General features: G+C 59.1%; 56 protein-coding genes and 4 pseudogenes (2 of these 60 only partly in view). 33 read left to right on the top strand and 27 right to left on the bottom strand.

Translation table 11 applies throughout. The annotated features are described in order from the left end of the window. From BD293_RS04070 to BD293_RS04035, 8 genes are all read left to right on the top strand, one after another. On the top strand, window positions 1-22 hold the end of the coding sequence (locus BD293_RS04070; protein ID WP_142079990.1) for a propionyl-CoA synthetase. It extends 1,871 nt beyond the left edge of the window; 22 of the gene's 1,893 nt are visible here — the last part of the coding sequence; its start codon lies off the left edge, out of view; the stop codon is at window positions 20-22. Between the two features lie 140 nt (window positions 23-162). Then, entirely contained in the window at window positions 163-522 is a 360-nt protein-coding gene (locus tag BD293_RS04065) for an Hpt domain-containing protein (RefSeq protein WP_142079989.1), read from the top strand. After that, window positions 519-1,913 (top strand): sigma-54-dependent transcriptional regulator, encoded by a 1,395-nt coding sequence (locus tag BD293_RS04060; RefSeq protein ID WP_142079988.1) that lies wholly within the window; start codon window positions 519-521, stop codon window positions 1,911-1,913. The genes BD293_RS04065 and BD293_RS04060 overlap by 4 nt, the downstream gene beginning before the upstream one ends. Further along, a complete protein-coding gene (locus BD293_RS04055) occupies window positions 1,888-2,742 on the top strand; it encodes an SDR family oxidoreductase (protein WP_142079987.1) in 855 nt (284 codons plus the stop codon). Before BD293_RS04060 ends, BD293_RS04055 begins: the two co-directional genes overlap by 26 nt. An 85-nt stretch (window positions 2,743-2,827) precedes the next feature. Next, entirely contained in the window at window positions 2,828-3,034 is a 207-nt protein-coding gene (locus tag BD293_RS04050) for a twin transmembrane helix small protein (RefSeq protein ID WP_142079986.1), read from the top strand. A 1-nt stretch (window position 3,035) separates the two neighbouring features. Next, the gene (locus BD293_RS04045) at window positions 3,036-3,608 is read left to right on the top strand and encodes a cob(I)yrinic acid a,c-diamide adenosyltransferase (protein WP_142079985.1); all 573 of its coding nucleotides are present in this window, start codon (window positions 3,036-3,038) and stop codon (window positions 3,606-3,608) included. Between the two features lie 119 nt (window positions 3,609-3,727). Further along, window positions 3,728-4,489, top strand: a complete 762-nt coding sequence (locus BD293_RS04040; RefSeq protein ID WP_142079984.1) for an electron transfer flavoprotein subunit beta/FixA family protein — start codon at window positions 3,728-3,730, stop codon at window positions 4,487-4,489. Further along, window positions 4,489-5,415, top strand: a complete 927-nt coding sequence (locus BD293_RS04035) for an electron transfer flavoprotein subunit alpha/FixB family protein (RefSeq protein WP_142079983.1) — start codon at window positions 4,489-4,491, stop codon at window positions 5,413-5,415. The genes BD293_RS04040 and BD293_RS04035 overlap by 1 nt, the downstream gene beginning before the upstream one ends. A gap of 61 nt (window positions 5,416-5,476) precedes the next feature. Here the strand turns inward: BD293_RS04035 and BD293_RS04030 are convergent, their stop codons facing one another. Both BD293_RS04030 and BD293_RS04025 read right to left on the bottom strand, forming a co-directional pair. Next, window positions 5,477-6,457 carry a P1 family peptidase gene (locus BD293_RS04030; protein ID WP_142079982.1) on the bottom strand — a complete coding sequence of 327 codons (981 nt, stop codon included), beginning with the start codon at window positions 6,455-6,457 and terminating at the stop codon, window positions 5,477-5,479. After that, window positions 6,454-6,792 carry a hypothetical protein gene (locus tag BD293_RS04025; RefSeq protein WP_142079981.1) on the bottom strand — a complete coding sequence of 113 codons (339 nt, stop codon included), beginning with the start codon at window positions 6,790-6,792 and terminating at the stop codon, window positions 6,454-6,456. Before BD293_RS04025 ends, BD293_RS04030 begins: the two co-directional genes overlap by 4 nt. A gap of 316 nt (window positions 6,793-7,108) precedes the next feature. On the opposite strand from BD293_RS04025, the gene mbhE reads away from it, so the two are divergent. Genes mbhE through mnhG form a run of 7 tightly spaced genes read left to right on the top strand, consistent with a single transcriptional unit; the run spans window position 7,109 to window position 12,771 of the window. Further along, the gene (gene mbhE, locus BD293_RS04020; protein WP_142079980.1) at window positions 7,109-9,385 is read left to right on the top strand and encodes a hydrogen gas-evolving membrane-bound hydrogenase subunit E; all 2,277 of its coding nucleotides are present in this window, start codon (window positions 7,109-7,111) and stop codon (window positions 9,383-9,385) included. Beyond that, complete coding sequence (locus BD293_RS04015; protein WP_142079979.1) at window positions 9,382-9,804, top strand: MnhB domain-containing protein; 423 nt, start codon at window positions 9,382-9,384, stop codon at window positions 9,802-9,804. The genes mbhE and BD293_RS04015 overlap by 4 nt, the downstream gene beginning before the upstream one ends. A gap of 1 nt (window position 9,805) precedes the next feature. Next, window positions 9,806-10,171, top strand: coding sequence for a Na+/H+ antiporter subunit C (locus BD293_RS04010; RefSeq protein WP_142079978.1), 366 nt, complete (start codon window positions 9,806-9,808; stop codon window positions 10,169-10,171). Continuing rightward, a complete protein-coding gene (locus BD293_RS04005) occupies window positions 10,168-11,667 on the top strand; it encodes a Na+/H+ antiporter subunit D (RefSeq protein WP_142079977.1) in 1,500 nt (499 codons plus the stop codon). Before BD293_RS04010 ends, BD293_RS04005 begins: the two co-directional genes overlap by 4 nt. Next, a complete protein-coding gene (locus BD293_RS04000) occupies window positions 11,664-12,143 on the top strand; it encodes a Na+/H+ antiporter subunit E (protein WP_142079976.1) in 480 nt (159 codons plus the stop codon). Before BD293_RS04005 ends, BD293_RS04000 begins: the two co-directional genes overlap by 4 nt. Continuing rightward, complete coding sequence (locus BD293_RS03995) at window positions 12,140-12,466, top strand: MrpF/PhaF family protein (RefSeq protein ID WP_142079975.1); 327 nt, start codon at window positions 12,140-12,142, stop codon at window positions 12,464-12,466. The genes BD293_RS04000 and BD293_RS03995 overlap by 4 nt, the downstream gene beginning before the upstream one ends. After that, window positions 12,463-12,771 (top strand): monovalent cation/H(+) antiporter subunit G, encoded by a 309-nt coding sequence (gene mnhG / locus BD293_RS03990; RefSeq protein WP_142079974.1) that lies wholly within the window; start codon window positions 12,463-12,465, stop codon window positions 12,769-12,771. Before BD293_RS03995 ends, mnhG begins: the two co-directional genes overlap by 4 nt. A gap of 11 nt (window positions 12,772-12,782) precedes the next feature. Here the strand turns inward: mnhG and ggpS are convergent, their stop codons facing one another. The 4 genes from ggpS to BD293_RS03970 form a co-directional block, all read right to left on the bottom strand. Next, the gene (gene ggpS, locus BD293_RS03985) at window positions 12,783-14,312 is read right to left on the bottom strand and encodes a glucosylglycerol-phosphate synthase (RefSeq protein ID WP_142079973.1); all 1,530 of its coding nucleotides are present in this window, start codon (window positions 14,310-14,312) and stop codon (window positions 12,783-12,785) included. Next, window positions 14,309-15,091, bottom strand: coding sequence for an HAD-IIB family hydrolase (locus tag BD293_RS03980; protein ID WP_142079972.1), 783 nt, complete (start codon window positions 15,089-15,091; stop codon window positions 14,309-14,311). The genes ggpS and BD293_RS03980 overlap by 4 nt, the downstream gene beginning before the upstream one ends. Before the next feature lie 141 nt (window positions 15,092-15,232). Next, window positions 15,233-15,439 (bottom strand): cold-shock protein, encoded by a 207-nt coding sequence (locus tag BD293_RS03975; RefSeq protein WP_142079971.1) that lies wholly within the window; start codon window positions 15,437-15,439, stop codon window positions 15,233-15,235. A 165-nt stretch (window positions 15,440-15,604) separates the two neighbouring features. Beyond that, a complete protein-coding gene (locus BD293_RS03970) occupies window positions 15,605-16,585 on the bottom strand; it encodes a type I glyceraldehyde-3-phosphate dehydrogenase (RefSeq protein ID WP_142079970.1) in 981 nt (326 codons plus the stop codon). Between the two features lie 206 nt (window positions 16,586-16,791). On the opposite strand from BD293_RS03970, the gene hemP reads away from it, so the two are divergent. Continuing rightward, the gene (gene hemP / locus BD293_RS03965; protein ID WP_142079969.1) at window positions 16,792-16,959 is read left to right on the top strand and encodes a hemin uptake protein HemP; all 168 of its coding nucleotides are present in this window, start codon (window positions 16,792-16,794) and stop codon (window positions 16,957-16,959) included. A gap of 194 nt (window positions 16,960-17,153) precedes the next feature. Here hemP and BD293_RS03960 read toward each other — a convergent pair whose 3' ends face one another. Together BD293_RS03960 and fliK are read right to left on the bottom strand one after the other, a co-directional pair. Further along, window positions 17,154-17,810, bottom strand: coding sequence for a flagellar hook capping FlgD N-terminal domain-containing protein (locus tag BD293_RS03960; protein WP_142079968.1), 657 nt, complete (start codon window positions 17,808-17,810; stop codon window positions 17,154-17,156). Window positions 17,811-17,975: 165 nt separating this feature from the next. Then, window positions 17,976-19,601 (bottom strand): flagellar hook-length control protein FliK, encoded by a 1,626-nt coding sequence (gene fliK / locus BD293_RS03955; protein ID WP_142079967.1) that lies wholly within the window; start codon window positions 19,599-19,601, stop codon window positions 17,976-17,978. A gap of 109 nt (window positions 19,602-19,710) precedes the next feature. Between fliK and BD293_RS03950 the strand changes: the two genes are divergently transcribed. From BD293_RS03950 to BD293_RS03940, 3 genes are all read left to right on the top strand, one after another. Continuing rightward, entirely contained in the window at window positions 19,711-20,019 is a 309-nt protein-coding gene (locus BD293_RS03950; RefSeq protein WP_142079966.1) for a rod-binding protein, read from the top strand. After that, a complete protein-coding gene (locus BD293_RS03945) occupies window positions 20,016-20,357 on the top strand; it encodes a hypothetical protein (protein ID WP_142079965.1) in 342 nt (113 codons plus the stop codon). The genes BD293_RS03950 and BD293_RS03945 overlap by 4 nt, the downstream gene beginning before the upstream one ends. Window positions 20,358-20,574: 217 nt before the next feature. Continuing rightward, window positions 20,575-21,408: a flagellin N-terminal helical domain-containing protein gene (locus BD293_RS03940; protein WP_142079964.1), complete on the top strand. Its 834-nt coding sequence runs from the start codon at window positions 20,575-20,577 to the stop codon at window positions 21,406-21,408. Between the two features lie 29 nt (window positions 21,409-21,437). On the opposite strand, the gene BD293_RS03935 is transcribed toward BD293_RS03940, so the two are convergent. Further along, window positions 21,438-22,262, bottom strand: a complete 825-nt coding sequence (locus BD293_RS03935; protein ID WP_142079963.1) for an IS5 family transposase — start codon at window positions 22,260-22,262, stop codon at window positions 21,438-21,440. A gap of 151 nt (window positions 22,263-22,413) precedes the next feature. Here BD293_RS03935 and flaF point away from each other — a divergent pair, with 151 nt between their 5' ends. Genes flaF through BD293_RS03920 form a run of 3 tightly spaced genes read left to right on the top strand, consistent with a single transcriptional unit; the run spans window position 22,414 to window position 23,989 of the window. Further along, a complete protein-coding gene (flaF, locus tag BD293_RS03930; protein ID WP_142079962.1) occupies window positions 22,414-22,791 on the top strand; it encodes a flagellar biosynthesis regulator FlaF in 378 nt (125 codons plus the stop codon). Then, a complete protein-coding gene (gene flbT, locus BD293_RS03925) occupies window positions 22,788-23,192 on the top strand; it encodes a flagellar biosynthesis repressor FlbT (RefSeq protein WP_142079961.1) in 405 nt (134 codons plus the stop codon). Before flaF ends, flbT begins: the two co-directional genes overlap by 4 nt. Then, window positions 23,189-23,989: a DUF1217 domain-containing protein gene (locus BD293_RS03920; protein ID WP_142079960.1), complete on the top strand. Its 801-nt coding sequence runs from the start codon at window positions 23,189-23,191 to the stop codon at window positions 23,987-23,989. The genes flbT and BD293_RS03920 overlap by 4 nt, the downstream gene beginning before the upstream one ends. A 363-nt stretch (window positions 23,990-24,352) precedes the next feature. Here the strand turns inward: BD293_RS03920 and BD293_RS03915 are convergent, their stop codons facing one another. Further along, on the bottom strand, window positions 24,353-26,662 hold the full coding sequence (locus BD293_RS03915) for a YbcC family protein (protein WP_425467942.1): 2,310 nt from the start codon (window positions 26,660-26,662) through the stop codon (window positions 24,353-24,355). A gap of 63 nt (window positions 26,663-26,725) precedes the next feature. Then, window positions 26,726-28,267 carry a proton-conducting transporter transmembrane domain-containing protein gene (locus BD293_RS03910; RefSeq protein WP_211840989.1) on the bottom strand — a complete coding sequence of 514 codons (1,542 nt, stop codon included), beginning with the start codon at window positions 28,265-28,267 and terminating at the stop codon, window positions 26,726-26,728. A gap of 97 nt (window positions 28,268-28,364) precedes the next feature. On the opposite strand from BD293_RS03910, the gene BD293_RS03905 reads away from it, so the two are divergent. Both BD293_RS03905 and BD293_RS03900 read left to right on the top strand, forming a co-directional pair. Beyond that, on the top strand, window positions 28,365-29,240 hold the full coding sequence (locus BD293_RS03905) for a LysR family transcriptional regulator (protein ID WP_142079957.1): 876 nt from the start codon (window positions 28,365-28,367) through the stop codon (window positions 29,238-29,240). Between the two features lie 90 nt (window positions 29,241-29,330). After that, entirely contained in the window at window positions 29,331-31,181 is a 1,851-nt protein-coding gene (locus tag BD293_RS03900) for an ABC-F family ATP-binding cassette domain-containing protein (protein ID WP_142079956.1), read from the top strand. 1 nt (window position 31,182) lies between these two features. Here the strand turns inward: BD293_RS03900 and BD293_RS03895 are convergent, their stop codons facing one another. Beyond that, a complete protein-coding gene (locus tag BD293_RS03895) occupies window positions 31,183-32,154 on the bottom strand; it encodes a DUF6456 domain-containing protein (protein ID WP_246086203.1) in 972 nt (323 codons plus the stop codon). 315 nt (window positions 32,155-32,469) lie between these two features. Here BD293_RS03895 and BD293_RS03890 point away from each other — a divergent pair, with 315 nt between their 5' ends. Beyond that, the gene (locus tag BD293_RS03890; protein ID WP_142079954.1) at window positions 32,470-32,814 is read left to right on the top strand and encodes a DUF6477 family protein; all 345 of its coding nucleotides are present in this window, start codon (window positions 32,470-32,472) and stop codon (window positions 32,812-32,814) included. On the opposite strand, the gene dusA is transcribed toward BD293_RS03890, so the two are convergent. The 6 genes from dusA to BD293_RS03860 form a co-directional block, all read right to left on the bottom strand. Further along, on the bottom strand, window positions 32,811-33,824 hold the full coding sequence (gene dusA, locus BD293_RS03885) for a tRNA dihydrouridine(20/20a) synthase DusA (RefSeq protein WP_142079953.1): 1,014 nt from the start codon (window positions 33,822-33,824) through the stop codon (window positions 32,811-32,813). The two genes, BD293_RS03890 and dusA, sit on opposite strands and share 4 nt — an antisense overlap. 516 nt (window positions 33,825-34,340) lie before the next feature. After that, on the bottom strand, window positions 34,341-35,507 hold the full coding sequence (locus tag BD293_RS03880) for a mandelate racemase/muconate lactonizing enzyme family protein (RefSeq protein WP_142079952.1): 1,167 nt from the start codon (window positions 35,505-35,507) through the stop codon (window positions 34,341-34,343). Window positions 35,508-35,920: 413 nt separating this feature from the next. Then, window positions 35,921-37,411, bottom strand: a complete 1,491-nt coding sequence (locus BD293_RS03875; protein WP_142079951.1) for a tripartite tricarboxylate transporter permease — start codon at window positions 37,409-37,411, stop codon at window positions 35,921-35,923. Continuing rightward, entirely contained in the window at window positions 37,408-37,854 is a 447-nt protein-coding gene (locus tag BD293_RS03870) for a tripartite tricarboxylate transporter TctB family protein (protein WP_142079950.1), read from the bottom strand. Before BD293_RS03870 ends, BD293_RS03875 begins: the two co-directional genes overlap by 4 nt. 10 nt (window positions 37,855-37,864) lie before the next feature. Next, the gene (locus tag BD293_RS03865; protein ID WP_142079949.1) at window positions 37,865-38,842 is read right to left on the bottom strand and encodes a Bug family tripartite tricarboxylate transporter substrate binding protein; all 978 of its coding nucleotides are present in this window, start codon (window positions 38,840-38,842) and stop codon (window positions 37,865-37,867) included. A gap of 109 nt (window positions 38,843-38,951) precedes the next feature. Continuing rightward, window positions 38,952-40,181, bottom strand: a complete 1,230-nt coding sequence (locus tag BD293_RS03860; RefSeq protein WP_142079948.1) for an MFS transporter — start codon at window positions 40,179-40,181, stop codon at window positions 38,952-38,954. Between the two features lie 274 nt (window positions 40,182-40,455). On the opposite strand from BD293_RS03860, the gene BD293_RS03855 reads away from it, so the two are divergent. The 3 genes and pseudogenes from BD293_RS03855 (at window position 40,456) to BD293_RS03845 (ending at window position 42,729) form a co-directional block, all read left to right on the top strand. Next, entirely contained in the window at window positions 40,456-41,565 is a 1,110-nt protein-coding gene (locus BD293_RS03855; RefSeq protein WP_142079947.1) for a cystathionine gamma-lyase, read from the top strand. A 157-nt stretch (window positions 41,566-41,722) separates the two neighbouring features. Beyond that, window positions 41,723-41,923: pseudogene (locus tag BD293_RS03850) on the top strand (SRPBCC family protein); the annotation flags it as partial. 26 nt (window positions 41,924-41,949) lie between these two features. Further along, window positions 41,950-42,729, top strand: coding sequence for a sulfite exporter TauE/SafE family protein (locus BD293_RS03845; protein WP_142079945.1), 780 nt, complete (start codon window positions 41,950-41,952; stop codon window positions 42,727-42,729). A 213-nt stretch (window positions 42,730-42,942) separates the two neighbouring features. Here BD293_RS03845 and BD293_RS03840 read toward each other — a convergent pair. Next, window positions 42,943-43,932, bottom strand: a pseudogene (locus BD293_RS03840) (aldehyde dehydrogenase family protein); the annotation flags it as partial. Window positions 43,933-44,014: 82 nt separating this feature from the next. Between BD293_RS03840 and BD293_RS03835 the strand changes: the two are divergent. Both BD293_RS03835 and BD293_RS03830 read left to right on the top strand, forming a co-directional pair. Then, window positions 44,015-44,656 (top strand): annotated as a pseudogene (locus BD293_RS03835) (PQQ-binding-like beta-propeller repeat protein); the annotation flags it as partial. A gap of 117 nt (window positions 44,657-44,773) precedes the next feature. After that, window positions 44,774-45,874, top strand: coding sequence for a hypothetical protein (locus BD293_RS03830; RefSeq protein ID WP_142079943.1), 1,101 nt, complete (start codon window positions 44,774-44,776; stop codon window positions 45,872-45,874). 5 nt (window positions 45,875-45,879) lie between these two features. On the opposite strand, the gene BD293_RS03825 is transcribed toward BD293_RS03830, so the two are convergent. After that, a complete protein-coding gene (locus BD293_RS03825) occupies window positions 45,880-47,163 on the bottom strand; it encodes an IS4 family transposase (RefSeq protein ID WP_142079747.1) in 1,284 nt (427 codons plus the stop codon). A gap of 184 nt (window positions 47,164-47,347) precedes the next feature. Here BD293_RS03825 and BD293_RS03820 point away from each other — a divergent pair. After that, window positions 47,348-47,584 (top strand): annotated as a pseudogene (locus BD293_RS03820) (zinc-binding dehydrogenase); the annotation flags it as partial. Window positions 47,585-47,614: 30 nt separating this feature from the next. Here the strand turns inward: BD293_RS03820 and BD293_RS03815 are convergent. The 3 genes from BD293_RS03815 to secG form a co-directional block, all read right to left on the bottom strand. Beyond that, window positions 47,615-48,292, bottom strand: coding sequence for a dimethylsulfonioproprionate lyase family protein (locus BD293_RS03815; protein WP_142079941.1), 678 nt, complete (start codon window positions 48,290-48,292; stop codon window positions 47,615-47,617). Between the two features lie 77 nt (window positions 48,293-48,369). Next, entirely contained in the window at window positions 48,370-50,013 is a 1,644-nt protein-coding gene (locus tag BD293_RS03810) for a CTP synthase (RefSeq protein WP_142079940.1), read from the bottom strand. Between the two features lie 166 nt (window positions 50,014-50,179). Further along, complete coding sequence (gene secG / locus BD293_RS03805) at window positions 50,180-50,545, bottom strand: preprotein translocase subunit SecG (RefSeq protein ID WP_142079939.1); 366 nt, start codon at window positions 50,543-50,545, stop codon at window positions 50,180-50,182. Window positions 50,546-50,714: 169 nt separating this feature from the next. On the opposite strand from secG, the gene BD293_RS03800 reads away from it, so the two are divergent. Further along, window positions 50,715-52,007, top strand: a complete 1,293-nt coding sequence (locus BD293_RS03800) for an adenylosuccinate synthase (protein ID WP_142079938.1) — start codon at window positions 50,715-50,717, stop codon at window positions 52,005-52,007. Continuing rightward, on the top strand, window positions 52,007-52,234 hold the full coding sequence (locus BD293_RS03795) for a DUF2842 domain-containing protein (RefSeq protein ID WP_142079937.1): 228 nt from the start codon (window positions 52,007-52,009) through the stop codon (window positions 52,232-52,234). The genes BD293_RS03800 and BD293_RS03795 overlap by 1 nt, the downstream gene beginning before the upstream one ends. Before the next feature lie 105 nt (window positions 52,235-52,339). Here the strand turns inward: BD293_RS03795 and BD293_RS03790 are convergent, their stop codons facing one another. The 4 genes from BD293_RS03790 to BD293_RS03775 all read right to left on the bottom strand — a co-directional run. Next, on the bottom strand, window positions 52,340-53,200 hold the full coding sequence (locus BD293_RS03790) for an alpha/beta fold hydrolase (RefSeq protein ID WP_142079936.1): 861 nt from the start codon (window positions 53,198-53,200) through the stop codon (window positions 52,340-52,342). A 69-nt stretch (window positions 53,201-53,269) separates the two neighbouring features. Beyond that, window positions 53,270-54,373 carry a THUMP domain-containing class I SAM-dependent RNA methyltransferase gene (locus BD293_RS03785; RefSeq protein ID WP_142079935.1) on the bottom strand — a complete coding sequence of 368 codons (1,104 nt, stop codon included), beginning with the start codon at window positions 54,371-54,373 and terminating at the stop codon, window positions 53,270-53,272. Between the two features lie 133 nt (window positions 54,374-54,506). Then, window positions 54,507-54,794, bottom strand: a complete 288-nt coding sequence (locus tag BD293_RS03780) for a 4a-hydroxytetrahydrobiopterin dehydratase (RefSeq protein ID WP_211840988.1) — start codon at window positions 54,792-54,794, stop codon at window positions 54,507-54,509. A 1-nt stretch (window position 54,795) separates the two neighbouring features. Then, window positions 54,796-55,615 carry the 3' portion of a GNAT family N-acetyltransferase gene (locus BD293_RS03775; protein WP_142084295.1) on the bottom strand. Its footprint extends 353 nt past the window's final position, so 820 of the gene's 1,173 nt are visible here — the last part of the coding sequence; its start codon lies beyond the right edge, outside the window — the gene reads right to left on this strand; the stop codon is at window positions 54,796-54,798.

Raw genomic sequence — 55,615 nt, 5'->3', positions numbered from 1 at the left:
GCTTGGCTACGCCAAATCATAAGCACGCGGAATACTGAAATTCTGAAAGCGGTGTTGTGGTTGGCATTCTTTTCAGGGTAATATACTCTCATAGAGATTGAATAGACTTCTATTAAACACAACCTCTTAGTGTTCTAGTTTCCAGTTACCGCGAAGGCCACCATGATCGCGCAGTTATATGAAGAGACACGACTGGACGAGCTCTTGTCGCTTGGTGGTGCCGAGTTGAGAGATCATTTCCTGGCCGACATCCAGCGCTGCCAAGCACAGCTATCCCAAAGCATGACCCTTGCCGCAAGTGATCAACGGAAAGGTCTTGAACAGTCCCGGCGTGTCTTGCACGAGTTGCGCGGCATTTCCCTGACAATCGGGGCGGCCCCTCTGGTCAAACTCTGCGCCGAGGCCGAGGCGTATTGCGACATGGGCAGCCTGCAAGATGTTATCGACAGACACGCTGATATCCTGACGATGTGTGCAGCACTTAGCGACCGGATTTCGGCGCATTCGGCGGGACTGTCATGACGACTGCCCCCCAACCGACATTCCCGATAAAGTTGCTGCTGGTCGAAGATACACCCTCTTTGCAGATGCTCTACCATGCCGTTTTGAAAAAGGCAGGTTACCCCGCGATATGTGCGTCAAACGGGGCCGAGGCATTGGCCAAGTTCGACGAATACCGGCCCGGTGTGGTCCTGCTGGACCTGATGTTGCCAGATATGGATGGCATGACCATCATGCGCAAAATGATGGCGCAGCAGCCCGGAACACGCGTCATCGTCATCACGGCAAACGGGTCGATCGACAAGGCGCTGGACGCAACCCGCAAAGGGGCCCATGACTTTCTTGTAAAGCCGCTGGGCGACATGCGCCTGGTCGGGGCCGTTGCCAATGCCTTGTCCGAATATCGCGCCCAGACTGGCGCGGCAAAGGCGCTGCAACACACGCCCTATGATCTGCCGCTCGCAGATTTCATGGGCGGGTCGGATGCAATGCGACAGTTGCAAAACAAAATCAGCGCCGTCGCAAAATCTATGGCACCGGTTTTCATCCTCGGCGAGAGGGGGACCGGAAAGAAAACCATTGCCCGTATGGTGCACAAGCAATCCGCGCGCGCAGAGAAGTCCATTGTAAGTGTCAATTGCTCTGCTCTGGAAAGTGCCGCGCTTGAGGAGGAGTTGTTCGGCACCAGCAGCCAGCCCGACACAGCAGGGGCAATCCAAAGGGCAAATGGCGGCACATTGCTGCTGGAAAACCCGCAAGACATGAGTCCTGACCTACAGGCACGGCTTGTCGCAACCCTGCAAACCGGAAGCCGCATTCCAACGGCCGGTGGCGCACCCGTGCCGGTCGACATGCGCCTGATCTGCTGCGCGCGCGCGCATCCCAACACCGAAATGCGTGCAGGCCGCCTGAGCGAGGATTTGTATTACCGCCTGTTCGTCATCCCTCTGAGTGTGCCGCCCCTGCGCCAGCGTGGTGACGATATCACACGGCTGGCGCAAGGCTTCCTAAGCCGGATCGCCAAGCAGGAAGGCAAGACCTTCACCTCTGTTTCAGACGATGCGGCACGGATTATGCGCAAACACCAATGGCATGGCAATTTACGTGAATTGATCAATGTTCTGCGCCATGCCGTTGTGCTGTATCCGGGGCCAGAACTGGTCAGTGCGATGCTGCCCGAAGACATGACAAACAGCCCGCAAACATTCGACGGCGCAGCGCAGCGCAATACCGAGATTGTTGGGCTGGAAGCGGCGACAAAGGGGCTGACAATGGCCGAGATCGAGCAACGCGCGGTCATGGCAGCGATTGAACGGCATGGCGGATCAATCCCGCAGGCCGCGCGCGAACTGGACATCGCCCCCTCGACCATTTACCGCAAACGCGATGTCTGGACAAAACCTGAATCCTGATCTTGCGCGCAGCATTCTGATCACAGGCTGCTCCTCCGGGATCGGCTATCATGCGGCGCATGCGCTACATGCGCGCGGCTGGCGCGTGTTCGCATCCTGCCGGTCCGAAAGCGATTGCGCGCGGTTGCGCAGCGAGGGGCTTGAAACTGTGGTGCTGGATTACACCGATACCCCCTCGATCCATTCTGCGGTTGCGCATGTGCTGGAGTGCACAGGTGGCAGAATGGATGCAGTGTTCAACAACGGCGCATACGCCATTCCCGGTGCCACCGAAGACCTGCCCACCGATGCCCTGCGCGCCCTGTTCGAGGCCAATTTTTTCGGTTGGCACGAATTGACGCGGCAGGTTTTGCCGGTGATGCGGGCGCAAGGGCATGGCCGCATTGTGCAGAACTCGTCTGTGCTGGGGCTCGCGGCGCTGAAATGGCGCGGGGCGTATGTGGCGACGAAATTTGCGCTGGAAGGGCTGACAGATGTGCTGCGGCTGGAAATGGCGGGCACTGGCATCCATATCTGCCTGATAGAGCCGGGGCCGATCACCTCGCGCATCCGCGAAAACTCGATCCCGCATTTCGAGGCATGGATCGACTGGGAAAACAGCCCCCGCGCCGATCAATACCGCGACAGCCTGCTGACGCGGCTATATGACAAGCGCGATCCCGATTTTTTCGAGCTGCCACCGCAGGCAGTTACCCGCCGCCTGATTCACGCACTGGAAGCAAAACGCCCCAAGCCGCGCTACTATGTCACCACCCCCACGCGCCTGTTGGGAACTATCCGGCGGGTCTTGCCGACGCGTGCCCTTGACTGGATTCTGGGCAGATTATGAACTTGCGTCACATTTGGGGTCGCAATCACGCGCAACCTCGCTAGATTGCAGCGCACCCGCAAACCACGGAGGAAAGGAACGCCTCATGCTGTCAGACCCCCTGTTTTTGCTTGCTGCCGCAGCCTCGCTTGTGGTGCTGATCGTGCTGGCTGTCGGCATTGGCGGTTTCGCCCGTGGCGGAGAGTTTAATCGCAAACATGGCAACCGCATGATGCGCTGGCGCATTTATGCCCAGTTCGGCGCGGTCGTGATGATTATGATTTTTGTCTATTTCCGATCTAAAGGAGCCTGAAATGGTTGTGCTGAACAAAATCTATACCCGGACAGGCGATGCCGGTGAAACCGCGCTTGGAAATGGAAACCGCGTGGCCAAACATGCGCAGCGCGTCACCGCCTATGGCACGGTGGATGAACTGAATGCCTTTATCGGTGTCGCGCGGTTACATGCCAGTGGCGACACGGTCGCTGCATTATCGCGCATTCAAAACGACCTGTTCGATCTGGGGGCCGATCTGTGTCGCCCCGATATGGAACGCGATACCGAAGCGGAATATACCCCGCTGCGTATGGTCCCGTCGCAGGTTGACCGGTTGGAAGCAGAGATTGACGTGATGAATGCTCAGCTGAAACCTCTGCGCAGTTTCATTCTGCCCGGCGGTTCTGCGTTGGCGGCACATCTGCATGTCTGCCGTACCGTCGCACGCCGCGCCGAGCGTGAAACCGTGTCGCTGTCAGCTATGGAGTCGGTCAACGAATCAGCCGTGAAATATCTGAACCGCCTGTCAGACTGGTTCTTTGTGGCAGGACGCATTGCCAATAATGACGGGGTTGACGACATTCTCTGGGTTCCCGGCGCGAACCGTTAGCGCCCAAAGCCACCAAAACGCGGCGTCGCTGTGGACAGATGCGTCGATTTTGCACTGTTTTCCAAGAGGGCACCCCGCTACAAACATGTCAGAAATCAAGCTTAGGGAGATACACGCTGATGAAAGTGCTGGTGCCAGTCAAGCGCGTGATCGATTATAACGTGAAAGTCCGCGTCAAAGCGGATGGCAGCGGGGTCGATCTGGCGAATGTGAAAATGTCGATGAATCCGTTTGATGAAATCGCCGTTGAAGAGGCCATTCGCCTGAAAGAGGCCGGTGTTGCGACGGAAATCGTGGCTGTGTCGATTGGCGTCAAACAGGCGCAGGAAACCTTGCGCACAGCCCTTGCGATGGGCGCTGACCGCGCCATCCTGATTGTGGCCACCGATGATGTGCACACCGATATCGAGCCGCTGGCCGTTGCAAAACTGCTGAAAGCCGCGATCGACGAAGAACAGCCCGGTCTTGTTCTGTGTGGCAAACAGGCCATCGACAATGACATGAATGCCACCGGCCAGATGCTGGGCGCATTGACCGGCTGGGCGCAGGCGACTTTCGCCTCTGAGGTCAAGGTCGAAGGCGAGCATGCCATTGTCACACGCGAAGTCGATGGCGGTCTGCAAACCATCAAGGTCAAGATGCCTGCAATTATCAGCGTCGATCTGCGCCTGAATGAGCCGCGCTATGCGTCTCTGCCTAATATCATGAAGGCAAAAAAGAAGCAGCTCGACGAAAAGACACCCGCCGATTACGGCGTAGATGTCAGCCCAAGATTGAGCGTGGTCAAGACGACCGAGCCTGCGTCGCGGGCTGCGGGTGTCAAAGTGGCCTCCGTCGATGAACTGGTGGCAAAACTCAAAGACGAAGCGGGGGTGATCTGATGGCGGTTCTTCTTCTGGCAGAAGTCACGGATGGCACATTGAATGTCGATGCCACCTCGAAAGCGGTGACAGCTGCAAAAGCGTTGGGCGATGTGACAGTGCTTTGCGCGGGCAGCTCGGCCGCTGCGGCAGCAGCAGAGGCGGCCAAGATTGAAGGTGTCGCCAAGGTTCTGTGCGCCGAGGATGCGTCCCTATCGCACCGGCTGGCCGAACCCACAGCGGCGCTGATTGTGTCGATTGCGGGCGATTACAGCCATATCGTGGCCCCTGCCACAACGGATGCAAAAAACATCCTGCCGCGCGTCGCCGCGTTGCTGGATGTGATGATCCTGTCAGATGTGTCGGGCGTCGTCGATGCCGACACATTCGAGCGCCCGATCTATGCGGGCAATGCGGTCCAGACAGTCAAATCCTCGGATGCGACCAAGGTCATTTCTTTCCGCACCTCCAGCTTTGAAGGGGCGGGCCAAGGCGGGTCTGCTCCGGTCGAGAATATAAGTGCTGCCGCCAATCCCGGCCTGTCTGACTGGGTCGAAGACAAGGTCGCCGCAAGTGACCGGCCCGACCTGACATCGGCCAAAGTTGTGGTGTCCGGCGGGCGTGGTGTCGGCTCTGAAGATGATTTCAAGATCATCGAGGGGCTGGCCGACAAGCTGGGCGCCGCGGTGGGCGCATCCCGCGCGGCGGTCGATTCGGGCTATGCACCGAATGACTGGCAAGTGGGCCAGACCGGCAAGGTCGTTGCACCAGACCTGTATATTGCCGTGGGCATTTCGGGCGCGATCCAGCATCTGGCGGGCATGAAAGACAGCAAGATCATCGTCGCCATCAACAAGGACGAGGAAGCGCCTATTTTCCAAGTGGCCGATTACGGTCTGGTGGGCGACCTGTTCACGCTGGTGCCGGAACTGACCGAGAAGCTCTGAGGCTCTACTCTCGAAAGATCAAAAGGCAGCCCTTGCGGGCTGCCTTTTTTCTAAGCGCTGGTCAGCGCGCATATAGCGATTGCCAGCTTGGCAGCAGGTCGCCGGTGTGACTGTCAGCCAGATATACCCCGCGCGCAATGGCGCGGGTCAGGCAGGTTGCCGCAGCATGTCCGATATTCAGCAGCGCCGCCCCAGCGACAGGTTTGGTCCCGGTCGAGATAGCAAATACCAGATCGCCGTCAAACGGCGTGTGCGACGGCACGATGGCGCGCGCGATCCCGTCATGGGCAGCAATCGCCATACGCGTCAGTTGCGTCTGATCTAATGCGGCATCGGTCGCAACAATGGCGATGGTCGTGGCCTCTCGCGCCAGTTTCGTCAGCGGCACCCCTTCGGCACGGCCCATGCCCAAGGCTCCGAACTCTGCGTCATGCTCGAACGGGGCTGCCCAAAAATGCGGCCCCTGCCCCATTGTCACGCATCCCACCGGATTGACCGCCACCAAAGCGCCCACGCATATGCCGCAGTCCAGCACCCAGGACGCAGACCCAAGCCCGCCTTTAAGCCGCGCCGTCGTTGCGCCGTAACCTGCACCCGCACTGCCAAGGGCGAAATCAGGCGCGGCCCCGTTCAAAGCGTTGCGCCCCAATTCGGCATAGGGGTTTTGCGCCCAGTCCTTGGCCCCGCCATTGGCCAGATCAAACAGGATCGCCGCAGGCACGATGGGCACGCGCAAGCCGCCAACCGCAAACCCGCGCCCCATCGCGCGCAACCCCTCCATCACACCAGAGGCCGCATCCAACCCGAACGCCGATCCGCCGGACAGGACAAGCGCGTCCACCTCCTGCACCAGCCGGTCGGGTGCAAGGGCTTCCGTCTCACGCGTGCCGGGCGCGCCGCCCATGACATGCACCCCTGTGCAAAAGGGCTGATCGGCACAAAGCACCGTGACGCCGCTGCGCAGTGCCGTATCCTGTGCGTTGCCCACGCGCAGCCCTGCGACATCGGTAATCGTATTTCGCGGCCCCGGTCCCGCACTCATGATGTGTCCTTCATGTCATATTCACTGCGCCAGAACGCCAGCAGATCGCCAGCTGTTGCAGCGTTTGCACCGCTCAGCGCCAGATAATGCAAATCCGCCGCCACCATCGCCGCCTGTCGCCAGACACGCTGCGCACGTCGGCCGCTTTGCCCCGCGTCATCGAACACCGCCTGCACAGCATCGGCGGCAGAGGCGAGCGCCACAGTCAGCTCCAACGCTGGCGCTTCGGGCCATTGTTCAGCCAGCCTGTGCGGCAGCATTTCCAATGGCTGCGCGGGGTCACAAATGGCCTGCGCAGATATCTCGATCATGGCATCAATGCGTTGCCCACTCATCCCGGCGCAACGCGGTTCACGGACGGTTGCATTGTCTCTTGGATTACGAACCTTGTGTGCATACGAAAAGTCGCTCCAAACCCCGCGAGGTCCATCTCCGAAAGAAACAATGTGTTCTGACAACCAGCGCAGTTATGCGGCGCAACTGCCCCTTAGGCAACCACTCCGGCGATGAACGTGCCGATTTTAGGAAAAAACCTGTCGATTCCAATTGTGAATTTTGTTCCAAGATGGGAAAAAGCGCCCAAAAGATAAAGGTAACGGGTAGCCGCGACGCCGCCCGAGGACGTTCAACCAAAGGAGCCCGACCCCAAAGATGGCGGAAAATTCGGACCCCAATGCCCCGTGGAAAACCCTATCCGGTATCGGCACTTCAGCCCTGACAGCGCTGTTGTTCCTGTTTTTCCTGCAATACCTGCCCGGTGTTGCAGCAGGCACACCCGTGCAATGGGTGATCCCGTGGATTCCCAGTCTTGATGTCAATCTGACATTCTGGATTGACGGACTCAGCCTGATGTTTGCGCTGCTGATCACCGGCATCGGTGCGATGGTCATGCTTTATGCCGCGAAATATCTGGCAGGCCACCCGCAATATGACCGCTTCGCGCTGTATCTGTTCAGTTTCATGCTGTCGATGCTGGGGCTGGTGCTGGCCGATAACCTGATCGCGCTGTTCGTGTTCTGGGAATTGACGACCTTTACCTCTTATCTGCTGATCGGGTTTTCGCACACTGATCCGAAATCGCGGCGCAACGCGTTGCAGGCGCTGCTGCTGACTGCGGCGGGCGGGCTGGCGCTGCTGGCCGGTCTGATCATGATCGGGATCACCCAAGGCACGTTCGAGATGTCGCAGATCAATGCGGCAGGCAGTCTGGAAGGGCAGCCGTTTTACCTGCTGATTCTGATCCTTGTTCTGTGCGGTGCTTTTACCAAATCGGCGCAGGTGCCGTTTCATTTCTGGTTGCCCAATGCGATGGCCGCGCCCACGCCCGTCTCGGCCTATCTGCACTCGGCCACGATGGTAAAGGCGGGCGTCTACCTGCTGGCGCGGATGCACCCATCGCTGTCGGGCAGCGATGTCTGGATCTGGACGTTGTCGATCTTTGGCGCGGTCACAGCGGTATTTGCATCCTTCATGGCGCTGCGTCAGACGGACCTGAAACAAACGCTTGCTTATACAACCCTGATGGCGCTTGGCACGCTGGTCATGTTCCTTGCAGGGTCCACCGGCTATGCAATCACAGCCGCCATGACCTTTTTGCTGGTACATTCGCTCTATAAGGCAGGCCTGTTTCTGACCATTGGCATCATAGACCACGGCACCGGCACGCGCGATGCAAACCTGTTGGGCGGGCTGGCCAAGGCCATGCCGATCACAGCGGTCGCGGCGGCAATGGCGGGGCTGGCGATGGCGGGTATACCACCGTTTCTGGGCTTCATCGCCAAGGAGGTCGCCTATGCAGGCGCGTTGGAGATGCGCCTGATGATCTTCGTGGTGCCTATGGCGCTGATCGCGTTTGCGCTGATGTTCGCCGTGGCGGGCATTGTCGCCTATAAGCCGTTCCATGGCCCCCAAGGTAAACTGCCGAAAGACCCGCATGAAGGGCCGTGGCCGATGCTGCTTGGTCCGGTTGTGCTGGGTGTTCTGGGTCTGGCCTTTGGCCTGCTTCCGGGCCTGAGTGCCTATTACCTGATCGAACCTGCGGTGGCCGCAGTCATGGGCGCACCCGATACGGGCGGGCGGGTCAAGTTGTGGGCGGGGTTCAACCTGCCGCTTCTGCTCAGCCTTGTGACATTCGCCTTGGGTTTCGTGCTGTACATCAAACATCAGGCCTTGCGCGACAGGCTTGCGCAGATCGAGGCACGCGGCCCTGATCTGGATGCGGGATGGGATGTGTTTCTGGACAAGTTCATGGCGCTGGCCAAGGGTCAGACCAAACTCATTCAGACCGGTGTTTTGCGCCAATACATGTTCGCAACTTTCGCCGTGTTCGCGGCAACGGTCCTGATCACGCTGCTGACGCGCAATGTGGGCGGGCTGACACTGGGTTTCGCCGGTCTTGGCTTCATGGAGTGGGGTGTCGCCGCGCTGATTGTTGCGGGCACGGTGCTGGTGTTGCAAACATCGTCGCGCATTGTGGCCCTTGTGGCACTTGGTGTCGTGGGCATTGGTGTGGCGCTGATCTTCATCATGTATTCCGCCCCCGATGTCGCCATCACGCAGCTGCTGGTTGAATTGCTGGTCGTAGTCTTGCTGGCGCTGGCTTTCCTCAAAATGCCCAATCTGGACCCGACTGGCGCGCAAAAGCACAACCTTGCCAATGCGGTTCTTGCCGCAACAGTCGGGGTGCTGACCACAATCGTGCTGCTGCTGGTCGTCGATCAACCCTTTGACCGCCGCCTGACCGAGTTCTTCGAGGCCGCAAGCTGGACCGAGGCTTTCGGGCGCAATATCGTCAATGTCATCCTTGTGGACTTCCGCACGCTGGACACGTTCGGCGAGATTGCGGTGGTCATAATTGCCGCACTCGGGGCATTCGCGCTTCTGAAAGGGGCGGCCAAGGCCCGCGCCGCGAAAGGAGAGAAGAAATGAACTCCATCATCTTCACCGCTGCGGCCCGTTTGCTGGTCGCACTTCTTTTCGTGTTCTCGCTGTTCATGCTGCTGCGCGGGCACCATCTGCCCGGCGGCGGATTTATCGGCGGGCTGATCGGGGCTGTGGCGTTTATCGTCTATTCGCTGGCCGCAGGCCCGGCAGAGGCACGGCTGGCGCTGCGCATCTCGCCCGAAGTGATTGCGATTGTCGGACTGGGCATCGCTCTGCTGGCGGGGTTGTTTTCATTCTTCATGGGCGATCCGTTCTTTACCGGCCAATGGTACTGGGTTGGCGGCGACAGCTATGAAACAGCGGCCTTCTCGCTCAACACAGTGCTGGTGTTTGATGTCGGCGTCTATCTGGTGGTTTTAGGGGGTATCTTGTCACTGACCTACGCATTCGAGGAGGAGACCTGACATGGAAGCCCTCACTGCAATCGTGATCGGCGTTTTGACGGCCGCTGCGGTCTATCTGATGCTGGCGCGCAATTTCATGCGCTTTCTGTTCGGGCTGGTGCTGCTGTCAAACGCGGTCAACCTGACGATCTTCGCTTCTGGTCGCATGACCAAGGGCGCACCGGCGCTGGTGCCATATGGCGAAGATGCCCCCTTGGGCGTGGTTGGCAATGCCCTGCCGCAAGCCCTAGTTCTAACAGCTATTGTCATTGGCTTTGGCCTGCTGGCTTTCACCCTTGCGCTGGCCTTTGAAGGGTATCGGCGCATGAACAGCGTTGACACTGATGAGATGCGCTTTGCCGAACCCAAGGAGGATACGACGAAATGAGTTGGGTTTTGGTTATGCCCATCGCCGTGCCCTTTGCCACGGCGGTGTTCGCCTATCTTGCGCGCAATTACCCGGCAGGGCGCTGGATCTCGCTGGCGGGCTCTGCACTGTCACTGATTGTATCTGGCGTGCTGATGGTTGCTGTCTTGAATGAGGGCGTGATCGCGGCGCAGATGTCGAACTGGAACGCGCCTTTCGGGATCACGCTGGTTGCCGATTACCTGAGTGCCGTGATGGTCGTCATCACCGCAATCACAGGGCTTGCCACAGCAATCTATGCCCTTGGGGAAATTCCAGAAGAAACGGAATCTTTGGGCTTCTATGCGCTGTTTCAGGTTCTGATTGCAGGCGTGACAGGTGCGTTCCTGACAGGCGACTTGTTCAACCTCTATGTGTGGTTCGAGGTGATGCTGATCGCCTCCTTCTCGCTGCTGGTGATCGGGGGCGGCAAAGAGCGGCTGGATGCGGGCATCAAATATGTGGCGCTTAACCTAGTCTCGACGCTGATTTTCCTGTCGGGCATCGGGCTTTTGTATGGTGTGACCGGCACGCTGAACATGGCCGACCTGCGCGAGGCTGTCGCCAATGCTGAAAATCAGGGGCTGATCACCGTGATCGCCATGATGTTCATGGTCGGCTTCGGGGTCAAAGCGGCGGTGTTTCCGCTGTTCTTCTGGCTGCCTGCCTCATACCACACGCCTTACTTCACCATCTCGGCGGTCTTTGCCGGACTGCTGACCAAGGTGGGCGTCTATGCCATGATGCGCATGTTCACGCTGGTTTTCGTGGGCGATGTGGGCTTTACGCATGAAATCCTGATCTGGGTGTCGCTGCTGACCATGTTCACAGGGGTCATCGGGGCAGCCGCGCAAACGGATTTCCGCAAGATCCTGTCCTTTCACATCATCAGCCAGATTGGCTATATGACGCTGGGGCTGGCGCTGTTCACGCCGCTGGCGCTTATGGGGGGCGTGTTCTATCTGGTGCACCACATCATCGTGAAGGCCAATCTGTTCTTTGTCGCGGGTCTGGCCAAGCAATATGCGGGCAGCACCGACCTGAACCGGATTGGCGGGCTCTACAAATCCTCGCCCCTGCTGGCGGCCTTGTTCCTCATCCCCGCCTTCTCGCTGGCGGGCTTCCCGCCCTTGTCGGGGTTCTGGGCGAAATACCTGATCGTCAAGGCCGCGCTGGAGCTGGACGCATGGTTCGTGGCGTTTGTGTCGCTGCTGGTGGGCTTGCTTACGATTTTCTCGATGACGAAAATCTGGGGCATGGCCTTCTGGAAACCGCATCCCGACGGGATCGACCCGACACCCGACCGCGCCCCTGCCAAGGTGACACGCGCAATGATGATCCCGATTATCGGCTTGGCGTCGATGACCATTCTGATCGGCTTCTACCCCGAACCGTTCGTGCAATTCGCACAGACCGCGGCCGAGCAGTTGCTTGACCCAAGCGATTATGTGAACACAGTTCTGGGGGTGCAGCCATGAATGGGTTGGTTCTGAACCTGCTGCTGGCCTTTGCCTGGGCCGCTATGACGGGGGATTTCAGTTTCGCGTCTTTCGCCACGGGGGCTGTCTTGGGCTTTTTCGCGCTGTGGTTATCGCAGCCGCTGACGGGCATTGACGCGATGTATTTCAAGCGCTTCTGGCGCTCGGTCTATCTGGCGCTGTTCTTCATCTGGGAGTTGCTGCTGTCGTCGGTCAAGGTTGCATGGGACGTGATCCGCCCTGTGCCCCAGAACAAACCGGCGCTGATTGAGATCCCGCTGACCGTCAAGTCAGACTTTGAAATCCTGCTGCTGACCAACCTGATCTCGCTGACACCCGGCACGCTGAGTGTCGATGTCACACAGGATCGGGAAACCTTGATCGTGCATGCCATGTTCGGCGACGATGCCGAAGAAATCACGCGCGACATCAAGACCGGGTTCGAGCGGCTGATTATGGGAGTATTCGAGAAATGACAGGTGCAGGCTTTCTCAACTTCGCAGCGCAACTGTCCTTGTTGCTGATCCTGCTTGGCATGGCCGTTGCATTTGTCCGGCTGGCCAAGGGGCCGTCACTGGCCGACCGCGTGGTGGCACTGGACATGATGACCGTCACCATCATCTCGTTCTGCGGCGTCTATGCCGTGTTCATGGACGAGCCGTCATTTCTGGATGTCGCCATCGTTCTGGCGCTGGTGGGCTTTCTGGCGACGGTTGCGCTGGCCCGCTACGCCGAACGCCGGTTCGAACTGGACGAGACCGAGCAGAAACATGCCAAGCAAAAGGAGCAGGACACATGATTGATGTAATTGTTGGTCTGTTCCTGATCGCCGGTGCTGCATTCGTGTTGATTGCAGCCATCGGGATCGTGCGCCTGCCTGATCTGCTGACGCGCATGCATGCCTCGACCAAGGCTGGTACCTTGGGGGCGTTGCTTGTGATGGTGGGTCTGGCCTTTTACGAAGGTTCGGGCGAGGTGGTCAGCAAGGTCGTCGCCACGTCCTTGTTCTTGCTTTTGACCGCGCCGATTGCCGCCCATATGATCGGGCGCGCCCATGCGCGTGTCATGCAAAAGCTGAAAGACAAAGAAGCCGCTGACGACTGATCGGCCCCCGCTCAGGCGGCGGGCCGGGCACCATCCATGGCGCGCAGACCTAATCTGCGCCCGTCTTTCAAGACCTTGAAATGGGCCAGCTCTGCATCCGTCCAAGCCGAGATATCCCATGTCTTGGCGCAGCGCCGTAACGCCGCCATCCGCGAGGCCGCCTCTTCGCGCTCCATTGCCAGCGCCTGATCCAGCGCCGCATCCATTGACGCATTAGAGAACGGATTGACCGGGATCGCCCCGTCCAGCAACACCGCACAGCCCGCAAACTCTGACAAGATCAGCGCGCCGGGCCGTGTAAGGTCTTGCGCGGCGCAGAATTCCGACGCCACAAGGTTCAACCCGTCTGCAAGCGGTGTGATCGAAGCGACATCTGCTGCGGCATAATAGGCCACCAGTTGCGCCAGCGGGATTGCCTGAGAGATCAGCGCCACCGGCTGCCATTCCAGACTGCCATAGGTGCCATTGATCCGCCCGGTCAGCGACTCGATCTTTTCCTGAATCTCGGCATAAGCGGTCATATTGCGGTTGGCGCCCACCGACACCAGCATCAGGCGCACCTTGCCATGCAGATCGGGCCTGCGTTCCAACAATCGGGCAAAGGCTTCGAGTTGTTCAATATTGCCCTTGGTGTAATCTGTCCGCGAGACGGACAAGATCAGCTTGCGGTCGCCCATCTCGTGGCGAATTTCGTCATACCTTTCACGGACCTCGATTTCCTTCGACAGCCCTTCGATATAGTCAAAATTCACCCCCACGGGCCGCGTGTGAATGCTGATCTGATTACCATAGTGTTCTAATGTCAGGGGCATCCGGCGGTCATTCAGTGCCCCACCAGCGGCCCCCAACGTTGTAGGGGTTGCACAATCTTCTATCAGTTTCGCGCCAGTCAGACTGCGCACGACCGCCGCGAAATTCTGTGCATAGCGCGGGATGTGAAACCCGACCGAGTCGCAGGCCAGCAGACTGTCGATAATCTCTGCCCGCCACGGCAGGACATTGAACATATCCGGCCCCGGAAACGGGGTGTGGTGAAAGAAACAGATGGTCGCATTGGGTTTCAACTGCCGCAAATAACCCGGAACCAGCCACAGATTGTAGTCATGTATCCAGATCACGGCATCGTCGGTCGCCTGCTCGGCGGCGGCTTCGGCAAAGGCCCAGTTCACTGACCGGAACGCAGGCCAGTCGACGGGGTCATAATTGTAGCGCTCTTTGAACCCGTGCAGGATCGGCCAGAACGCCACTTTTGAGGTGACATGGTAAAAGCTGCTGACCTGTTCCGCAGTCAACGGCAGGCGGCTGACATCATAGGTGCCATAGCTGTCTGAAATCTCGATCACCGGCTCGAATCCGGGGTCGGATGTGTCTTCCGCCTCTTTCCACGCGACCCAAGCCCCGCGCTTGGCCTTTCCCAAAAACCCCTTCAATGTCGGAACAATCCCGTTGGGACTGGAGTTTTCGCGGTATTCAACACCCGCACCCGTTACCACCTCTTCATAAGGTTGACGGTGGTAAACAATGACAAGATCAGATTTCATGCCCACTCCTCTGGTATTGTTGGGAAAAGCGCGTGTGCGCGAATGGCCTCTAGAATGCCGCCTGCGCCTGCTGAGCGGCAGTGATAGGCCAGCGGCAACTCGCGGGTCGCTTCCAGCAACTCGACCTCTGACCCGCCGACGACCGCACCATGCAAGCCGGTCTGGAACATGGACAGATCATTCAACGTATCGCCTGCAACCAGCACACGTGCACGCGGCAGTTTCAAATGATCGATCAGGCGCAAAAGCGATGGGCCTTTGCTGATCCCTTTTGGCAAAATATCGACAAAGCAGCCATGCGAGATCAGGACATCCACATCGATCCCCTCCAGCACCCCAAGTGCGGCGGGATCAAACCGGTCGTCATACTGATAGGACAGGCGGTGCCGGAAGGACGTTGGCTGCATCCACAGCCCGCGCACCACCGACAGGCGCGTGCGCACCAGATCAGCCATGCCATGCCAGCGCCGCACAATCGGGGCCTCCAGTGCCGCGATGGGGTGCACGCGGCCGTCGGTGAATTGCGCAATCGTCGTGCCGACATCGCCGATTACATACTCGGGCGCGGGCACGTCGCCCGCAGCACACAGTTCGGTTATGAAATCTGGATCACGCCCGCTGACAAAGACAAGACGCACCGTCGGATATTGCTCTCGCAGCCAGCGATACAGCATTTGCCGGTCTTCTGCTGAACCCCCGAGAAAGGTTCCGTCCAGATCCGTCGCAAGCACCATCTCGCACTCGGTCGCGAGTTTGGAAAGTTCATGTACAGTTTGCATGTCTAACAGCTAGATGGCGCACGACCAGAGGCCAAGCCGCGCAGCCCATAACCGCCAAAAAAACCGCAAAATAAAAAAACCGCCCATTTTTTGGGCGGCTTGGTGTTATTTTATACGCTTTCCGTGGAAAGCCGCCTGACCTTAGGCCAGCGCGATGTTGCTCGCAGATTCGCGGCCATCACGGCTGGTTTCCAGATCGAAAGTCACTTTCTGACCATCGTCCAGACCACGCAGACCCGCGCGCTCTACTGCTGAGATATGAACGAATACGTCCTTGGACCCGCCTTCAGGCTGGATAAAGCCGTAACCCTTGGTGGCGTTAAACCATTTCACTGTGCCATTGGCCATTGTGAAGTCTCCTGTCAATATGCTGCCCACACTACGCGGCAGCCCGGCTCAGTCAGTGCAAGATCGAAGTGACTGTGGCCTCAGACGGAGAACAGTGGTCGATAGTGGTAACGTCGCTTTGGTAGTGTGTCCTTTCTCATACGAAAATGCAAGAGCAAAGACGCCCTACAGCTTTGAAATTCGCGCGGCCATATCCAGCATCCGGCATGAAAACCCCCACTCGTTGTCATACCACCCCATGACACGCAGCATCCCTGCTGCCGTCATCTGGGTTTCGGGCAGCGCCATGACTATGCTTTCGGGGCGCGCACGTAAATCTGTCGAAACCAATGGCTTTTCTGTCCATCCGATCACGCCGCCGGCGCTGCGCAGCACATGATTGACCTCTTGCACGGTTGTCGGTTTGTCCAGCATGACAGCCAGATCAATCGCCGAAACAGAGGCCGTTGGCACCCGGATTGCAGCCCCCAGCAATCGCCCATCCAGTTCGGGCAAAACGCGCTCGACAAGGCGTTGCGCGCTGGTCGTGGTCGGCACCATTGACAGCGCCGCCGCACGCGAGCGCGCAGGATCGCCGCGCGGCGCATCAACCGTGGGCTGGCTGCCCGTGTAGCAATGCACCGTTGTCATGAACCCCGTGGCAATGCCCCACCGCTCATGCAGAAGCCGCGCCAGGGGCGCCATTGCATTGGTCGTGCACGACGCGTTCGAGACAAGCTGATGCTCGGGGCTAAGCAACTCGTCATTCGCACCAATTACCAAAGTCACCTCTGCGGCGTCGGACGGGCCGGAAATCAGCACCCGGCCTGCACCTGCCCGCAAGCCACGCCGGGCCACTTCTGTCCGGTCTGCGCGGCCTGTGCATTCCATAACAAGGTCAATATCAGACAGGTCAAGTTCGGACAGATCCGCCGCATGGGTCAGGCGCAAATTATGCCCCGCAACACGCAAGCCGTCCTGTGTCAGCGCCACTTCGCCCGCAAAAGGGCCGAACACGCTGTCATACTCGAATAAATAGGCGCAATCCTCGGGCGACGCGATGTCATTCACGGCGACAATCTGGACCTGCGGCCAGCCGCCCTGTAGCCAAGCGCGCAGCACAGTCCGCCCGATCCGGCCAAAGCCGTTGATTGCCACTCTGTGCATCGCTTGCCCCTTCTCTGCCCGATTTCACACGCACATGGACCGATTTGCGCGGCATGTGCAAGCTTATGCATCATGGGGCAGCATATTGCCTGACAATTACAGAGTGTTTTAGTTGGTCTTTACTTTTCCGAGTGAAACACTCATATTTAACGCACAAGCAAGCGAATCAGCCAGCGTTACGTGACATCAAACCAACGGAGACCGACATGAACGCAATGACTGCACCGTCGCTGATGCATCGCGCCCCCCAGAACCCGCCGGTTCACGATGCCCATAACCTCACACAAGGCTGCGGTCTGGCGCAAATCTTGCTTGATGGCAAAACCTATCAGTTGCGCATCACCCGCGCGGGCAAGTTGATCCTGACCAAGTGAGCGGTCCTTGCACAACGGAATGCGTGCTGCGCCGTCGTGGCGCGGCTCGGGCGTTATCGCCACTCATCGGCGCGGGCGCATGTGTTGCAGGTTAACCTCAAGGCCCTTGTGAGCAACCTGACGCGTCGCGCCGTATGCGTTTGGCGATTTTCCATGCGCCCGAATGTCGAGAAAATACGCGCGATGTATGTGCCTCACGCACGCAGGCCCACAACCTTGTCACTGGCGATGATATGGCCCCCATCCAGAACCAGAAGCACTTGTCCCGCGTCACTGCGCGCCTCGACAATCCGGGAGTAGCCAAGCGCAGGCCCCTCCCCAATCAGTTCACCCGCCCTGAAACTCTCCATCGAGATGGCATAATAGCCGGTCCGGGGGCCGCCATGGTCTTGATCGGGGATGTCGAGGATAATTTCGGTGGCGTTCGGGGAAACAGAGTATCGCCCCGCCTCATTACCATTCACGTCGCGCAGCACCAACTCTGCACGATCAGCACCTGCTATTTCAGGGGGAACAAGCCGCAGCGGCGCGCCATCAATCAACTGCGGGGCAGATGTCAGCGCTTCGCGGCCAACCCAATTGCCCAGCTCTGACAACCCCATGCGGCCCGCCAGTTGCGCCAGCAAATCATTGGTCCTGACTTGCTGTTCGACGCCTGAGAATGTGGCAAGCTGCACAGCGAAATCAGACGCCTCTATCGGTTCGAGAGGGTTCTGATTCTGCATCTGCGTGGTTAGCATGCGTAGGAATGTCTGAAAATCACTCGAAATTTCTGTCTTTGGCGCATTGCGCTGTGCATCTCTGGCATGGCCCACTGCATTCGGGTTCAAAGCGTGTATTTGCGCATCCATCTCACATCATCTCCTTGTAAAATTCGTCATCTGGACGCTGGCCAGATCAAGCCATGTGTCGCGCGTAGTAAGTGTTTCGGGCGCGCACTTGTATATCCTAGCGGTGCTGACAATGGCGCGAAAGCCGTGCAGCGAAGCAGCATTGCCCCAGGTGGGCGGCACCCCTCAGACACGAATATCCATCCCAGTCCAGACAGAAACATTCACTGGCCCCACTAATGATTCGGCGGGTAGCGCAGGTTTTGGCAGCTGATCTGGTTCATCTGCGTGCAGCCGCTTTTGAAACTGATGGTCAGCTGTCTGCTGATGCGAGAATTTCATATCGAGGCTGTCATACCCGAGGTCTTTCAGTTCGCGCTCAAAATCGGCAGAAAATTTGCGCATCAGTTCAAGCGTTTCTGGGCGCTCTGCAAAAATAATGACCTGCACACCGGCATCTGTTGCGTTCATCGTCACACGAACGCGCCCTAACTCAAGAGGTGCCAACTGGATCTGAAAGGATTTCGTGGTCGAATGCGCGATTGCCCCGCTCACTTGCGCCCAGATCGTCGGTGCGAGGTGTTGGCCTATGGGCAAGCGCGGTTTGGAATATCCGCCGTCAACGGTGGAAAATGATATAGTCGATGCAGATACCAAATCTTCGGCACCGCCCCGCGTGAACCCGCTTGCCAGTATATTATTCTGCCGAAGGTCAGGCGGCAACTTATGCGCTGCAAGTGGGGCTATATTTGGCATCGGGCCTGTGGTCGTCATCTGCTCAAGCGGTACACGATTCTTTATCGGCAACATGCTTCGCCCTAGATCATCTGCAACCAAAGGCGTGGAAATCTTCGCTTCGAAAAGGACTTGTGACCGCACATGCGTTTTTAGATCATCAGTCCTTAACTCCGCTCTGGATGTTGCAATGGCGTTTAAACGAGCAGGCGGAGGTGACGATCCGTTCTGATCTGCGCCCGCTGATGCCACATAAAGATGCGTACCATGGCGCGCAGACAAGTCCGGCTTTCTATCAATCAAAGCATCCTTTCTTGCATCATCGGCCAGTATCACCAAGGGCGGATTCCCAATGCGCGGCACATCTGGTCTATCCGCATCGCGCGTTAGAACTTGGTCAGCGGGCACGAATGTTTCGGGCGCATCGGTTTGCCGCGCGGGTAAATCTGGTTGCAACAAATGCGCCATACCCGCCGCGGCGTCTTGGGCAACATGTCTGACAGGCTGAGCCCCTGTCAGATCTGCGTCAATGCGCAGGTGGCCCTGCTCCTTCACATGCGCTGCAGCTGGCTCCCCGTCGAAGACCTCTCCTTCAGGCAGGCGCCCAGCGTGCCAAGAGGCTGTGTCTTCACGATGCGAAGCATGCAAATCTGCCTCAAAGTCAGGATCATCGACACCTCCCATTTCCACAGTGTCGTCAACAGCACCGCCGTTGCGGGGGTTATGAAATCTGTCCGGTTCTGAAAGCCGCACAGGCAAAGCCGGTGGTTCCTGAAACAGAGCATCTAGCAAATCTGTGGGGTCAGCTTCCGACCTAAGTGAGGTGACGGCACCAAACGCAGGCGGGGCAATCATGCGTGCAAGGGGCGTGCGCGTGCCAGCTTTCGGCCCATCACCGCGTTCAGAAAGAATTAAAGCCTCTTGCCGGTGCGGACCCCAAGACACAGCTTTATCCACGACGGGATGCAGATGTTCCCTGAAGGATGGCTGATCATCAGCCGACGCCAGGACGGTCATGCCCTTTCGAGCGGCATGTGAGGTCGCTTCCCCCGGTTTCATAATCTGCATTTCAGACATGGTGGACCTGAACTTGTTCGATATTCCCTCATTATGCGGGTCATTGCTTACCGAATCTTTACCGGAATGAGGGAATCTGACGGTATTGCCGCAACACGGAGAGAAAATTATGCATATCGTGCCGAACGCTCAGGCCATGGCGCAGGCGTCAAACCCTCACATTTCGACCAAGCATGCGCCTGATCTTGCGCAAACCGCACAAAATTTCGAGGCAGCGATTCTGGCTGAGCTCTTGCGTGCAGCCGGTGCGGAACAGACCGGAACACCCTTTGGGGGCGGCATCGGTGAGGATCAGTTTGCCTCAATCTTGCTGGATGCGCAGGCCCAGCGCATTGCCGCAGCCGGCGGGATCGGTCTGGCCGAGATGGCGCTTCGTGGACTATTGGCGCACTCCAGTGAAGCCACGAGTGCGCCGTGAGTATGAAGGTACCAGTTCAGGCCTTATGCGCCCTACTTGAGGATGAGAAGGAGGCATTGCTTGGCGGAAAATATGACCAGTTAGAGGGGTTCGCCAACGCGAAACAACGGGCGGTCCAATCACTGCAAGGTCAGGGTTTGCCACAAACCACGCTGGAGATACTTCAGCGCGGATTGGCGCAGAATGCGGCATTGCTGGGGTCTGCGGCACAAGGGTTTCAGGATGCCCGACATATGCTTACCAGACTGCGCGACGGGCAGGACACGCAAATGTATGATCGGTGCGGCACCAGCAAAACAATGCGCAGGGTTGAGAACCAATTGGAGCGTAAAGCGTAAATCCCCCTTAACCATGCCTAGGGTTTTAAGGGCGGGAAAACGAAAATACCCAATCTCTTTAGCTTCTGTAAACCCCTTGAAGTGATAGTGTGATTTAACAGCAAGAACGTTGCCGTCGCGGCCCAAAATACCGCGGTATTCTGCAGAATGCAGTCAGATGTACCTGAAGAAGGTGCTTTATTTTCCAGTGCAAAACGCACAAATGAAAGGCTACTCAATGTCAAGCATTCTGACTAATACCAGCGCGATGGTCGCCCTGCAAACCATGCGTGGAATCAACAAGAACCTGGCGCAGACGCAAGGTGAAATTTCGACCGGCAAATCCATCTCCACTGCCCGGGACAATGCGGCAGTCTGGTCAATCTCCAAGGTGATGGAATCAGATGTGGGCGGGCTGAAAGCGATCGGTGACACGCTCGCTTTGGGCAAGTCCACGGTGGCAGTGGCACGGGTGGCCGCGGAAACGACCGTTGATCTGATGCAGCAGATGCAAAGTCTTATTGTCGCGGCACAGGAAGAGAATGTTGATCGGGAGAAGATTCAAAGCGAAGTTGCTGCCTTGCAAGATCAGATCGAGCAGGTTTTGGACGCAGCACAGTTCAACGGCCTGAATCTGGTAAATGGCACCCAGACCGATCCTCTGGAAATCCTGTCATCGCTCAACCGAGACGCGACTGGCGTCGAAGCCAATACTATCGATATCGCTGCTGCTGATCTCGATCTGCTGGACGGGCTTAGCGACGCGTTGGACTGGGATGTATCAACCGCAGCAGGTGCTGTAACGGCCTTGGAGGAATTTGAGGCAATGTTGCAGGTTGCTATTGGTGCCGCCGCAACCTTTGGTTCTGTAGAAAAGCGTATCGATATTCAGGCAGAATTCACCAAAAACCTGTCTGATGCATTGACCACGGGGATAGGGTCGCTGGTGGATGCCGATCTGGAAGCGGCCTCTGCACGGCTACAGGCGCTTCAAGTGCAGCAGCAGCTGGCCACGCAGTCACTCTCGATTGCAAACCAGCAGCCACAGAACATTCTGGCCTTGTTTCGCTAAGAGTCGGATTCAAAACTCTTCGTTGTATTTCAGTTTCTTGCGAGATGCCGCGTTACGCGTCTAATGTGTGCGATGAGGATCCAAGCTTCTGCGCTTGCGATGGATTTCTCCCAGTCTTTCGACAGGCGCCGACATCGGTTCAGCCAAGCAAAGGTGCGCTCGACGACCCACCGTCGTGGCAGCACTTCAAAGCCCTCCGCGGTGTCGGAGCGCTTGACGATCTGGACGGTCCATCGGCCGAGGGCTTTTAGCGCATCCCGTAGCTTGGGCCCTGCATACCCGCCGTCAGCGAATACGTGCCGCAATGACGGGTAGCGTGCGACGATAGCTTTCAACACATCCGGCGCACCATCCCGGTCCTGAATTCCGGCGCTATGGACCACCAGGCTCAGCAGTAATCCTACCGTGTCGGTTACGATGTGGCGCTTGCGGCCCTTGATCCTTTTGCCTGCATCATAGCCGCTAACCCCTCCACTTTCAGTGGTTTTTACGCTCTGGCTATCGATGACCCCGGCTGTTGGCTGGGCTTTACGGCCCTCGGCCAATCGCGCGGCTTCAACCAGCTGGCGGTTCATCTCCTCAAGCAAGCCGTTATCACGCCACGTGTAGAAATAACCCCGCACCGTCGACACCGGCGGAAAGTCGTGGGGCAACATGCGCCACTGGCATCCGGTCGTTGCGATGTAGAGGATCGCGTCGAAGATGTCGCGCAAATCTGTCGTGCGTGGTCTGCCGGTTGTCTTGGGTGGCGGCATCAAAGGCGCTATCAACGACCATTCTGCGTCAGTCATATCGCTTGCGTATCTGCCGCCTTTTCGGTCATGTTGGCGACGGGTGAGTTCGGTCCAGGCCATTGGGGTCTCCGTTCAGCTTCACAACCGAATAGAATCACAACCTGCTGAACTCACTCAACTACTTTTAAATCGGGCTCTAAGTAACCGGTCGTGGGCCCCGCGCGGTCGGGGCCCACGCATAATCGACCTTTAGTATCGAAAGGGTCCAGCGATGAACGCCCACACCTTGGCGAATGCCGCCTACGGTCAGCCAAATACTGCTCAGAAAACCCCGCGTTCCGCAGAATATGATGTCATCGCGCGCATCACATTCAGATTGAGAACTGCGGTCGAATCCAACCCTCAGAACTTCGCCGATATAGCGCAAGCCATGTATGAGAACCGACGGCTGTGGACCGAGCTTGCAAGCGACCTGTCAGGGTCAGGCAATGGCCTGCCCGATACGCTGCGGCTGCAATTGTTGCAACTCGCGGCATTCACCTCGCGCCACACGGATGAGGTTCTGGCGGGACGCGCGGAGGCGTCAGTGCTGATTGATGTTAACCTTGCCATCATGCGCGGGTTGTCCGGAAAGGTCGACATGACATGACCGGACTTGTGATCCGACTTGCGCCCCATGAGCGTGTTCTGCTGAATGGCGCCGTCATCGAGAACGGCGACAGGCGAACAAGCCTGTCGATCAGGACACCAAATGCGCATGTTTTGCGCTTGCGTGATGCCATCCACCCGGAACAGGCCAACACACCCGTAAAGCGGACATGTTATCTGGCGCAACTGATCCTCGCGGGCGATTCCCAGGCAGAAGACATGATCACGCCACTGATACGCGCGATTGATCAGTTGGCGCAGGTATTCACCGACCCGGACAGTCAGAAACTTCTGAACAACGCGTCGGAAACGGCCCAGAAGGGCGAGTTCTATCAAACCTTGAAATCCCTGCGCGCACTTCTGCCGCGCGAAGAACGTCTCTTTACCGCGCGGTTGTCATGAGCTTTCAGCCTGTCATTCCACTTTCTGGCCTTGGTGGATGGGCGTTCTTGAACCGCACACGCGCGCGTCAGGAAGCAAGCTTCAATGCGGTGCCGCAATTGCAACGCGACGTCGCGTATTTCGAAGAGAAATTTCAGAAGATTTCGACAGCTGACCAACTGGTGGCAGATCGCCGGTTGTTGCGCGTCACTTTGGGCGCGTTTGGCTTGCAAGACGATCTGGACAACCGCGCCTTCATCCGCCAGATCATTGAGGGAGGAACGGATGACCGCCGCGCCTTGGCCAATCGCCTTGCAGACAAAAGGTATTTTGCCCTTGCAAGCGCATTGGGACATCTTGCCAAAACAGATCCCACGGACTTGCAACCCGATCTGGCAGAACGACTGACCGCGTCCTACAAGGGGCGCGCCTTCGAGATTTCAGTGGGGGAACAGGACCAAACGCTGAGGCTGGCGCTCTCGCTACAACGTGAACTGCCGCAATTGGCAGAAAGCTATTCCACGCAGGCGTCCCGCTGGTTCGCGGCACTTGGCAACCCGCCTCTGCGCCAGTTACTTGAAACCAGCCTTGGGTTGCCAAAGGAATTTGGCCTGCTTGATATCGAAGATCAAGTCACTCGGATGCAAATCGCCATGAGCAAACGCTTTGGCACCTCCGATCTGCTGGATATGGCTGATCCGGTAAAGCTAAAAGCCCTGACGCACAGGTTCCTGATCATGTCCCAAATAAGAGAGGTGCAGGCCGAAATGTCGGCCAATAACGTGGCCCTTATATTGTTACAAAACATCAGAAGCTGACGTGCGTATGCTCAGTGTTTCGATGCGCGCCCGAACGTATACGATCCGAGTCCCGCAAGGTGCATGTTCCCGTCCCACGAAGCTTGTGTGCACAGGCATTGATCGTGGACCCATGGCGCTACCAGACCGGTTTGGCCGATTGGCGGCACCCATGCTTGCCACTCAGGTCTTCCACGCCTTGCACATGTGGTTGCATAGAATGCGCCCTGTTTGGCGCATAGGACGGCGGCGGATTTGTTCTGCGCAGCGCACGCGGCTCAGACGGCGGGCGCGCGGATGACCGTCTGGGCGTTCTGCACAATGCTGAATCTCCGCGCAAAGGAGAAACGAGGGCAATTTTACCATGGACTGCGCGGCGTACCCTTATGGGGTAGGCAGCGCGCGCCAACCTCCGCCATGGTAGCGCTGCGCCAGCTGACCGGCATCATCCATCTGGATCAGATGCAGCCAGCCATTGTCAAACAAGGCCCGAAGCTGGGCGTGGCGGTCGAGAATATCACTGATGGCGCCCACTGGGGCGCGGACTATCACACTCAGCCGCAACGGGACATGGTGAGCGCGCACGCCATCATGCACCGACTGCCAAGCAAGCCCGGTGCGCGGCGCATGGCCATTGCCCTCGAACACACCAAACCCGCCAACCACATTATGCAGCAGCTTATTGCCAGCGCCAAACGCCTGTGGTGCCGTGACCGACCCATAATATTGCAGGCTGATCCAGCTTGCCACAACAACGGGCGCTGTCAGGATCAACTCCAAAGTGGCAAACCCGTCATCGCGCTGCCAGTCATATTCATGCAAAAAGGCACGCGCCCCCAGATCACGGCCCCGGCTGACATCGCGCGGCGCGGCAAGGAAAGCGGCACAGCCCGCCAGCCCCCATTCGGGCCGGGTTTCCGCCCAATCGAGTGCACGGGCTGGCAGGTTTCCCCCCTGATCGCCCGCACGTGGAAGCGTTTTCGCGCGCTCTGCGCGCGCCAAGGCACTGGCCTGATCCAACCAAGCCCGGATTTCAGCCGAGTTTGGGCCAAGCGGGTCATACAGCGTGACGCTGTCGGCGGTTGTATCATGCAGCGCGCCCATAAACCGAGTGTCGGCGGGAATGACGATGCCGCGTTGCGCAAGTTGCAGCCGCAGTTGCGGATCATTCAGTAGGCCCGCCAGTGCACGTGCGCTGACCTCGCCGGAATGCCCACCGCATGCCCCACATTGCAGGGCCGACTGGTGCGGGTTGTTGGTGACATGCGCGCCATGCCCCACCAGCAGCACAACTGGCGCAAAATCCTTGGTCAGGCCCATTGCGTGCAAGACCTTCGCCGCCAGATCCACACGTTGCGCCAGATCCAAGCCCGCAATCTGTGGCACGGGTTCCGGTGTGGTGCGGCCATGCAGGCCAAGGCTGTCGCGGATGATCTTGGCCAGATACAGCGGGCCTGTCGCCTCGACAAAGGCGAAAGACGACACGGCTGCCAGCTTGAACCGCCCCCAAGCCCGCCAGGCGCGTGCAGTGATCTGCGCGACATGGCTGGTGCGCGCATCCGTGTCGGGGCTTGTGCACAGCGCAGGTTTCAACAGCACCGGAAGATGCGCCTCGTGCGCGCAGGCATCCAACGGCCTATGTGCCAGAGGCAGGCCGAAAAAACCCGCAAAACCGAGTGTTTGAATGCCGCAATCGCAGCTTTCCAACGCACGCCGATAGCGTTCAGAGCGGACATCTATGCAAAACACCGCTTGCAGGGTCGGACCGGCCAGTGCCTTGACCGGTGCAGGTTCGGACAGCGTGCTGACCAGATCGCGCTGATGTGCCAATTCCAACGCAAGCTGCAGCGTCGCATCCAACTCCAACTGTCTGGACGGCACGACCGGCTGGGCATGTTCGGCAATGACAAGCGCCCAATCGGCACCGATCTGGTCGTGATACTGCGCCAGAAGGGCTGCATCCCAGATCATACGCAGCGCCAAAAGGTCGGTCACGGTGTCATCACTTTGCCCGTCAAGTTCCGCTTGCCACAGCTTCCAGCGCGCAACCTGCGCCCAGCCGCCCAACTCGATCAGCCAGCGATGCACCGCACTTTCAGCGCCATCCGCTCCAAGGCCAAGCTGGTCAGCCGCCCGTAGCAGCGCGAAAGATGCCGTATCAGGCGCATCCGCCACCAGATTGCAAAACCCGCGCAAGCCCATGATTTCAGGTGTCAGATCGTGGCTGGCAAAGGCACGCCACGCGTCATAAGCACTGCGCCCTTGCGGCGCGGGCCACAGCGCCTGCCCCTGATCGAAATAGCCCGAGGCCCAAGCCCCGATCCGCGCCGCAACAATTTCGGGCCAGTCAATGCCGCTGACCTGGGCCGCAAGATCGGCAACGGTGGGCAGGGGCTCGGGGTCCGGCGTATCTGTATGCAGTGCGCCCTCCAACTCTGTCAGGGTCTGACCCGGACAAAGGTCCAGCGCCGCCAGCAGGTCGGCGCGGGTCAGGCGCCCCTCTGCAAAGGCAGTGCGAAACGCGGCTCTGGGCTGGGTTACGCGCAACCCGCCCGCGCGGGCAAGCCGTGCACCGGTCTGCGCCAGCCCCTCATTCGTGTGCCCCAGATAGGGGTTGACCGCGACCGTGGCCGAGAGCGGGAAGGCTGGCGGGATCAGGCGAGCCGCCCGGCGTGCCCCCTCGATGATGGCCAGAAACGGAGCGTCAAAATTCGAGTGGTTGGGAAGTTTCACAGACTTGATCCTCTCACAGCACAGTCAGGCGCGGGTTTTCGGCAGGCCATTGGTCAGCCGGTCGATCAGGGGGGCGACATACAGCCCGTTGGCCAGATGTACGCGCAGGCCTTGCGCGGCCGGATGACCGGCCCAAAGGGGAAACAAAGCTTGCGCCAGCGCGACAGACCCGAAACTTGTCAGCACCAGCACCATCACCGCCCATTCCAAAGCATCCGGGGCCGCTGGTACGGGCAAAGTGCCTGCCATCAGCCAGTCGATCCCGGCATGCAGCATGAAATAGCTGGCCGAGGTCACGAGTGCTGCCACCGAAATGCGCTTGGTCAGGCTGGCGGGCGCGGCATCGGCAAGACCCTGTGCGATCAGATAGGCCACGCCGAAGATCAGGATAGCGCCCAGCGCAAAGGCCTGCGGCGGCTTGCCCGACAATCCGAAGAAGAACCCGACAGCGGCGAAGATCGCCAGCGCCAGACCAAAGGCCCGCGCCACATTGCGCGCGGACGGAACTGCCACAGGGCCGGGCCGGCGCGCAGCGGCCACATGGGCAATCGCGCTGCCCGAACTCAGAAAGGCATGCGCCTTGTAGAGCGAGTGGGCCAGAATATGCAGGGTCGCCAATGCGAACAGCCCCAGCCCGATTTGCAGCATCATGAATCCCATCTGCGCGATCGTCGACCACGCCAGAGAGGTCTTGACCGCTGGCTGCGCCAGCATTGCCAAACTGCCGAACAGCGCCGTGAATCCGCCCAGCAGGGCCAGTGCGGCCATGATGCCGGGCGCTGTCAGCAGGATATCTGCCATACGGATCAGCACAAAGCCCCCTGCATTGACAATTCCCGCATGCAGCAATGCCGATACAGGGGTGGGCGCTTCCATCACCTCGGTCAGCCAGCCATGCAGCGGGAATTGCGCGGCCTTCAACAGCCCGCCGATCACCAACAACCCCGCCCCCAGCACAGCCATAGGGCCGCTTGCAGTTGCATTCAGCGTCGCAATATCGGCAGTGCCAAACGACAGCACGAGAACACTGCTCGCAGCAATCAGAGCGGCATCACCTGCGCGGCTGGCCACACGCATCCGCGCGGCGGCCCGCTGGGCACGCGGGCGCTCGGCATAAGTCAGCAGCAATTGCCGCAGCCCGATGCCCGCCCCGATGAAGCCCAAACAGAGCTGCCCCAGATTGCCCGCACTGACCAGCGCGGTCACACTCGCCAAGGTTAGCATCAGCCAGCCCATGAACGCGCCCTGACGCGCTTCACCATCCAGATAGGTTGTGGAAAACCGTGTAATGACCCAGCCCAGCAGACCGACCAGAAGCAGCATCACAACTGACAGCAAATCCAGCCGCACCGAGAGCCCGAATGTGGCCACGCCAAGAACAGGGGATGTTTGTGCCCCATACAGCCACAGCACACACGCGGCCCCAAGGGCCAGTACCAAACCGGCAAGGCTGGCGACTTCGGCCAGAAACAAGGTCATGGTGGGGCGCATCTGCTGGCCCAGTAAGCAGGCCAGTCCGGCGGCGCTTAGGATTAGGATGGACAGGTATGGTATCAAGGTCAGCATCACGCATCTCCGCTTCAGGCAGTCCGCCGCAGATATTCCAGCCGAAAGATTTGTAAAAATACATTGTTTGCGTCAATTTGATCTATTAAATAGAACTATGTCTCTGATGAATTACAAGCATCTGCGCTATTTTCAGGCCGTCGCCCATGACGGTAACCTGACGCGCGCAGCACAGGCGCTGAATCTGTCGCAATCCGCGCTGTCCACGCAGATCCGCACCTTGGAAGATCGCCTTGGCCATAACCTGTTCGACCGGATCGGCCGCCAGCTTGTACTGACCGAAGCGGGGCGTATCGCGCTGGACTATGCCGATGCCATTTTCAAAACCGGCGATGAAATGGTCGCGGTTCTGGCCCAAAGCGACACCGGACGGCGGGCTGTGCGCGTAGGCGCTCTGGCCACATTGTCGCGCAATTTCCAATTGGATTTCCTCCGCCCCCTGATCGCGCGTGCGGATGTCGAGGTGATCTTGCGCTCTGGCTCTCAGGGCGAATTGCTCAGCGACTTGCAGGCGTTGCGGCTGGATATTGTGCTGACCAACACCCCGCCCCCGCGCGACAGGGCTGCGCCGTGGCTGGCGCAGAAGATATCCGAGCAACCCGTCAGCCTGATCGCAACTCCAGAGCTGTGCGCGGGCCGCGATGATCTGACAACCTTGCTGACGCACGAAGCACTGGTATTACCCACACTTGAGACAGGCTTGCGCGCAGGCTTTGATCTGTGGGCCGCGCGTCGGGGTTTGCGCCCGCAGATCGCCGCCGAAGTGGATGATATTGCCATGATGCGCCTGCTGGCGCGCGAAGGGGCCGGGATTGCGGTGCTGCCGCCGATTGCCGTGCGCGATGAGTTGGCCTCTGGCTTGCTGATCGAGGTAGCGCAGATCGACGGGCTGGTCGAGAGTTTCCATGCCATAACCCTGTCGCGGAGGTTTCCAAACCCGCTGGTCGATGAATTGCTGCAAGCGCAAGGTTAACGCCTTGCCCTGTTTATCCTCAACACATACGGGATAAAGTTTGCGCTGGCAGGGCTTGACGTGCCCGCCCAGAGAGGGCAGGTGCAGCGCATGTTGCGCATTATAGATATCTCCTACTCCGTCGAAGGCCGCCCCTTGTTCGAGGCGGCCTCTGCCAATATTCCCGATGGTCACAAGATTGGCCTTGTCGGGCGCAACGGAACTGGCAAAACCACGCTGTTTCGCCTGATCCGAGGCGAGTTGACGCTGGACGGGGGCACGATTTCACTGCCGTCGCGCGCGCGTATTGGCGGGGTCGCACAAGAAGTTCCGTCGTCATCCACCTCGCTGATTGACACGGTTCTGGAGGCAGATACCGAGCGCGCGGCCCTGATGGCCGAATCTGAAACCGCGCAGGATGCAGGCCAGATTGCAGCCATTCAGGCAAGACTGGTCGATATTGACGCGTGGTCCGCCGAAGGGCGCGCAAGTTCCATCCTGAAGGGACTGGGCTTCGATGCCGAGGCCCAGCTTCGCCCCTGTTCCGATTTCTCGGGCGGCTGGCGGATGCGCGTGGCGCTGGCGGGGGTTCTGTTTGCCCAACCCGACCTGCTGCTGCTGGACGAGCCGACAAACTATCTGGACCTTGAAGGCGCGCTGTGGCTGGAAACCTATCTGGCAAAATATCCGCATACCGTCATCATCATCAGCCATGATCGTGGTCTGCTGAACCGTGCTGTGGACCATATTCTGCACCTCGAAGACCGCAAACTGACGCTCTACACCGGCGGCTACGACTATTTCGCCCGCACCCGCGCCGAGCAACGCGCCGTTCTGGCCGCCGAAGCGCATAAAGTCGCCGCGCAGCGCGCACATATGCAAAAATTCGTGGACCGTTTCCGCGCGCAAGCCACCAAGGCGCGGCAGGCCCAGTCGCGGCTGAAAATGCTGGAAAAACTGACACCCACCACGCCCCCTTCCGAGGCGGCGCGCCATGTCTTTACCTTTCCCGCCCCCGAAGAACTGTCGCCCCCCATTCTGCGGCTGGAAGGGGCATCTGTTGGCTATGGCGGCCCGCCAGTGCTGAAGGGGTTGGATCTTCGCATCGATCAGGATGACCGCATCGCCCTTCTGGGCCGCAATGGCGAAGGCAAATCAACCCTGTCAAAACTGCTGGCCGAGAAGCTGACAGGCTCTGGCACCGTGACGCGCGCGGCGAAATTGCGCGTGGGGTATTTCGCCCAGCATCAGGTGGATGAGCTGGAGCTGGACGAAACACCCTTGCAGCATTTGCAACGCGCCCGCCCCGGCGAGGCTCCGCCACGGCTGCGCGCGCGGCTTGCAGGCTTCGGGTTGATGGCGGAACAGGCGGAAACTGTGGTCACCCGCCTGTCAGGCGGACAAAAGGCGCGGCTGTCGCTGTTGCTGGCCACACTTGATGCGCCCCACATGCTCATTCTTGATGAGCCGACAAACCACCTTGATATTGAAAGCCGTGAAGCGCTGGTCGATGCGCTGACCGCCTATACTGGCGCGGTCGTGCTGGTCAGCCATGACATGCATTTGCTGTCGCTTGTGGCAGACAGGCTCTGGCTGGTCTCGGATGGCAAGGTGACGCCCTATGATGGCGATCTGGAAAGCTATCGCAATTTCCTGTTGTCCAGCACCACCAAGCCTGTGCGCGAAAAGCCCGCCGCCAAGCCAAAGCCGCGCGCGACACGCGATGAAGTGATTGCCCTGCGCAGCGAATTGCGCAAATGCGAAAGCCGCATCAGCAAGCTGGAGCAGATGCGCGACAAGCTGGCAACCAAACTTGCAGACACAGCGCTGTATGACGATGGACGACTAAGCGAGTTGCAAGTCTGGCAGGCGAAATATGCCGAAGTCATGGACGGGTTGGACCGCGCCGAGGCCATGTGGATGAAAGCGCAGGCCGCGCTGGATACCGCTCAGGCAGAGTAACTCAGCCTATCATCATCTGCGCATCCCCCATACGCTGATAATGGCGGCTTAGCCGTTGCAAGGCGATGCGCAGCACAATCTTGCCCGAACGCGCGGACCAGCCCAGCGCCTGTTCAGCCGACTCGACCCCCTCAAGGCGGCAACAACAGCGCAGCGCCACATCCCCCAACTCCGGCCCGAGGTCGCGCAGCACTTCCAGAACGCGCGATCTTGCCGCCCTGGTGCCGGGTGGCGCGATATTCGGGCCGGTCACTGCGCGGTTTTCCAACGCAGCTATGGCATCCTCTGTTGTCATGTGGGGACTCGTGTCGAGTTGGGCCATGACAAAATCCTCGCGCAAACGGGCGGCCGCCAACACAAGCGGCGCGCCCAGAAAGGGTTGGCCATTCTTGTCACGCCGGCGCGCAAGCACCGTGACCGGACTTTCGGTGCCACCATAACGCAATCGCCCAGCGGCACCCGGTTCGGGGCTGCCGAATGGTGCGAAGGGCAGCCCGTGTTGGGCGCAATAGCGCCGCAACGCCGAGCGCCCCGAAGGTGAGATGACATAGCTTGCGACACGCCCGCGATTGCGGCAACTGATCCAGTCATTCAACGCCATGACTTCGGCAACACACCGGTCCAGCACACAAACGCGCTGCGGAACCCCCTCAGGGTCGTCACATGTCACGACAGCTTTGGGCATGTCCAATGCCACGATCAACACAGATTTGGCCTGCGACAGATGTTGCAGAACCTGCATGGCTTTGGGTTCAAACGCAGGGTCAACAAGTGCGGTTGGTTGACGTGGCGAAATAGTCGTCATTGATATGACACCCTTTTCTGACAGGGGCTTGGGTGGGGCGCGCAACGCATCATCAAGGCGGCGCAGCGCATCATCTACAAGCGGATCATCACGGCGGTTTTCAAAATGGCGGACCTGACGCAAGACAGTCGAGGCATGGCATCCGTAGTCCTTTCCCAGCGCGCGCAACGATTTCCCCGCTCCGACATGGGACAAATACAGCCGCACTCCGAAAGGAAGCAGATCACCTATCGCCTGATTGCGGCACACTGCTTTCCCGTTCGCTATTGTGCCTTGCGCAGACATATCAGCGCGCGCTCCCTAACCAATTCTCAACCTATGAGTGTCAAAGTTACCAGTTTGTTAACCAGACCTTCGACAGTCTCAGAATGGTTACAAATTCCTAAATCCTGTTGAAGCTACCGCGCGCTGGTGCGAAATCCTGCGCAACGCCCTGTGTGCCTGTGCGATTATGACCATGCTCAGAATATTGGGGACAACTGAATGCACATTTCCACAACGGTATTAGACACGCTTATTCGCCCACGCCTTTTGATTGTATCGGCCCGCTATGCCTTGCGCGATTACAACCGCGCTCACAGGTTGGCGCGCTTGCTGGGCCTGCCAATGGCGCGCAGCCTGCCGACACCACACGTGGCCCTCTCCCAACTGCTGGAACGCGAACGCGCTCTTGAACATGCCCGCCGCACCCATGACGCAAGCTGGAGCGCGTCCGAGCATGTCGCTGTCATGACGGCCCTGTTGCATGAAGCCCTGCTTGACATGCACAGCCCCACGGCCCCAGCCCTGCCCTGCCCCGATGCGATCAGCCCCGCGATATCTGCCTAGAGTTGTGAGCCAGCCTCTGCGGGCGCGGTGGCCGCCTGCGCCATCGCGTCAAGGGCCATGTCAATCACTTCCAGCCCCGCGTTCGGGCGATGGGCCTGTTCGGACAGCACCCTGCGCCAGTGGCGCGCACCGGGCTTGCCTGCAAAAAGCCCCAACATATGCCGGGTGATCGAGGCAAGCTTCGTTCCATGCGCAAGCTCTCGCGCAATGTAGGGGCGCATGGCATCAATGGCAGATTGAAGTGTCGTCGTGGAGGACTGGCCAAATATTTCGGCATCGGCCCCCAGCAGCAGGTCAGCGGGGCGCTGATACGCAGCCCTGCCGATCATCACTCCATCCAGCCCCTGATCCAGAAACCCGCGCGCTTGTGCCAGCGACGTGATCCCGCCATTGATGCTGATGTGCAAATGTGGGAACTCGGCCTTCATTGCCAGAACCAAAGGGTAGTCCAGCGGCGGGATCTCGCGGTTATCTTTGGGCGACAGACCTTGCAGCCACGCCTTGCGGGCGTGGATTGTGACATGGCCAACACCAGCCTGCGACAGCACCTCAAGAAACTTCGGCAAGGCCTCATGCGGGTCTTGTTCATCCACACCGATGCGGCATTTGACACTCACCTCTGCCGGGCTTGCCGCTTGCATAGCCGCACAAATTTCGCCCACCAGATTGGGTTGGGTCATCAACACGGCCCCAAAACAGCCCGATTGCACGCGATCAGACGGACACCCGCAATTCAGGTTGATCTCCTGATACCCTGCCTCCGCCCCCATGCGCGCGGCTTGCGCCAGTTCAACCGGGTCCGAGCCCCCGAGTTGCAAGACCAACGGGTTTTCCTGCGGGTCATGCCGGAGCAAATGCAGCGCATTGCCGCGCACAAGTGCAGGCGCAGTCACCATCTCGGTATACAGTTGCGCATGGCGCGACAATTGACGGTGAAAGAACCGACAATGCCGATCCGTCCAATCCATCATCGGCGCGACGGACAGTCTGGCATTATGTTTCGCTTTCATTTTCTGTGCATCTTTAGATTGCCGACGGTGGATGTAGCGTACACGGAGAAATCCCCTGCCCCCGCGACAATGCCAAGCGACGGGCACGGGCAGAATTGAACGCCCTTATGTAGATCACTGGGTAGCACTGGACAAGTCGTCCTTTTCCTGCGTCAAGGCTTCTCACGCGCGCCCATCGTCCCCCTCATAATCAATATCTGCGAAGTCAGCAAACCGCCGCACCAAACAGACCATGAAGCTGCAAATCGAATCCGGTAGCTGCGCGATATGTGTCTGTTCCTTCCCGACAAACGCAACCTGATCGCGGGCTAAACGGCTGTGCGATGGTCTGCCCCTGCTACGATTGACTTCGTGTCATTGCACTGACGTGTCTTAACCATCAGGTTGCCTCGTCAATTCTGACTAATGTTATTCCCACAGATCTGTCGCATCAATGGACTGTCGCGCGACACAGATCGAGGTAGCCCCCTACTTGGGGTTACCCGACAGCCCTTCGCCCCGCCTGCGCCAAAGAGTTCAGTCCAGCAGTCGCTTCATGTCGGCGAGCAACTCGGCGCGTCGCTCAAAACCGATACCGGGCGAGTCGGGCAGGCGGACATGGCCGTCTTCGACCGGAATGTCATCAGCAAACCCGTTATAAGGGCGAAACACGTCCGGATAACTTTCATTGCCCCCCAGATGCAGCCCGGCCGCCATATTGAGCGAAAGCTGATGCCCGCCATGCGGCACCACCCGCCGTGAAGACCAGCCCATTTCTGCCATCACATCCAGCGTGCGCAGATATTCCACCAGCCCGTAGCTGAGCGAGCAGTCGAATTGCAGCCAATCCCTGTCGGGTCGCATCCCGCCGTGGCGCAGCAGGTTGCGCGCATCCTGATGGGAAAACAGGTTTTCACCCGTCGCCATCGCATGATCGTAATGGTTGGCAAGTTCGGCTTGCAGGGCATAGTCCAGCGGATCGCCTGCCTCTTCATACCAAAACAGGTTGTAGGGCGCGAGTGCTTCTGCATACCTGATCGCTGTATCCAGATCGAAACGGCCATTGGCATCCACACACAGGTTGCGCCCGTGGCCCACGACTTCGAGCGCGGCCTCGATGCGGCGCTGATCCTCATCAAGGGACGCACCGCCGATCTTCATTTTAACGACGCGGTAGCCGCGGTCGAGATAGCTCTGCATCTCGGCCTGAAGCGCGCGGTGGTCCTTGCCGGGGTAGTAATACCCGCCTGCCGCATAGAGCCAGACCTTGTCGTCTGCGACCCCGCCACGATAGCGGTCCGCAAGCAGTTTCCAGAGCGGCACATCGGCAATCTTTGCCACTGCATCCCAGACGGCCATGTCTACGGCACCCACGGCAACCGGGCGCTCGCCATGCCCGCCCGGTTTTTCGTTTTTCATCATCACATCCCAGATCCGGAAAGGATCAAGATTGTTGCCAGTGTCATCAAGCAGGCTGTCGGGGTCTGCGTCGGTCAGGCGGGGAAGTATACGATTGCGCAGAATGCCCTGCACGTCATAGCGGCCATTGGAGTGGTAGCCATAGCCGACCACTGGTTTGCCGTCTCGGATCACATCGGTGATGATTGCGACCACCGAGCACGTCATCCGCGAGAAGTCGATATAGGCATTGGATATATTTGACGAGATTGAGGCGACATTCTCGCGGATTTCGACGATGCGCATGTTTGGGCTCCGGTATTCGTTTGTGGCTTTCAGGACGGGGACGGTCTGGTGATCCTTTGCAGTGGGTACTGCCGCTAAAATGTTGCACTCTTCCTTTTGCTGGTCCGAAGAACGACTTCGGCATGCATAACACGTTTCTTGAAACGCCCCAAAGCGGCACCCAAGACCGTGTGATGCTGGCAACAAACAGCATCCTGACTTTTCGCTCCTAGCTCATAGCGGACCCCGGATCAGAGTTGCAATTCTAATGGCCATAGTGCCGCAGGCAGATCCAGAATGCAGATCGGACGCAAGACGCTTGTGATGTACAGATCGGAAGATAGCGGCGAAAAGACTGGCTTTCTTTGGGTTTCGTTGTCGCCCAGACAGGCACTCTGGGTCATCGGTTGTGGCAAGCGGGCTGGTTGCCCGCTCTACGAATGCGCACGCCGACGCCACGCTTTCCACACAGGCAGAAGTAGCAGTGCGACAGTCGCAATGACGAAACCAGCGGCAATGGGCCGCTCAAGAAATATCATTGGATCACCTCGTGAAATCAGAAACGCGCGGCGCAGATTTGTCTCGATCAGCGGCCCAAGCACAAAGCCCAGTAAAAGCAACGCTGGGCTGAATTTCGCAATCGCCAGCAAATATCCGGCAAGGCCTATCCCCGCCACGGCCATGATATCAAAACTTAGCCCCCTGACCGAATAGACGCCAAGGCAGAGGAACACGAGGATAGCCGGATAAAGGTAGTTGAACGGAATGCGCAGCATCGCAACCCAGATGCCGATCAGCGGCAGGTTCAGGACCAGCAGCAACAGATTGCCAATGCCGAAACTGGCGACCAGCCCCCAGAACATTTCAGGTCGCGCCTCCAGCATCATGGGGCCGGGCTGAATGCCGTGGATGACCAGCGCACCAAGCAGCAGCGCCATGATCGGATCGCCCGGAATGCCAAGGGTCAATGTGGGTGCGAACGCGGTGATGGCGGCAGAGTTGTTGGCGGATTCCGGCCCCGCCACACCTTCGACTGCGCCTTTCCCGAACCTCTCTGGCCGGCGCGCGATCCGTCGTTCCATCGAATAGCTGAGAAAGGATGACAGCGTCGATCCGGTGCCGGGCAAAGCGCCGAAGAAACTGCCAAGCGCACTGCCGCGCAGCATGGGCGAGATCATGCGGCGCAAATCATCCCGCGACGGCATCAGCCGCCGTAGCCCTATACGCGCCGCCACGCTCTGCCGGTCGGGGTTGCGGACATTTGCGATAACCTCGGCCACGCCGAACAGGCCCATCGCAAGGGCGACAAGGTTGATCCCGTCCAAAAGCTCTGTCTGGCCGAAGGTGAACCTTTGCGCGCCCGAGTTGACGTCTGTACCGATACAGCCCAACAACAGGCCCAGTGTCACCATGGCAAAGCCCTTGGCGGGCCGGGCTGTCCCAATTGTGGACGCCGCAACAAGGCCAAGGATCATCATCGCGGCATAATCCGCCGCGCCAAAAGCCGTGGCCGCGCGCGACAACCAGTTTGCCAGCAGGACCAGAACAAGTATCCCGATCATCGAGCCGACAAAGGACGACGCCATCGCCGTGAACAGGGCCACACCGGCGCGCCCGTTTTGCGCCATCGGGTATCCGTCCAGCGTGGTCACGGCAGATTGCGGCGTGCCCGGAAGCCGCAACAGGATTGAGGCCACCGCCCCGCCATATTGCGCGCCATAATAGACGCCAGCCAGCATGATCAGGGCCGCTTCAGGGGTGATGTAATAGGTAATTGGCAGCAGCAGCGAGATGGCCGCCATCGCCCCGATACCAGGCAGGACACCAACAAATGTCCCCAGCACTACGCCCAGAAAGCAGTAGATCAGCACTTCTGGCTGCGTGACGAATCCGATGCCGAATAACAGGCCTTCCCACGTCGTCATGACAGGCGCGGCCAGACAGGCAAGGTCATGCGCAGGCCCACGCTGAACACCAGCACAGTCAGCACCGTCACGCCCAAAGCCAACACAATACGCCACACCCAGCCCTTGCGCGGCGCAGGCAGGGATGCGACCAGAACCGTGATCGCTGTCGCCCCCGCAAGCCCCAGACGCGACAGGCTCAGCGCAAAGATCACAATCGCTGCAAGCACAGCAAGGGCAGTCGCTGGCTCTATCTTTGGGGGCTCCGCGCTGCGTGCCAGTGCGGGCAGCGCGATGACCAGACCCAGCAGGAACAAGGCGGCACCCAAGAGTACAGGGAAGAAACCCGGCCCCATGCGCCGCAAGCTGCCCATGTCATAATACATGGCAGCCCAGAGCGCTGCCCCGGCACCCAAGATGGCCAAAAGCAAGCCACCAAAGATGTCGGGCCAGTCGCGCTGCATCTTGAACCTTTTACTGTGCTTCGACGCGGTCGATCACTGCCCCCCACATCGCCGTATCCTCGACGATGCGCGCGCGCAGATCATCAGCCGAGCCCGGTGCGGCCTGCCAGCCAATGTTGACCAGCTGCTCCTGTACTGTGGGGTCAGCAAGGATGTCTGCAATCTCGGTGTTCAGCCGGTCGATGATGGCGTCATCCGTGCCCGCGGGCGCGATAAAGGCATTCCACAGCTCGGCCCGGAAATCGTCCGGCAGACCGGCATTTCCGGCGATCAACGGCACGTCAGGGGCCTGTGCAAACGGTTCGGACGAAGTGATGCCCAGCATACGCATGGTTCCGGCCTCGACATACGGCAGGGCGGCGGAGGGGGCCATGAAACCGGCGTCAATCTCGCCCCCGAGAATCGAGGTGGTAACCTCCGCATAGCTGGTAAAGGGTATGTGCAGCATGCTGACGCCCGCCTCGGTTGCGAACAATTCGGCAGTCAGATGCGCGCCAGACCCTTGCCCGACCGAGCCATAGGCGATTGCTTCAGCATCCACCCCGGCGGCGTCAACGAAGCTTGCCAGATCGTCCACATCGCTATCGGCAGAAACGGCAAGAACCAGCGGCGAGGTGGCGATCAGTGTAACCGGCAGAATGTCTGCCTCAACATCGAAACCAGTGCTGTCCATCATACGCTGTGCGGTGGTCAGCGGTCCGTTGATTGTTGTGCCAAATGTGTGCCCGTCGCCCGCCGAAACCAGCATCTGTTGTATACCGATCACGCCACCCGCACCGGGCCGGTTTTCGATCACGATGGGTTGGCCCAAACGTTGTGCCAACTCGTCGGCAACAATGCGTGCAAGGGTATCAGGCGATGAACCGGCTGGAAATCCTACAAAAACACGAACAGGGCCGGTTGGCCATCCGTCTTGCCCAAAGGCGGGAACCGCCATCAAAGCAACTGCGCCAGCAAGCGCCACACGGCGCGTAAATTGAGTGTTCACGAGTGTCTCCTCCACTTTTCCGACGACAAAAGATACTATCGCGGCACTGATTGCAATGCTTTCTGAACTGTCGGGCGCAGGCGGAACGTCACGCTCAGGTTTTGAGTTTCTAGGCGGCCAACCCGCCCGAGGGATCGCGGCGCGGGCGCAGGGTGCGGGTCAGGATCAGCAGCATGATTGCGATATTCAGCGCATTCCAGACGATTCCGTTCACGAACGCCAACTGATAAGACCCGGTCAGGTCATGAATCCAGCCGGACATCCAGCCGCCGAGCGCCATGCCAAGGATCGTTGCCATGATCACAAAGCCCACCCGTTCACCTGCTTCGCGTGCGGGCATGTATTCGCGCACGATCAAGGCATAAGCGGGAACTATTCCGCCCTGTGCAAGCCCGAACACCAGACTGACAATATAAAGCGAGACAAGACCGCCCGCTGGCAGATAAAGAAACAGCGCCAGCATTTGCAACACCGAGCCGATAAGCAACGTCAACACGCCGCCCAACTTGTCCGCGATCAACCCCGATATCAGCCGCGATACCACGCCCCCCAGCAGCATGAGCGACAACATCTCGGCACCCACGGCAGGACCAAACCCCCGGTCAACGCAAAGTGCCACGATATGCACTTGCGGCATGGACATGGCCACGCAGCAGCCAAGCCCCGCCAAAGCGAGCAGCCATGCGAGCGCGCGCGGTGACAAGCCACAGGCCGCACGGTTCGCCAGCGAGAAATTTGCAGCGGCTGTCATGCTCAGTTCCGGAACACGGCGGCGCAGCAACAGCGCCAACGGGATCAGCAACACTGTAACGATCACGGCCAGCGCAAGACACACAGCGCGCCACCCATTCTCTGACAAGACCCCTGCCAGCATCATCGGCCAGATTGCACCAGACAGATAGTTGCCGCTGGCCGCCACTGCCACAGCGATGCCGCGCCTGCGCTGGAACCAGTGCGAAATATCAGCAATCAGTGGCCCGAAACTCGCCGCAGAGCCCAAACCGATCACAAAATGCACAAGAGATAATATCAGAATGGATGGGCTGGCTGCTGCGGCCAGATACCCTATTCCCGACAGCAGACTCGCACCAATCAAAGCGCTGGAGATACCAAACCGGTCAACTGCACGGCCGATCAGCAGGTTTCCCAACCCAAAGCCCAACATGGTCAGCGTATAGGGCAGAGACGAATCCGCCCGCGACACCCCGAATTCCGCCTGTACGGCCGGCATGATGACAATCACCGACCACATGCCCACATTGCCGATGGTCGCAATCGCCAGCGTTACAGCCAGCCGTGCCCATGAATAGCGGCTGTCAAAAACCAATTGCTCTGACATGCATAGACCCTAACAGATTGATTGCGAAAACAGGGGGCAGACGCAGAACTCCGCGCAACGCCCGTCATTTGGTAACAAGTTCACCAATTTATCCGATTGATCAAGTATTTCGTGTTGCATCCAAGCGTGGGGTTCACAGTAGCATCTGCCCCTTCAACAAGGGGTTGAGTGGCGGGGGGCAAGCCGCTAGGTGTCAGCAAACGCCCGCAGAAAAGCCAATGGTATCGGCAAGCGACGGCACTTTTTTTACCGTGAACGATTCGCAGGAAGCAAAATGACGGCCGAAACCGACGCGCGCATCGCCCGCCTACTTCATCACCGCAAAGCGGGCCTTGCATTGGGAGAGCCTGTGGTGCCCCCGATCTCGGTCGCAACTACCTTTCACCTGCCGCAAACCCAAGGTGCCCTGCATTCCTATGGCCGCGCAGGCCAGCCCACATGGGACGCTGTCGAAGCGCAGCTTGCTATACTAGAGGACGCCGAAGTGGTCTCATTTCCGTCCGGGATGGCCGCGATTACAGCGGCGCTTGTGTGCTGTCTCAAGGCCGGGGCACGCGTGATGATCCCCTCGGATGGTTATTACGTGACCCGGCTGTTGGGTCGTGACATGCTACAGGTTTACGGGGTGGATGTGGTGCAGATCCCGACCTATGAGATGGAAACCGCAGATTTCGCGGGGTTTGACGTCATCTATATCGAGACGCCCTCGAATCCCGGCCTCGACACTGTCGACATTGCCGCCATCGTTGCGCGCGCCCATGCTGCGGGCGCGCGGGTCATTGTTGACAACACCACGATGACCCCCATCCTTCAGCGCCCGCTGGATCTTGGTGCCGATCTGGTCGTGGCCGCTGACACCAAGGCCCCGTCGGGCCATTCCGATGCGCTCTTTGGTCATGTCGCGGGACGGGACGCGGCCTTGATGGCGCGCGTAGCAGATTGGCGGCGGCAGTCCGGATCGGTGCCCGGCCCGTTCGAGGCCTATCTGGTTCATCGCGGGCTTGAGACGCTGGAGGTGCGCCTAAGCCGGATGTGCGCGTCAGCAGAAGTCATTGCTGAGCGGCTGGCCCAGCATCCAGAAGTGCGCGGCGTGCGGTATCCTGGGTTACCGAATGATCGCTCGCACAAGGCAGTTGGCGGGCAAATGACCAATGGCGGCTTCCTGATCGGCTTTGAGTTGGCCGATGCAGCGACAGCAGAACGCTTCCTTGCCCGCTGCCCGTTGATTGAGCAGGCCACCAGCTTCGGCGGGGTCCATTCAGCCGCCGAACGCCGTGCGCGCTGGGGCGATGAAGTGGCCGAGGGATTCATCCGGCTGTCGGTCGGGGTCGAACCGGTCGAGGTGTTGTGGCAGTCCATCGCAGCGGCGCTTATTGCAGAGTGAGCCGCCCGCTCATGCAGGATGAGGCGACTGAACGCGGACGCCTTCTTGGCTGCCTGACCGTCTTCGAATGATTTGGATCAGGCGGCCTGATTTTGGTCTGGAGGGCTCTGACTCTGTTGGTTGATGTTATGCTGCCTTGCGCTGATGGATCACGCACCATTCAGAAACTGAACTGGAGGCCATAGTCGTGCTGAAAATTGGCCCGGTAGATCCACCGCGCGAATTTCACCTGACAGGCTCTGGCACCGGCGGTGTTGCGGGGTTTGCCAAGGGCGGCGCACAGATTACGCTTGAAGAAGATGGCGCGCGCACCCTATTGCGTTACACAGCCCGCGCTGATGTTGGCGGCATGCAGGCATCTTGAGGGAAATCTGAGAACAGCTCATGCACTTGGTCGCCAACTTCACATTTTTTCAGGATACACAGACACTTCTGGTGGCCGTTATCGCCGTGTTTCTTGTCGGCTTGTCGAAAGGCGGACTTGGCGGGGCTTTCGCGCTGATGGGCGTTCCCATTCTTTCCCTTGTCATGCCGCCCATGCAGGCGGCCGCGTTGCTGCTTCCGATCTTGCTTATGATGGATGGAATAAGTGTCTGGACTTGGCGGGGCTGGTTTGATCGCACGACGCTGTGGTATTTGTTGCCCCCTGCAATGGTGGGCATAGTGATAGGGACACTGACCGCTGCGATAACGTCAGAGTCGTTTGTGCGCTTGATTGTCGGATTGCTGGCCTTGGGGTTCGTTGTGCGTATGACCGTGCTGCGTGCAGGTGAGCAACCAAGAGGCCAAGGGCGATTGAGCGGTGCCTTCTGGGGCGCATTCGCAGGGTTTACCAGTTTCGTGGCGCACGCGGGAGGGCCGCCATTTCAGGTCTATGCCTTGCAATTGAAGCTTGATCCCCGCCTCTACACTGGCACAAGCGTGATGTTTTTCGCGATCGTCAACCTCGTCAAGGTGGCACCCTATGCGGCACTGGGACATTTTGAGACGAAAACTTTGGCCTCAGCGGCGGTCATGTTGCCCTTGGCTGTCGTCTCGACACTCCTTGGGGCCATGATCATAAAACGCATAAATGCGCAGGTTTTCTATCCATTCATGTATGCCATGTTAACCTTGGTAGGGGCGAAATTGGTGTGGGATGGAGTGACCGCATTCTGGTATTGATCGCCTATAAATCAAAGGCTTTCGCCGAGTTGGCAATCAGCACGAACAAACCAAATGAACGGGTCAAGTGTCACCGCTGGCCGAAATCGACACCCAAGCTGCGCCCATGAGCGACTTCCGGAAGTCTCGTTTCTCTGCAAAGTCACCACATCACCACCGGGATGCAAGCTTGGCGTCGCCCCATATCTCAGGAGCGGCGCTGCATTTCGGAGTTCAGAAAAAGCCGAGTTTATTGGGGTTATAGCTGACCAACATATTCTTGGTTTGCTGATAGTGGTCGAGCATCATCTTGTGGTTCTCACGCCCGATCCCGGATTGTTTGTAGCCGCCAAATGCAGCATGAGCCGGGTAGGCATGATAGTTGTTGACCCAAACACGGCCCGCCTCGATCGCGCGGCCAAAGCGGTAAGCGCGCGTGCCATCACGGGTCCAGACACCTGCCCCAAGGCCATACATCGTGTCATTGGCAAGAGCGAGAGCCTCTGCTTCGTCCTTGAATGTCGTAACCGAGACGACAGGGCCGAAGATTTCTTCTTGGAAAACGCGCATCTTGTTGTGGCCTTTCAGGATCGTCGGCTCGATATAATAGCCTCCTGCCAATTCACCATCCAAGTGCTTGGCCTTGCCGCCGATCAGCACTTCAGCGCCTTCTTCCACACCTATGGTAAAGTAGGACATGATTTTGTCGTGCTGTTGCTGACTGGCTTGCGCGCCGACCATAGTCGCCATGTCGCGCGGGTCGCCTTGCTGGATGGCCTTCACACGCGCGATGCAGCGGGCGATAAATTCCTCGTAGATGTCTTCCTGTATCAAAGCGCGTGATGGGCAGGTGCAGACTTCGCCTTGGTTGAAAGCGAATAGGACGAATCCTTCGACGGCCTTGTCAAGAAAGGCATCATCCTGCGCCATGATATCACTGAAGAAAATATTGGGCGATTTGCCGCCCAGTTCCAGTGTGACCGGAATCAGGTTCACGGTTGCGGCTTCCATGATTTTACGGCCTGTGGCCGTGGAGCCAGTGAAGGCAATCTTTGCAATCCGGTTGGAACGGGCAAGCGCCTCACCAGTTTCGGCGCCAAGACCATTTACAATGTTCAGCGTACCTGCGGGCAGCAGATCGGCGATAAGTTCCATCAGCACCATGATCGCCGCCGGCGTCTGTTCGGCTGGTTTCATCACGATGCAGTTGCCATCCGCGAGCGCGGATCATGTCGATACCATGATTGTAGGTGCCCACGGCATCCCCCATCTCGCCCGCGCGGCGGCTCCATTCCGTGGCGCGGTCGGGCGCCCGATCTTCAATGATACCAACCCGCCCGACAACCCAGCCGACTCGGCGGATAGCGGACGCGGTGATGTCGTCTGGGCCGTGCCGGGCTTTCTTGGCGGCAAAAACTGGCAGCATATGGCATACTCGCAGCGCACCGGATATTTCTACGTTCCCGCGAATGAATGGGGCATGGATATCTGGAACGAACCAATCACCTATCGCCAAGGTGCCGCCTATCTCGGTGCGGGTTTCACTATTAAACCGCTATTCGATGACCATATCGGCGCGATGAAGGCGATTGATCCGAACACGATGGAAATCAAGTTTCAGGTCAACAACGCGGCCCCGCTGTGGTCCTCGGTCATGGCGACCGCAGGCGGGCTGGTCTTCTACGGCACGCCCGAAGGCTATATCAAGACTATCGACGATGAAACCGGAGAGGTGCTCTGGCAGTATCAGACCGGTTCCGGCGTTGTTGGCCAGCCGATCACATGGGAAGACGAAGACGGCGTGCAATGGCTATCAGTCGTGTCAGGCTGGGGCGGCGCTGTGCCCCTATGGGGCGGCGAGGTCGCGCAGCAGGTTGCATACCTCAATCAGGGCGGGTCGGTCGTGACCTTCCGTATCCCGGACGCGCTGCTGGCATCCGCCGAATGATCGGGCATCACGCCAAATGACAAACCATGAACCCGGCTCTGTGCCGGGTTCATGCATTCCCGGACCCGTAATCGAAAGTCGCATATGCGCCGCGCCACCTTCCATATCCTTCGTCCCATGGCCATGATTCTCCGCTTAATTATCTTTGCTGTTCTGCTCGCTTTGCCTGCGCGCGCGCAGGTGCTGACGCCCGAGGAAATGCTGGCCTATGTCCCGCCGCCTTTCGGTCTGGGTGAGGCGCTGAACGACAAGGGACTTTACCGCGTCGTCAATTCCGGCGGCGCACCTGCGGGGTATGCTTTCACCACCCCGCCCTATGCCGCACTGCCGGGGTTTGCAGGCGCGCCCATCAACACGCTGGTCGTGCTGAACCGCGCCGGTACATTTGTATCAGTGCGCGTGGTCCAGCATAACGAGCCTATCTTTATCTCTGGCATGGGCGAGGGCCCCTTTCGAGAGTTTTTCGAACAATATGCAGGCAAGTCGATCTGGTCGCGGATGAGTATCGGCACACCATATGGGGGCGCGGATGCGGGCGCGTCATTGGTGCAACTGGACGGCGTCACCAAAGCTACGGCATCTGTACGGATCGCGCATGCATCCATCATGGCAGCGGCGCATTCGGTCGCGCGCGAACATATGCAGGGCCGTATCGCCGCCCCTGCCGCGCGTCCCGATTTCGAGTATGACGAGGCGCTGAGTTGGGCCGATCTGGTCGAACAGGGGCTGGCCCGTCATCTGCGCATCACCAATGCCGAAATTGATGCCATGTTTCAGGGCACAAGATGGGCCTATTCTGACCCTGACGCACAGGCGGACCCGGAGGGCTTGTATCTGGATCTTTGGCTGGTCGATGTACCCCCCCCGGCGATTGCCCGCGCCGCACTCGATCAGAGCACGATTGACCAGATGACCCGGTTTCGGGGCGTCGCGCCAACCGATGAATTCCTGCTGTTGATGGACGCAGGCCGTCACGGTCCGGTCAGTGATACATTCGTGCGCAATACTTCGCCCGATCAGGTCAAGGCCGAACAGGGCGGCTTTCCCATTGCGCTGCGTGACGCCGATTTCTTGGTCGATTTGGCCCCCGATGTGCCCGAAGGCACCGCCATGATCCTGCGCACGGACCGGCGCTTGGGCTTTAATCCGGCAGAGCCATTCACCCTGATCGTTGAGGCCGTGCGCGAACATGGCTTCATCACCCCCGAAATCGGCTAGGCGATTCACACATTTCTGAGTTTCCATCCGTGTGAGACGGATTTGAAGTATTGTAGGCCATGTCGGAATGTAATTGGACCTGGCGGTTTGGATTTTGGGTAGCCGTCCCATCCGCCGAGCTTGGCGATGATCCACGCGGCCCAGGCAAGTGTTTCCGGCGGGTGAGGGTTTTTCTGGAGCGCGGTCTTGCCTTCGAGTTCGGGCAGGAGAGCATGAAGGGTCTGGATTTCGGAGGATGAGAAGGCGATTTTGGCGTCTTGCCCGGACTTGCCATCGCGCGCCTGAACGAGTTGCATGATGGTGCAGGCCGCGCGGGCGGCAATCGCGGTCAGCTTGATCAACCGCTCGGCATTTTCCAGTTGGCTGTCCTCCAGTTGCAACCCCTGTTGCTTCAGGGTGCGGAAGAATTGTTCGATATGCCAGCGTTGCCGGTACCAGCTTACCGCGCGCCAGGCCATGTCCGCATCCTCGACCTTGTGAGTGGTCAAAAGCCGCCATGAGATGGGCTCGGCGCCCGGTGGCGCATTCACCTCGCTGACTTCGATCAGGCTGACCTCCACCGTCTCGGCCAGCCCCGGCTGTCTGGCCAGATTGGCAGGACGCTTGATCGTAACGGGGCCAAATCGGGCCTCAAGTCTGGCGGTGCGCGCCGGGCGCCCTGGGCGTGCGCGCATCGCCACTTGTGCCGTACCTGCCAATTTCAGCGGGGCAGAGGACAGCTTGCCGCCACCTTCCAGGATTGAGCGATCCGTCATGGCACGGGTCAGGATGTGAAAGCCCGGCTCCGGCAATCGTGCCCATTTCTCATAGATATCGCTCTCGCGATCGCCGATTTCAGTCACCATATGCGCCTGGGCCAGAACTGTCTTGGCAGCCTCTGCCGTGCTCAGCCACCGATGCGATTCCTTCTCGGACAGGGGGCGGGCCCGGTGGGGAACACTTACGCGGCCATCGCGTGTCCATATCCGGCCCGCGGCCAAACCCAGAATGCCACCCGTCTCGGCATCCACACCCAGCATCGCGTGGAGCAAAACACCGCGCCCAGACCCCTTGCCGATTGCACCCAGTCCGCGACTGCGCTCTTTGGTTGTCGAGAAATTGAAGTCGCTGCTGTCCTGAATCGCAAGAATATGCCGCCCCGCGCAGGCTTGCGAAAGCTCCGCTCCCCAGCCTTCAATCACCGCCTCAGCCGTCACGCGCGGATTGGCCAGAAAGCGCGAAAATCCGACAATCCCACTGCGGCGGCCACCCGCCAGACGCCGAAGACAGGTGCTCGTGCGCGCCACCATTGCTGCGAGCAGCAGACCCCCCTTTTTGCCAGGCGTTCGTCTCCGAAATCACCCAGCCTCCAGCCTTCCGAAGTCACCACAGACGCCCTCCCACTTTAGGTAGAGCGATCGAATCATGCGCAACAAAAACGGTCAAGTGCCGAAAACCGGAGCGCACAGCCAAAGATGTGTGCATCCCTTAGCCTTCGATCTGGGTGTTCTGGGCGCGAAAGGCTCTTTGCAACTGACACGGCCCACCCTGTTCACGCATATTGCCGATCATGACACTTGTCAGGCCATGGCCGCGCAACTGTTCGAAATGGTCGAAAGCGGCAAGGTCAAGATACGTATCGGACAGGAATTTGCATTGGAAGATGTGGCCGAGGCCCATCGGCAGATGGAAGCCCGCAGCACGACCGGCAGTTCCGTTTTGCTGTGCTAAGGCTGTGACGGCACCGGCGGCGGGCAAACCCTAGCCTTGCCGCCGCGCCTTGCGGGTGAACACCATTTTTTGCGATGTCAGTTTCTCATGCGGGCCGATCCACGCATAGGCCAGCAAGGACGGCTCCAGATCAGCAACGGTGATCCGGTGCATCTGCCCCGGCGGGTTGAAGATCATAGAGCCGGGCACATACACACCCTGATCGTTTTGCGACATCGCACCCGACAGGCAGATATAGCTTTCGGTGATCCCGTCATGCGCATGTGTTGGGTAGATGCAGCTTGGCGCAAACAGCACCAGCCCCAAAATGATCTGATCGCTCAGCACCGGCCCGGTCGGGCCGACAAGTTCCGCATAGGCGTATTTCTGGTCCAGTCCGCGCGGCACCTTGTCATAGCCATATTGCCACGAAAGCTGGTCGCGCAGCCCGTCTATGCTGCGAATAACACGCGACATAGAGGTGCCGCGCCCCTGATCCAATGCGCGTTGCAAATGCAGGGTAACAGGTTTGCTGGCCGCATCCGTGTCGCGCAAACTGGGGTTCGCGCGCAACACACCGGTGATACGTTCGCGCACAAGGCGCTGATGCGCCCTGATCTTGACGCTGCCACCTGCGGGCAGCGCGCGATACATTTCCAGAAAATCACGCAACAGATAACCCCATGCGGGGCGGTCTGACAGGCGGTAGGGCAACGCGCTTTGATCCATGGGCACCGCATGCCCGAAATGCACAATCTGTGCATTTCCATGTGCGACACGGCCTATTCTGTCAGCGACAACCCGGCTTACACCAGACGCGACACCTCGACCGCCGCGCGCACGAAATCTGCGAATAGCGGGTGCGGATCAAATGGCTTTGATTTCAACTCTGGGTGGAACTGCACCCCGATGAACCACGGATGGTCTTCATGCTCGACAATCTCGGGCAATTTGCCATCCGGCGACATGCCGGAGAAGGTCAGACCCTTGCCTTCAAGCGCTTCGCGGAATTTCGTATCCACCTCATAGCGATGGCGGTGGCGTTCCTCGATCCGGGTGCTGCCGTAAATCTGCGCCACGCGCGAGCCTTCTTTCAGCGCCGCATTATAGGCACCCAGCCGCATCGTGCCGCCCTTGTCATCGCCCAGTTTGCGCTCGATCCTGTGATTGCCCTGCACCCATTCTTTCAGGTGATAAACAACCGGCGTGAAGCGCTTGTGCCCCGCTTCAAGGTCAAACTCTTCCGAGCCTGCATCGTCAATTCCGGCAAGGTTGCGCGCCGCCTCGATACAGGCCATCTGCATGCCCAGACAGATGCCAAAATAGGGGATCTTCTTGGTCCGCGCATAGGTCGCGGCCTTGATCTTGCCTTCGGTGCCGCGCTCGCCAAATCCGCCGGGCACAAGGATGGCATGATAAGCTTCCAGCGCGGGTCCGGGGTCAGCCGCGTCAAAAACACTCGCATCAATCCAGTCAACCTGCACTTTCACGCGATTGGCAATACCGCCATGTACCAACGCTTCCTTGATGGATTTATAAGCGTCTTCAAGCTGCACATATTTGCCCACAATGGCGATGCGCACCTCGCCCTCTGGATGGGCCAACCGGTCCATCACATCTTCCCAACGGGCCAGATTGGGGCGCGGCGCGGGGTTGATGCCGAATGCGTCCAGCACAGCCTGATCCAGCCCTGCCCCGTGATACGCCATAGGCGCTTCATAGATCGACTTCAGATCATACGCGGGGATCACAGCGTCCGGGCGCACATTGCAGAACAATGCAATTTTCTGGCGCTCTTTTTCAGGGATCGGATGCTCTGACCGGCAGACCAGCACATCGGGCGCAATCCCGATGGATTGCAATTCCTTGACCGAGTGTTGCGTGGGTTTCGTTTTCAACTCTCCGCTCGCGGCCAGATAGGGCAGCAGCGTCAGATGCATGAAAATACACTGCCCGCGCGGGCGCTCATGGCTGAACTGGCGGATGGCCTCGAAAAACGGCAGGCCTTCGATATCGCCCACTGTGCCACCGATTTCGCACAGCATAAAATCAACCTCATCCTCACCAATGGCAAGGAAATCCTTGATCTCGTTGGTGACATGCGGGATCACCTGAATCGTTTTGCCAAGATAATCGCCGCGGCGTTCTTTCTCCAGCACATTGGAATAAATCCGCCCCGATGACACCGAATCAGTGCGCCGTGCAGCGACACCGGTGAATCGCTCATAGTGCCCAAGGTCCAGATCGGTTTCCGCACCGTCATCCGTGACAAACACCTCGCCATGTTCAAACGGCGACATCGTGCCGGGATCGACATTCAGATAGGGGTCCAGCTTGCGCAAACGCACTGTGAAACCACGTGCTTGCAGCAACGCACCAAGTGCGGCCGAAGCAAGCCCCTTGCCCAGACTGGAAACAACACCGCCGGTAATGAAGATATAGCGCGCCATGGTCCTGCGACCCCCCGTGAAACTGCATTTCGCTGGTCAAATGCCTGCTTTCAGGCAACGACCACCACGGGAGTCGAGGAATACGCCAGATTCCGCAAGACCGCAAGACAGCCGCAAGATCGGGCGGTAAAAAAACGCGCCCCATACTAGTTCTTGTGACGACCCCCTAGTCGTCGGCCGGGGGGGGTGCCAGAGTGTCATCGGCAACGGGCGGCGGCAACAAGCCATCGCCCAAAGGCAGCGACGGCACAGTCGGCTCGGTAGGTGCGGTCGGCGTGCCCAGACGGTCCAGAACCGAGCTTGTGGCGGATTGCTGTGCTGCAATGACAGTCAGCGTCAGCGATGTCGCAATGAACGCAGCGGCAAGCACCCAAGTCAGCTTGGCCATAGCCGTCAGCGGCGGACGGCCTGCGCTGGCGTTGCCATCGCCCCCGCCAATGCCAAGCCCCCCACCTTCGGAGCGCTGCACAAGCACGACGCCGATCAGCGTCAGCGCCAGCAAGAGATGGACAATCAGCACGACATTTTGCATCAGGACAACCCGTCTTTCGTTACGCGGCCTACTTAGGCGCTGAGGCGCTGTCCCGCAACCCCTGTTTGCAGAACAGCCGAGTTGGCGCCAGATGCTATTTCGGGTTTCAGTTCCGGCGCGACAGCGCTATGAGGGCTGTCGGGTCGCATATCTTATCAGGGGATCACTTATGGCCAATGTCGTTGTTGTCGGCGCTCAATGGGGTGACGAAGGAAAAGGCAAGATTGTGGACTGGCTGTCCGAACGTGCCGATGTCGTCGCACGGTTTCAAGGCGGGCATAACGCAGGTCACACGCTGGTGATTGATGGCAAGGTCTACAAGCTGCATGCGCTGCCCTCGGGCGTTGTGCGTGGCGGCAAGCTGTCCATTATCGGCAATGGTGTCGTGCTGGACCCCTGGCACCTGCTGAGCGAGATTGCCACCATCCGCGATCAGGGCGTCGAGATCACACCCGAGACATTGATGATCGCCGAGAATACACCGCTGATCCTGCCGTTTCACGGAGAGTTGGATCGCGCCCGCGAAAATCAGAATTCTGTCGCCAAGATCGGGACGACAGGCCGTGGAATCGGGCCATGCTATGAGGATAAAGTGGGCCGCCGTGTGATCCGCGTGGCCGATCTGGCCGATGATGCGACCTTGGAGATGCGCGTCGACCGCGCATTGGTGCATCACAATGCGCTGCGCGCGGGGCTGGGGCTGGACGCGATTGACCGCGACGCGCTTCTGGCCGATCTGCGCAAGGTTGCGCCTGAGATCCTGAAATTCGCGGCCCCTGTGTGGAAGGTGCTGAACGACAAGCGAAAGGCTGGCAAACGTATCCTGTTCGAGGGGGCGCAGGGCGCGCTGCTGGATGTCGATTTCGGCACATACCCTTATGTCACATCGTCCAATGTCATCGCCGGACAGGCCGCAACGGGCGTGGGTGTCGGCCCCGGCGCGATCGATTTTGTCCTTGGTATTGTGAAAGCCTATACCACCCGCGTCGGCGAAGGCCCCTTTCCGACCGAATTGCACGATGACGATGGCGAGCGTCTGGGCACGCGCGGGCGTGAATTTGGCACCACAACCGGGCGCAAACGCCGTTGCGGCTGGTTTGATGCCTGTCTGCTGCGCCAGACCTGCGCCACGTCGGGTGTAACGGGCATTGCGCTGACCAAGCTGGATGTGCTGGACGGGTTCGAGATGCTGAAAATCTGCGTGGGCTATGATCTGGACGGCACGCGGCTGGATTACCTGCCCACCGCCGCCGACCAGCAAGCCCGCTGCACCCCGATCTATGAGGAATTGCCGGGCTGGAGCGAAACCACTGAGGGCGCGCGCAGTTGGGCTGACTTGCCCGCGAATGCGATCAAATATGTGCGCCGCGTGGAAGAGTTGATTGACTGCCCGGTCGCCCTACTTTCCACCTCACCCGAACGCGAAGATACAATCCTAGTCACGGACCCGTTTGCAGACTGATGACCTTATCCTGGAAAGCACGTAGACGTTGGGCGCTGTTTGCGCTGGTGGTGGCCTTGCCGCTCTATATCGTGGTGGCGGTTACAATAGTCACCCTTTTTGAGCGGCCCCCCTTCTTGCTGGAACTTACGATTTATGTCGTGCTCGGAATTCTCTGGGCGTTTCCGCTGAAAAAGCTGTTCATGGGCATCAGCCAGCCAGACCCGGACGCCCGGCGCAAGGATTAGGGCGCGTCATGTGACCCTTCGTTCGCGCTTATGTTCCGTCGCAGCTTCGCTTGCGGGACGTAAGTTGGCGGGGCAGCGATGCGGGAAGTAGCTACCGTTCCGCCGCTAAACTTGCACGGATTGGATGAAGCGCCGTAGCGCGATGAGGGCGTCGTCGGGCTTGTCACCCACCACTCCATGCCCGCAATCAGGAAATTTAAGATAAGTGAGTTGTTCGGGGCGCAACCCGGCTGCGATTTCTTCGCTAAACTCAGGCGGAGTGATGGGATCATACTCTCCCGCCAGAACCAGTGTCGGGCATTCAATCTTGGAAAGAGCCGCGCGAAAATCCATGCGCCCATGTTCGTTGAGCGGTCCATTGAACCACAGGGCCGTTTCATTCTTCCATAAGATGCGCGACAACCAATCTGTCGATGCAGAGCTGTTGCAGCTATAATACGGCACGCAGCGATCCCGATAGAGCGCTCGTCCCTCTGCTGTAGGGTTTTCCCAATAGGCCTTGGCAATATCGCGGATCTCTTTTCCGCCAAGGCGCTCAAAGGCCTTGTAAATGCTTTGAAAATGCACCTTGGCCGCTGTGCTGATCAGCACCAGACCCGCCGGATGGCCGGGGTAACGGGTTGCATAAGACAGCGTAACGAAACCGCCGAACGAGGTGCCGATCACAATAGGATTTTCGACGCTCAAGGCATCGCAAAGCCCCTTCAGATCGTCGCCCCATTGCGCTAGGTTCCAACTGGTTTCGTCGCATGCATCGCTTCGCCCGTTGCCCCGGTGATCATAGTAGATCACCTGCGCGATGTCTGTCAGTTGCGAAAAGTATGGCTTTGCCACAGTGTGGTCTGCGCCCGGTCCACCATGGACCATGATAACTGTTGGCTTTTGCCGCATGGTTTTGCCATCTGGCTTAAGACCCTCGCCGTCCACATCGAAGAACAGTTTTGCCCCGTTTACCGACACATACATGCCTTGCCTCCGTCATTCATGATGACAGCTTCGCAGGGCCCTGCGAAATGTTCAATGGCCGGTGAGGGCTTACAGCACCCCACTTTGGAACAACTGCACCTTCAGCCCGCCATGCGGCAATAGTGGGCCGGGGGTCAGGTTCAGACCGGTCACATGTGCAAGCTTGCGGTCCGACGTGACAAGACCGACCCGCCAGCCCCTCATCTGTGTCTTCAAGACCTCACCAAGGCTTGCATAGAGCCCGTAAAGCAGCTTCGGGCTGCTGATCCGCGCGCCATAGGGCGGGTTGATCATCACCAGTCCGGGGGGCGTGTCGGGGCGCATCAGCGCGCTCAGGGGCTGGCACACAAACTGCGTACAATCGGACACCCCTGCACGTTCCGCGTTCTGTTCACTGTTGCGCACAGCACCCTGATCGCGGTCAAAGCCGAAAAACTGCAAGGGCGGCGTGCGCGACGGGTTAGCGCGCATCTTATCCCAAGCAGAGGCATTGAAGCTGGCGAATTGCTCGAACGCAAAACTGCGCGTCCGCCCCGGAGCAAGGCCGGATGCAATCTCGGCGGCTTCAATCACAAATGTGCCCGATCCGCACATCGGGTCCAGCACGGGCTGGGTGCCATCATAGCCCATCTGGCGCAGAAACAACGCCGCCATGGTTTCACGCAAAGGTGCCTTGCCCGTCGCCAGCTTGTGGCCGCGCTTGTGCAGCCCCTCGCCGGACGTGTCGAGCGAGAGGGTCACCAGATCATCCTCGATCCGCACCATCAAGCGCAGCCCAGCCGCCGCATCAATCGGCGCGCCAAGCGTTTCGGCAATCGCGCGTTCCACCCTCTGCGCGGCAGCCCCCTTGTGATAGATTTTTGAACGCGCGCACATGGCGTCGACCTTGAGCGGAACATCTGAGCGCAGGAAATCCCCCCAAGGGAATTTGCGCGCGCGCTTGTCCAACTGCGCCAGATGCATCGCGCGAAATTCCCCAATGCGCACCAGCACACGGCTGGCCCCGCGCAGCCACAGATTGGCGCGCCAGACCGTGTTCCAATCGCCCGACGCCTCAACCCCGCCCGGTACCGCAACAGGGTTCGGCAGGCCAAGAGCACGCGCCTCGTCCACCAAAACAGGCTCTAGCCCCGGAAGGCAGGCGAGGAATATCTGAAAATTCTGATCACTCATGCAGCGCCGATACGGGGAAATCCCGCTTATGGCCAGCGCTAAAGCGCGCTTTGCGTGGCAAGGGCGGGGCGCGTGAAACGCGACCCGCACGAGGGTGGGCGGGTGGGCCACGCAAAGCGCGCTTTTGCCCGCCCTATCCGGCCAGCGCGTCCATGCGCTTGGCAAGGGTTACGTCAAGTTCCGACAATCCACCCACATCATGCGTGCTCAATGTCACGGACACTGTCTTGTAAACATTGAACCATTCAGGGTGGTGCCCCATCTTCTCGGCCACCAAAGCCGCGCGCGACATAAAGCCAAATGCCTCGATGAAATTGGCGAAAACGAACTCCTTGGTGATGGCATCGCGCCCGTCCACCATGCTCCAGCCTGCGCCCATCAGCACATCCAGCACAGTGCGATCCGTCAGTTTCTCAGCCATTCTATCCTCCATCCGGTTTGCGAAATGGCGCGAAATCTGCAAGCGCGCGCATCTCATACTCGATCGCGCGGCCTTCTTCCGAAAGATACCGCGCCACGGCCTTGTGAAATCCCGCTTCGGGAAAGTAATGCAACGAATGCACCCTTGAGGGCATGTAACCCCGCGCAAGCTTGTGGGTTCCCTGCGCGCCCGCCTCAACCCGGCCCAGTCCGCGCGCGATGGCGAAATCCATGGCCTGATAATAGCACAGCTCGAAATGCAGGCAGGGGTGATCCTCGACACAGCCCCAATAGCGCCCGAACAGCACATCCTGCCCGATGAAATTCAACGCGCCCGCGACCGGTTCTCCGTCACGCTCGGCCAGCACCAGCAACACATCGTCGCGCAAATGGTCCTGCACCAGATCAAAAAATGCCCGCGTCAGATAGGGCGTGCCCCATTTGCGCATGCCTGTATCCTGATAGAATTCCCAAAACGCATCCCAATGCGCTGGCTCCAGCGCATCGCCCGTCAGCGCGCGGATCGTACCGCCAAACCCAAGTGCCGTGGCGCGTTCCTTGCGGATGGTCTTGCGTTTACGCGACGAAAGTGCTGCCAGAAAGCCCTCAAAATCCTGATAACCGGGGTTTTCCCAATGAAATTGCTCTGTCACGCGGTGCAGATAGCCTTGCTCTGCGCCAAGTGCGGCCTCGTCCTCAGTGCAAAAGGTTACATGCGCAGATGACAGCCTGTTGTCGCGCGCAATCTGCGCCATGCCTTGCAGGATCGCGGCGGCGCCCTGCGCTTCAAAGCCGGGCTTGCACAGGAACCGCCGACCTGTT

It is taken from the genome of Roseinatronobacter monicus (genome assembly GCF_006716865.1).
Taxonomy (GTDB): domain Bacteria; phylum Pseudomonadota; class Alphaproteobacteria; order Rhodobacterales; family Rhodobacteraceae; genus Roseinatronobacter; species Roseinatronobacter monicus.
Note: the sequence above shows the minus strand (reverse complement) of the source record. Positions and strands in the feature narration are given on the sequence as shown.

What these genes read in the sequence shown, in the direction of transcription:
- BD293_RS04045 (WP_142079985.1), top strand. Translation starts at nt 3,036, where the DNA reads ATGGTTGTGCTGAACAAAATCTATACCCGGACAGGCGATGCCGGTGAA.
- BD293_RS04030 (WP_142079982.1), bottom strand. Translation starts at nt 6,457, where the DNA reads ATGAGTGCGGGACCGGGGCCGCGAAATACGATTACCGATGTCGCAGGG.
- BD293_RS03870 (WP_142079950.1), bottom strand. Translation starts at nt 37,854, where the DNA reads ATGCAGCGCGACTGGCCCGACATCTTTGGTGGCTTGCTTTTGGCCATC.
- BD293_RS03970 (WP_142079970.1), bottom strand. Translation starts at nt 16,585, where the DNA reads ATGCACAGAGTGGCAATCAACGGCTTTGGCCGGATCGGGCGGACTGTG.
- BD293_RS03905 (WP_142079957.1), top strand. Translation starts at nt 28,365, where the DNA reads ATGTCTCTGATGAATTACAAGCATCTGCGCTATTTTCAGGCCGTCGCC.
- BD293_RS03890 (WP_142079954.1), top strand. Translation starts at nt 32,470, where the DNA reads ATGCACATTTCCACAACGGTATTAGACACGCTTATTCGCCCACGCCTT.
- BD293_RS04040 (WP_142079984.1), top strand. Translation starts at nt 3,728, where the DNA reads ATGAAAGTGCTGGTGCCAGTCAAGCGCGTGATCGATTATAACGTGAAA.
- BD293_RS03900 (WP_142079956.1), top strand. Translation starts at nt 29,331, where the DNA reads ATGTTGCGCATTATAGATATCTCCTACTCCGTCGAAGGCCGCCCCTTG.
- BD293_RS04050 (WP_142079986.1), top strand. Translation starts at nt 2,828, where the DNA reads ATGCTGTCAGACCCCCTGTTTTTGCTTGCTGCCGCAGCCTCGCTTGTG.
- BD293_RS03795 (WP_142079937.1), top strand. Translation starts at nt 52,007, where the DNA reads ATGACCTTATCCTGGAAAGCACGTAGACGTTGGGCGCTGTTTGCGCTG.
- flbT (WP_142079961.1), top strand. Translation starts at nt 22,788, where the DNA reads ATGACCGGACTTGTGATCCGACTTGCGCCCCATGAGCGTGTTCTGCTG.
- BD293_RS03825 (WP_142079747.1), bottom strand. Translation starts at nt 47,163, where the DNA reads ATGGTGGCGCGCACGAGCACCTGTCTTCGGCGTCTGGCGGGTGGCCGC.
- BD293_RS04025 (WP_142079981.1), bottom strand. Translation starts at nt 6,792, where the DNA reads ATGAGTGGGCAACGCATTGATGCCATGATCGAGATATCTGCGCAGGCC.
- BD293_RS03810 (WP_142079940.1), bottom strand. Translation starts at nt 50,013, where the DNA reads ATGGCGCGCTATATCTTCATTACCGGCGGTGTTGTTTCCAGTCTGGGC.
- BD293_RS03785 (WP_142079935.1), bottom strand. Translation starts at nt 54,373, where the DNA reads ATGAGTGATCAGAATTTTCAGATATTCCTCGCCTGCCTTCCGGGGCTA.
- BD293_RS04000 (WP_142079976.1), top strand. Translation starts at nt 11,664, where the DNA reads ATGAATGGGTTGGTTCTGAACCTGCTGCTGGCCTTTGCCTGGGCCGCT.
- hemP (WP_142079969.1), top strand. Translation starts at nt 16,792, where the DNA reads ATGAACGCAATGACTGCACCGTCGCTGATGCATCGCGCCCCCCAGAAC.
- BD293_RS04055 (WP_142079987.1), top strand. Translation starts at nt 1,888, where the DNA reads ATGTCTGGACAAAACCTGAATCCTGATCTTGCGCGCAGCATTCTGATC.
- BD293_RS03980 (WP_142079972.1), bottom strand. Translation starts at nt 15,091, where the DNA reads ATGCAAACTGTACATGAACTTTCCAAACTCGCGACCGAGTGCGAGATG.
- BD293_RS04005 (WP_142079977.1), top strand. Translation starts at nt 10,168, where the DNA reads ATGAGTTGGGTTTTGGTTATGCCCATCGCCGTGCCCTTTGCCACGGCG.
- BD293_RS03975 (WP_142079971.1), bottom strand. Translation starts at nt 15,439, where the DNA reads ATGGCCAATGGCACAGTGAAATGGTTTAACGCCACCAAGGGTTACGGC.
- BD293_RS03845 (WP_142079945.1), top strand. Translation starts at nt 41,950, where the DNA reads ATGCACTTGGTCGCCAACTTCACATTTTTTCAGGATACACAGACACTT.
- BD293_RS03815 (WP_142079941.1), bottom strand. Translation starts at nt 48,292, where the DNA reads ATGGATCAAAGCGCGTTGCCCTACCGCCTGTCAGACCGCCCCGCATGG.
- BD293_RS04035 (WP_142079983.1), top strand. Translation starts at nt 4,489, where the DNA reads ATGGCGGTTCTTCTTCTGGCAGAAGTCACGGATGGCACATTGAATGTC.
- BD293_RS03940 (WP_142079964.1), top strand. Translation starts at nt 20,575, where the DNA reads ATGTCAAGCATTCTGACTAATACCAGCGCGATGGTCGCCCTGCAAACC.
- BD293_RS03910 (WP_211840989.1), bottom strand. Translation starts at nt 28,267, where the DNA reads ATGCTGACCTTGATACCATACCTGTCCATCCTAATCCTAAGCGCCGCC.
- BD293_RS03950 (WP_142079966.1), top strand. Translation starts at nt 19,711, where the DNA reads ATGCATATCGTGCCGAACGCTCAGGCCATGGCGCAGGCGTCAAACCCT.
- BD293_RS04060 (WP_142079988.1), top strand. Translation starts at nt 519, where the DNA reads ATGACGACTGCCCCCCAACCGACATTCCCGATAAAGTTGCTGCTGGTC.
- BD293_RS04065 (WP_142079989.1), top strand. Translation starts at nt 163, where the DNA reads ATGATCGCGCAGTTATATGAAGAGACACGACTGGACGAGCTCTTGTCG.
- mbhE (WP_142079980.1), top strand. Translation starts at nt 7,109, where the DNA reads ATGGCGGAAAATTCGGACCCCAATGCCCCGTGGAAAACCCTATCCGGT.
- BD293_RS03920 (WP_142079960.1), top strand. Translation starts at nt 23,189, where the DNA reads ATGAGCTTTCAGCCTGTCATTCCACTTTCTGGCCTTGGTGGATGGGCG.
- BD293_RS03935 (WP_142079963.1), bottom strand. Translation starts at nt 22,262, where the DNA reads ATGGCCTGGACCGAACTCACCCGTCGCCAACATGACCGAAAAGGCGGC.
- BD293_RS03790 (WP_142079936.1), bottom strand. Translation starts at nt 53,200, where the DNA reads ATGTATGTGTCGGTAAACGGGGCAAAACTGTTCTTCGATGTGGACGGC.
- fliK (WP_142079967.1), bottom strand. Translation starts at nt 19,601, where the DNA reads ATGTCTGAAATGCAGATTATGAAACCGGGGGAAGCGACCTCACATGCC.
- BD293_RS03800 (WP_142079938.1), top strand. Translation starts at nt 50,715, where the DNA reads ATGGCCAATGTCGTTGTTGTCGGCGCTCAATGGGGTGACGAAGGAAAA.
- BD293_RS03995 (WP_142079975.1), top strand. Translation starts at nt 12,140, where the DNA reads ATGACAGGTGCAGGCTTTCTCAACTTCGCAGCGCAACTGTCCTTGTTG.
- BD293_RS03830 (WP_142079943.1), top strand. Translation starts at nt 44,774, where the DNA reads ATGGCCATGATTCTCCGCTTAATTATCTTTGCTGTTCTGCTCGCTTTG.
- BD293_RS04010 (WP_142079978.1), top strand. Translation starts at nt 9,806, where the DNA reads ATGGAAGCCCTCACTGCAATCGTGATCGGCGTTTTGACGGCCGCTGCG.
- BD293_RS03960 (WP_142079968.1), bottom strand. Translation starts at nt 17,810, where the DNA reads ATGGATGCGCAAATACACGCTTTGAACCCGAATGCAGTGGGCCATGCC.
- BD293_RS03880 (WP_142079952.1), bottom strand. Translation starts at nt 35,507, where the DNA reads ATGCGCATCGTCGAAATCCGCGAGAATGTCGCCTCAATCTCGTCAAAT.
- BD293_RS03860 (WP_142079948.1), bottom strand. Translation starts at nt 40,181, where the DNA reads ATGTCAGAGCAATTGGTTTTTGACAGCCGCTATTCATGGGCACGGCTG.
- mnhG (WP_142079974.1), top strand. Translation starts at nt 12,463, where the DNA reads ATGATTGATGTAATTGTTGGTCTGTTCCTGATCGCCGGTGCTGCATTC.
- BD293_RS04015 (WP_142079979.1), top strand. Translation starts at nt 9,382, where the DNA reads ATGAACTCCATCATCTTCACCGCTGCGGCCCGTTTGCTGGTCGCACTT.
- BD293_RS03855 (WP_142079947.1), top strand. Translation starts at nt 40,456, where the DNA reads ATGACGGCCGAAACCGACGCGCGCATCGCCCGCCTACTTCATCACCGC.
- flaF (WP_142079962.1), top strand. Translation starts at nt 22,414, where the DNA reads ATGAACGCCCACACCTTGGCGAATGCCGCCTACGGTCAGCCAAATACT.
- BD293_RS03780 (WP_211840988.1), bottom strand. Translation starts at nt 54,794, where the DNA reads ATGGCTGAGAAACTGACGGATCGCACTGTGCTGGATGTGCTGATGGGC.
- BD293_RS03875 (WP_142079951.1), bottom strand. Translation starts at nt 37,411, where the DNA reads ATGACGACGTGGGAAGGCCTGTTATTCGGCATCGGATTCGTCACGCAG.
- dusA (WP_142079953.1), bottom strand. Translation starts at nt 33,824, where the DNA reads ATGAAAGCGAAACATAATGCCAGACTGTCCGTCGCGCCGATGATGGAT.
- secG (WP_142079939.1), bottom strand. Translation starts at nt 50,545, where the DNA reads ATGCAAAATGTCGTGCTGATTGTCCATCTCTTGCTGGCGCTGACGCTG.
- ggpS (WP_142079973.1), bottom strand. Translation starts at nt 14,312, where the DNA reads ATGAAATCTGATCTTGTCATTGTTTACCACCGTCAACCTTATGAAGAG.